Here is a 56,662-nt window from a genome sequence, read left to right on the forward strand (position 1 = left end):
CGCCCTGACCTGGGCACACGCGGCCGACCCGGCCGCCAAGCTGTACATCAACGACTACAACGTCGAGGGCGTCAACGCCAAGAGCACCGCCCTGTACAACCTGGTCAAGTCCCTGAAGGCGGCAGGCGTCCCGATCGACGGGGTGGGGCTGCAGGCCCACCTCGTCCTCGGGCAGGTCCCGGCCACCCTCCAGCAGAACATCCAGCGCTTCGCCGACCTCGGCGTCGACGTGGCGATCACCGAGCTGGACGTGCGGATGGCGCTGCCCGCCGACAGCACCAAACTCGCCCAGCAGAAAGCCGACTTCAAGTCGGTGGTGGCCGCGTGCGTGGCCGTGAGCCGCTGCGTCAACGTCACCGTGTGGGGCTTCACCGACTCCGACTCCTGGGTGGACAGCACGTTCCCGGGGTACGGGGCGGCGACGCCGTACGACGCGAACTACGCGCCGAAACCGGCGTACTACGGGATCTCCGAGGCGCTCGGCGGGACCACCACCACGCCACCGACCGGTGCCTGCACCGCCGCCTACAGCGTGAGCAGCCAGTGGAACACCGGCTTCACCGGCCAGGTGACCGTCTCCTGCGCGGGCGCCTCCCTCTCGTCCTGGAAGGCGACCTGGACCTACGGCGCCGGGCAGCAGATCACCCAGGCCTGGAACGCCACCTGCAGCCAGTCGGGCGCCGCCGTCTCCTGCGCGAACGCCTCCTACAACGGGACGGTCCCGGACGGGGGTTCGGTGACCTTCGGCTTCAACGCCTCCTGGAGCGGCAGCAATCCGGTGCCGACCGTGACTCTCGGGTAAGCGGAGGCTGAGAAGCGTGAGAGTTTTCGAAGAAAACTTCTTCACGCGGCTTCCACTAACAGTCTCCTAATAATTCGGATTTACGTTCCTGCCCGTGACGGGACACGAGGAGCAAGGCGAAGCAGGCAGACGGGTGGGCCGGCGGTCGCGAGCGCTGAAGATCGTCGGCCTCACCCTGGCGGGGGTCATGACGCTCGGCATCGCGGCAGCGGGGTGGGCCTATGTGCACCTCAACGACAACATCAAGAGCGTCGACATCAACAGCGCGCTCGGGGACGACCGGCCGGCGAAGGCGGTGACGACGCCGACGGCCTCGGCGTCCGCCTCCGCGTCCCCGCTGCCCACCGGCTCGGTGAACATCCTGGTGCTGGGCTCGGACTCGCGCAGCGGCAAGGCGAACCAGGAACTCGGCGGCGGGCACAGCGGGGGCGCCCGCTCCGACACGGCGATGGTCGTGCACATCGACGCGGGCCGCACCTCGGCCACCGTCGTCAGCATCCCGCGCGACACCCTGGTGACCCGCCCCTCCTGCCCGCTGTCCTCCGGCGGCTCGACGGCGGTGGCGTACAACTCGATGTTCAACAGCGCCTACTCGGTGGGCGGGGCGGTGTGCGCGGTGAAGACGGTCGAGTCGATCACCGGCGTACGGATGGACCACTACCTGGAGATCGACTTCTCGGGCTTCGCGAAGCTGGTGGACGCGCTCGGCGGGGTGACCGTGACGACCGATCAGGACATCGACGACGACGACAGCCACCTGCACCTGAAGAAGGGCACCCACCGGCTCGACGGCAAGACGGCCCTGGCGCTCGCCCGCACCCGGCACGGCATAGGCGACGGCAGCGACCTCGGCCGGATAGGCCTCCAGCAGAAACTGGTCAAGGCCCTCCTCGACCGGATGGCCTCCATCAGCCTGCTCAGCAACCCGGCCAAGCTCTACGAGGTCGCCGACGCGGTCACCTCCAGCCTCACCACCGACACCGGCCTGGACTCCCTCAGCGAGCTGATGCGCCTCGGCCAGAGCCTGAAGGGACTGACCTCCGACCACCTCAAGACGGTGATGATGCCCGTGGTCACCGCGCCCTCCGATCCCAACCGGGTGGTCGCCGAGGAACCGGCGGCGAGCAAGCTGTGGAAGTCGCTGCGGTAGCGCCGGGGCGGGCCCCGGGAGCGGGCCGGAAAAAAACTTCGGGGAATTGCGGCAGGCGTGTCGATCCCGGCGGACCCCGTTCGACGCAAGGGTGAGAGGCGGGAGAAGAGCCCGCCGTCCTACCGAAGGAGTCACCATGCCCCGTTACCTGTCGCTCGTGCGGATCGAAGAGGCCTCCGCTCCCGCCGAGGGCCCCAGCGAAGCGCTGATGCAGCGGATGGGCGAGCTGATCGAGGAGGTCACCAAGGCCGGCGTGATGCTGGACACCGCCGGGCTGACGCCGTCCGCCGACGGCACCCGGGTGCACTGGGAGGGCGGGAAGATCTCCGTCACCGACGGGCCGTTCACCGAGTCCAAGGAGGTCATCGGCGGGTACGCGATCATGCAGTGCAAGGACAAGGCCGAGGCCCTGGAGTGGACCAAGCGGTTCCTCAAGGTGCACGAGGAGTTCTGGACGGTGACCTGCGAGGTGCGGGAGATCGCGGAGGGCTGACCTTCCTGGCGCACGTCCGACGGTGGGTGTTGCATGGGGGGCTGTGAGCACACAGCCCCCCGCCGAGGCAGGCGCCCGCCACACCATCGAGACCGTCTTCCGCCTGGAGTCGCCCCGCGTGATCGCCGGCGTCGCCCGGATCGTCCGGGACGTCGGCATCGCGGAGGAGCTGGCGCAGGACGCCCTGGTCGCCGCCCTGGAGCAGTGGCCGCGCGACGGGGTGCCCGACAACCCGGGCGCCTGGCTCATGGCCACCGCCCGCCACCGCGCCGTCGACCTGATCAGGCGCCGGGAGAACTACGCCCGCAAGCTCGCCGAGATCGGCCGCGGCACGGAGACCACCGCCCCGCCCGAGGAGCCCGCCGACCCGGACGACATCGACGACGACCTGCTCCGGCTGGTCTTCACCGCCTGCCATCCGGTGCTGTCGCCCGAGGCCCGCATCGCCCTCACCCTGCGCCTCCTCGGCGGCCTGAGCACGGCCGAGATCGCCCGCGCCTTCCTGGTCCCGGAACCGACGATCGCCCAGCGCATCGTCCGCGCCAAGCGCACCCTCGCCGCCAGGAACATCGCCTTCGAGGTGCCGTACGGCCCCGACCGCGAGGCCCGGCTCGGCTCCGTGCTCGACGTCATCTACCTGATCTACAACGAGGGGTACGCGGCCACGACGGGCGACGACTGGCTGCGCCCGGCGCTGTGCGAGGACGCCCTGCGGCTGGCCCGGGTGCTGTCCTCCCTGATGCCGAAGGAGCCGGAGGTGCACGCCCTCACCTCGCTGCTGGAGTTCCAGTCCTCCCGGACCGCGGCCCGCACCGGCCCCGGCGGCGAACCGGTCCTGCTCAAGGACCAGAACCGGCGCCGCTGGAACCGCATGCTCATCGCCCGCGGGATCAGGGCCCTCGCCCGCGCGGACGCCACCGCGACGGGCGCCCCGGGACCGTACGCCCTCCAGGCGGCCATCGCGGCCTGCCACGCGCACGCCTACGCCTACGAGGAGACCGACTGGACGGCCATCGCCACGCTGTACGGACTGCTGGCCGTCCGGGCCCCGTCCCCCGTCGTCGAGCTGAACCGCGCGGTGGCGGTGTCGATGGCCCAGGGCCCGGCGGCGGCCCTGCCGATCGTGGACGCGCTGACCGCCGAACCCGCCCTGCGCGACTACCACTTGCTGCCCAGCGTCCGAGGCGACCTGCTGGCCCGCCTCGGGCGCACGGCCGAGGCCCGCGCGGAGTTCGAACGGGCGGCGGATCTGGCGCGCAACGAACGGGAGCGGGAGCTGCTGCGGCGGCGGGCGGAGGAGGCCTAGGGCCGCCGCCGGTCCCGTGCCGTGAGCTTCTCGTGCGGTCAGCTCCGGCGGGCGTACGACGTGAGGCGGTCGGCGAACGCGGTGACGAGGTCGCGCAGTTCGGCGGGTCCCTCGACGGCGAACGGCCGGTCGAGCGAGGCGAGGACCGGGGGCAGCCAGTCGAGCCGTTCCGCCCGCAGCTCGACGCGCCGCCAGCACTCGGCCGCCGGGTCCCCGCCCGGCCCGGGCGGCTCCTTCGCGATGCTCGCGACGCTCGCGGGGAGGCCGGCGCGGATCTGCCCGACCGTCCCGTGGATCCGCAGGGTCACCCGGTGCCGGTACTCGGCGGTGGCGAACCCCGCCAGCACCCGCTCCGCCGGACCGGGGCCCTCGGGAACCTCGAACGAGCCGGGCAGGATCCTCGCGGCCGCGATGCGGTCGAGCCGGAAGGTCCGGTCCTCGCCGAGACCGGCGTCCTCGCCCGTGACGTACCACCGGCCCGCGTGGGCGACGATCCCGTAGGCGTGCAGGGTGCGTCCGCCGCGCCGGCCGTCGCGGTCGGTGTAGTGGACCGAGAGCGGCCGGCGGTGGCGGACCGCGTCGGCGACGGTGAGCAGCACCTCGGCGTCCGGGGCGTCGAACTCGCCGGGCCGGTCCGTGAAGTCGAGTGCGTCCAGGAGCGTGTCGAGCCGGCCCGCGAGGTGCCGGGGCAGCACCCGCCGGATCTTCGCCGCCGCCGTCTCGCCCGCCGTGCGCTCCGCCGTCGTCAGCCCGGTCCGGCGGCCGGCGACCAGGCCGAGGAGCACGGCCAGCGCCTCTTCGTCGCTGAGCATGAGCGGCGGCAGGCGGTGTCCGGGGGCGAGCCGGTAGCCGCCGTAGCGGCCGCGCACCGACTCCACGGGCACGTCCAGGTCGATCAGCTGGTCCACGTACCGCCGCACGGTGCGGCCTTCGACGCCGAGCCGGTCGGCGAGTTCGGCCACCGTCCGGGTGCCGCCCGACTGCAGCAGCTCCAGGAGGGTCAGCACGCGGCCGGTGGGTCGGGGCATGCTCGCAGCCTAACGCGAATAGAGGACCGATTCTGTCCACTATTTCTCCTAGCCTGCGCGGTGCACGCCTTCCCGCACAGCACAGCACGGCCAAGGAGATCCCATGGACTTCGTCTCGATCCGCATCATCACCGGCGACGTGGCACGCCTCGTCGGGTTCTACGAGCGCGCCACCGGGGCGCGGGCGGCGTGGGCCACCGAGGACTTCGCCGAGCTCAGGACCGCCGGCGCCACCCTCGCGATCGCCGGCACCCGCACCGTCCCGCTGTTCGCCCCGGACTCGGCCCGCCCGGCGGCCAACCACAGCGTGATCACGGAGTTCCTCGTCGACGACGTCGACCGCGTCCACCGGGACCTCGCCGACTTCGTCACCGACTTCGTCGCCGGGCCCACCACCATGCCCTGGGGCAACCGGTCGCTGCTCTTCCGCGACCCCGACGGCAACCTCGTCAACTTCTTCACCCCCGTCACCCCGGCGGCCGTCGAGAAGTTCGCCCGCTGACTAGGGCCGGGCCGGGTGGCCCACGAGCATCGTCGGTGCCCCCGCCACCCGGGTCAGGAACACGGTCGCCGCGTTCGGGCCCTGCGGCTTGACCTTCCGGCGCAGCTCCTCCGGCTCGACGGCCGAGCCCCGCTTCTTCACGGTCAGGATCCCGACCTCGCGCTCCCGCAGCAGCGCCTTCAGCTTCTTGACGTTGAACGGGAGCTGGTCCGTGATCTCGTACGCCGTGGCGTAGTCGGTGGCGTGGAGCGCGTCGGCCGTGATGTACGCGATCGTCGGGTCGATCAGGCCTCCGTCCAGTTCCTCGGCCACCTCGGCGACCAGGTGGGCGCGGATGGCGGCGCCGTCGGGCTCGTACAGGTACCGCCCCACGGGCCGGGCCTCCGGGTCGGGCAGGCCCCGGCCGAGCAGGGTGCGCGGGCCGGGCAGGAGGGTGGCGCGGACCGCTGCGGGGGCGCCGGTGCCGAACCAGAGGACCGCCTCCTTCACGTCCCCCGCGTCCGAGATCCACTCCGCCTCGGCGTCCGCCGGGACCGCCTCGTGCGGGATGCCGGGGGCGACCTTCAGCGCGGCGGTGTGCGCGGCCTTGCGCGCCGCCTCGACCGCCCAGGACAGGGGCGGTGAATAGGCCTCCGGGTCGAAGACGCGGCCACGGCCGCCGCGCCGGGCCGGGTCGACGAAGACGGCGTCCCAGCCCGCCGTGTCCACCTCCGTGACGTCCGCCTCCCGGACCTCGATCAGGCCGGCCAGGCCCAGCGCGTCGGCGTTCACCCGCGCGGTCCGCGCCGTCACCGGGTCCCGGTCCACGGCGAGCACCCGGATCCCGGCCCGCGCGAAGGCGATCGCGTCGCCCCCGATCCCGCAGCACAGGTCGGCGACGGAGGACACGCCCAGCGCCTTCAGCCGCTCCGCCCGGTACGTGGCGACACTCGCCCGCGTCGACTGCTCGACCCCGTTCGGCGTGAAGAACATGCGGTCCGCGTCCGCCTCGCCGAACTTCGCCGCCGCCCGCTGCCGCAGCCGGGCCTGGGCGAGCGCCGCCGACACCAGCTCGGCGGGGTGGGTGCGGCGCAGCCGGGTGGCCACGGCGAGTTCGTCGGCGGGCGCGGTGCCGCGCACCTCGGCGAGGAGGGCGTGGCCCTCGGGGGTGAGGAGGGGGGCGAGGTGGTCGTTCACCGGGTCATTGTCGGCCAGTCGGTGGATGGTTCGCCTCCGGCCGAGGTGTCTGCCCCGGTTCCGGGGAGGGGCCTGGAAGGATCCGACGCCATGCGAGCAGTCGTACAAAATGACAAAAATGGGTTCAGAGTGGGTGTGGCGGGCCTGCTGGCCGCCGCCGCCCTGGTGTCCGGCTGCGCGGGACCCGACGGTTCCGCCGCCCGCCCCGCCGCCGGCCAGCAGCCGCACCGGAACGCCGCCGCCGACGCCCACGCCGCCCTGGCCGCCGCCGCCAAGCGCTGGGGGCTGAACGCGGTCCCCCTGCGCCCCCCGGCCCCGCCGACGCAGAAGCCGAGGATCACCGCTCGCGACGGGTTCGAGGTGGACGGGCAGGAGGAGGACGAGCTGCCCCCGGTCTTCACCACGGTCCCGACGAAGCAGAAGGTCGTCTTCCTGACCATCGACGACGGCTCGGAGAAGGACCCGGAGTTCCTCCGCATGATGAGCGACCTGCGGATCCCCTACACCGCGTTCCTCAGCAACTACCTGGTCAAGGACGACTACGGCTACTTCCGGAAGATGCAGGCCGAGGGCCACACCCTCAACAACCACACCCTGACCCACCCCTACCTGCCGGGCCTGACCTACGAGGAGCAGAAGCACGAGATCTGCGGCATGCAGGAGATCATGAAGCGGGAGTTCGGCAAGGCTCCGACCGTCTTCCGCCCGCCCTACGGCAACTACAACGGCGACACCCTGCGCGCCGCCAAGACCTGCGGCATCAAGTACGCGCCCATCTGGGACGAGGAGGTGTTCGTCGACCACTGGGAGTACCGCGAGTGGGACCGCGGCCTGCACCCCGGTGACATCGTGCTCACGCACTTCCGGGGCCGCAGCGACTGGGACGGCACGATGGTCGACGACATGCGCCGCTTTCTGAACAAGGTCACGCGCGAGGGCTACGCGGTGGCGCGCCTGGAGGACTACCTGTGAGCCGCGCGAGGGCGACGGCGGCGTTCCTGGCCGCCGTCGCCCTCCTGCTCGCGGGCTGCGCCCAGTCCGTGGACCCCATCGAACGGCTCGGCAGGAAGGCGGCCGACGGGGTACGGCCGCACGGCCCGGCCGGCGAACAGGCCTACCGGCACTGGGGCCTGAGCGCGCCCCTGCCGGCCGCCCCGCGCCCGCCGTCCCACCCGCTCTCCTTCCGCTCGGCCCTCCCCCCGGTCGTCGACCACATCCCCACCGCCGACCGGGTGGTCTTCCTGACCTACGACGACGGCGCCGAGAAGGACCCCCGCTTCGTGGACATGGTCCGCGAACTGCGCCTGCCCGTGACGATGTTCCTCACGGACAGCGTGGTCGGCCCCGGCTACGGCCACTTCGCCCGTCTCCAGGCGGTCGGCGCGAGCGTCCAGAACCACACCCTCGACCACCCGGCCATGCCCGGGCTGCCCTACGCGGGCCAGCGCGCCGAGATCTGCGGACAGCAGGAGAAGCTGAAGTCCCGCTTCGGCATCCGCCCGTACCTCTTCCGCCCGCCCTACGGCACCTACGACACCACCACGCTCCGCGCGGCGGCCGACTGCGGGGTGACGGCGGTGGTGCTCTGGCGGGCGGCGATGACGGCCGACACTCTCGCCTTCAGGAACGGCGAGAAACAGCTCCGCCCCGGCGACATCGTCCTGGTCGGCCCCGACGAGGCCATGGGCCCGGCCCTGCGGGAGCGCACGGCCCGGCTGCTGCGCCGGGTGCAGGCGAGCGGGCTGACGGTGGGGCGGCTGGAGGACTACCTGTAGCCGGCTGGAGGGACTGCCCGCAGACGGGTTTTCCGGTCCGGCGACCCGGTTTTTTCGGCGCCGCGCCGCAGGCAATTGGCACTCCGCTTGACCGAGTGCTAATCGCGGTCATAGTCTCGGCTCTGGCACTCGGCAGATGAGAGTGCCAACAACGCGACGGGCAGGTCCGGCACCCGCGACGACGGATCCACCTGGTCGCCACCTCAGACAGTTAACCCCGTGAGATCTCCGAAGGGGGAGGTCGGATCGTGACGACCGCCAGCTCCAAGGTTGCCATCAAGCCGCTTGAGGACCGCATCGTGGTCCAGCCGCTCGACGCCGAGCAGACCACGGCCTCCGGCCTGGTCATCCCGGACACAGCGAAGGAGAAGCCCCAGGAGGGCGCCGTCCTCGCCGTGGGCCCGGGCCGTTTCGAGAACGGCGAGCGCCTGCCGCTCGACGTCAAGGTCGGCGACGTCGTGCTCTACAGCAAGTACGGCGGCACCGAGGTGAAGTACAACGGCGACGAGTACCTCGTCCTCTCGGCTCGCGACGTGCTCGCGATCATCGAGAAGTAAGCCTGCGACTTACCACCTCAAGCACTCCGCTTGAAGCTGCGCCCCTGGCCCCCGCGATCCTTTAGAAGCCGGGCGCCAGGGGCGCAGTCTTGTTCACCCCAGAATTCCGAGAGGGCTCCCGCTGCCATGGCGAAGATCCTGAAGTTCGACGAGGACGCCCGTCGCGCCCTTGAGCGTGGCGTCAACAAGCTTGCCGACACGGTGAAGGTGACGATCGGCCCCAAGGGCCGCAACGTCGTCATCGACAAGAAGTTCGGCGCCCCCACCATCACCAACGACGGTGTCACGATCGCCCGTGAGGTCGAGATCGAGGACCCGTACGAGAACCTCGGCGCGCAGCTGGTGAAGGAGGTGGCGACCAAGACCAACGACATCGCGGGTGACGGTACGACCACCGCCACCGTCCTGGCCCAGGCGCTGGTCCGCGAGGGCCTGAAGAACGTCGCCGCGGGTGCCTCCCCGGCCGCCCTGAAGAAGGGCATCGACGCCGCCGTCGCCGCCATCTCCGAGGACCTGCTCGCGACGGCCCGCCCGATCGAGGAGAAGTCCGACATCGCCGCCGTCGCCGCGCTGTCCGCCCAGGACCAGCAGGTCGGTGAGCTCATCGCCGAGGCGATGGACAAGGTCGGCAAGGACGGTGTCATCACCGTCGAGGAGTCCAACACCTTCGGTCTGGAGCTGGACTTCACCGAGGGCATGGCCTTCGACAAGGGCTACCTGTCGCCGTACTTCGTGACGGACCAGGAGCGCATGGAGGCGGTCCTGGAGGACCCCTACATTCTCATCAACCAGGGCAAGATCTCCTCCATCGCGGACCTGCTGCCGCTGCTGGAGAAGATCATCCAGGGCAACGCCTCGAAGCCGCTGCTGATCATCGCCGAGGACGTGGACGGCGAGGCCCTCTCCACCCTCGTGGTCAACAAGATCCGCGGCACCTTCAACGCGGTCGCGGTCAAGGCCCCCGGCTTCGGTGACCGCCGCAAGGCGATGCTGCAGGACCTGGCGATCCTCACCGGCGCCACGGTCATCTCCGAGGAGGTCGGCCTCAAGCTCGACCAGGTCGGCCTGGACGTGCTGGGCTCCGCCCGCCGCGTCACCGTCACCAAGGACGACACCACGGTCGTCGACGGCGCCGGCAACTCCGCCGACGTCACCGGCCGCGTCGCCCAGATCAAGGCCGAGATCGAGAACACCGACTCCGACTGGGACCGCGAGAAGCTCCAGGAGCGCCTCGCGAAGCTGGCCGGCGGCGTGTGCGTGATCAAGGTCGGCGCCGCCACCGAGGTGGAGCTGAAGGAGAAGAAGCACCGTCTGGAGGACGCCATCTCCGCGACCCGCGCCGCGGTCGAGGAGGGCATCGTCTCCGGTGGTGGCTCCGCGCTGGTCCACGCCGCGAAGGTCCTGGAGGGCGGCCTCGGCAAGACCGGCGACGAGGCGACCGGTGTCGCCGTCGTCCGCCGCGCCGTCGTCGAGCCGCTGCGCTGGATCGCCGAGAACGCCGGCCTGGAGGGTTACGTCATCACCTCCAAGGTCGCCGAGCTCGAGAAGGGCCAGGGCTTCAACGCCGCCACCGGCGAGTACGGCGACCTGGTCAAGGCCGGCGTCATCGACCCGGTCAAGGTCACCCGCTCCGCCCTGGAGAACGCCGCCTCCATCGCCTCCCTGCTCCTGACGACCGAGACCCTGGTCGTCGAGAAGAAGGAAGAGGAGGAGCCCGCGGCGGCCGGCCACTCCCACGGCCACGCCCACTGAGCACCGCCTCGGCGTCGCACGAAGCCCCCGTCCCCGGTCGTCCGCCGGGTACGGGGGCTTCGCCCCTCGCGGGCTTTCACTGTGGTCTCAGTTCTCCAGCGCGTCCAGTGCGCCGAGCTGACCCATCAGCCCGAGCCGGTCGTACTCCCACCAGCCCTCGGCGATCTTCCCGCCGGAGTCGAAGCGGTGGATCGTCGTCCCGGTCATCCTCACCAGCCCCCGGGTGTTCGGCAGCCCCAGGAACTCCGCCTTCTGCCGCCCCTTCCAGATCCACCGGGTGCACACCCGGTCGTCCTGGGTGAACTGGTCCTCGACATGGAACGTGAAGTCGAAGGCGCCCCGCCACATCTCGATCTCGCGCCGTGCCGCGTCCATGCCGATGGTGTCCTGCTCGTTGCCCGGGTCGTGGCCGTGGTAGTCCTCCGCGAGCAGACCGTCCAGCGGAGCCAGCGGGCCGCCCGCGGCGATCGTCTCGAAGAACCGCCGCGCGGTACCGGCGTACAACCGCTCGTCGCGCACCACGTCCAGGTCGGTGAACGTCGGCGTCCCGTCGCAGAGCGCCAGCAGGTCGTGGAAGACCTTGTCGGTCTCCGGGAGGGTCGAGTTCCGCATCGCCTCCTCGTACGACGGGAACTCCACGATCTCCACGACGTGCGACGCGTCGGAGCGGTCCCGGCCGACCACCGCGTGCGTCGCCGTCCGCTTCCCCTTGGTCTGCTCGACCCACCTGTCCAGCAGCCGTTCCATCTCGGTCAGCCGGCTGGTCCTGCACTCGATGAGCTGCACGAACGTCATGACACCGCCTCCGGCCCCCCTGGGTCCGGTCCCGCTCGCCCATTTTCCCACCGGACCGGCCGCGGCTCCTGCTGGCGGGCCTACCGCGGCCCGTACTTGCGGCCCGTCTTCGAGCTGATGCCGCCCACCAGCCCGTGCGGCGCCATCTTCGCCAGGCCCGTCAGCACCTTGTAGCGCGGATCCGGGATCGACAGCGTCTTGCCGCGCGCGAGGTCGGCCAGCGCCGCCGCCACCAGCTTGTCGGCGTCCAGCCACATCCAGCCCGGGATGTTGTCGGTGCCCATCCCGGCCCGCTCGTGGAACTCCGTACGGACGAACCCCGGCGCCAGCGCCATCAGCCGCACCCCGCTGTCCGCGAGATCGCGCGCCGCGCCCTGGGTGAACTGCACGACCCACGCCTTGGAGGCGCCGTACGTACCGCGCGGCACGAAGGCCGCCACCGAGGCCACGTTGACGACCCCGCCGCGCCCGCGCTCCCGCATCGCCTCCGTAGCCGCCGCCGTCAGCCGCAGCACCGCCTCGCAGTGCACCTTGAGCATGCGCAGCTCGTCGGCCATCGGCACATCGAGGAACCGGCCCTTGTTGCCGAAGCCCGCGTTGTTGATCAGCAGGTCGACCGGGTTCCTGCGGTCGCCGAGGCGGGTGGCGACCGCCTCGATGCCGGTGTCCTCGGCGAGGTCGGCGGTGAGCACCTCCGCCTCGATGCCGTGCCGGTCGTGCAGTTCGGTCGCCTGTTCGCGCAGCCGTTTGGTGTCGCGTGCCACCAGGACGAGGTTGTGCCCGTCGGCCGCCAGCCGCCGCGCGAACGCGGCACCGATCCCCGCGGTCGATCCCGTAATCAGAGCCGTTGTCATGACCCAAGGGTAGTTACCCGGACTGACGGCGTCCGCTGTGCGCACCGGCTCTCCCGATGGGTGAAGCACGGGTGAACGGCGTGCGCGTGACGGCCGTTCAGTCCCCTGCGGTTGCCGACCGCGCCGCCACGTACGTGCGGGCCTGCGCCAGCGTCTCCGAGTGCAGCGCCTCGCCCGCCGCGAGCACCCGCGGCAGCAGCTCCCGCTCGGTGGTGACGGCGCGGAACTGCATCGCCACCGTCACCCCGTGCTCCGGACGGCGCACGACCTCGATCGGGTCGCCGGCCCTGATCTCACCCGGTTCGATCACCCGGAGGTAGGCACCGGTCGCACCCTTCCGCGTGAACCTCTTCACCCATCCCCGTTCGCCCAGATGGCCCTGAAAAGTACGGCACGGGATGCGCCCGGAGGTGACCTCCAGTACGACCTCGGAACCGATCCGCCAGCGCTCGCCGACCAGCGCATCCGACACGTTCAGCCCGTTTGTCGTGAGGTTCTCACCGAAACAGCCGTTCGGCAGCGGCCGGCCGAGCTCCTTCTCCCAGTCGTCGAGGTCCTCGCGCGCGTAGGCGTACACCGCCTGGTCGTAGCCGCCGTGGTGGCGCAGCTCGCACACCGTGTCCCCGGCCAGCCCGCTGCCCGCGGTCCCCTTCGGCCCGGGCGCCGCCACCCGCACCTGCCCGTCCACCGGGTGCTTGTCGATACCGGTCACGCCGTCGGCCTGGTCCGTGTGCGGCGACGGTGTCGGACGGCCGAGGTTCACCGAGAGAAGCTCCATGCTCCGACGGTACGGGAGCGCACTCAAAGCGTCGACGCGTTATCGGGAGCTCTGTCCAAGTCCGCCTTATGCTCGAAAGATGATCGAGGCCCGTCATCTCCGCGTCCTGCGCGCCGTCGCCACCACCGGTTCCTTCTCGGCGGCGGGGCGCGAACTGGGCTGCACCCAGCCCGCCGTCAGCCAGCAGATGAAGGCCCTGGAGAGCTCCGTGGGCACCCCGCTGCTGGTCCGCAACGGCCGCGAGATGCGCCTGACCCAGGCCGGCGAGGCCCTGGTCCGGCACGCCTCCGGGATCCTCGCCGGACTCACCGCCGCCGAGGAGGAGGTCGCCGCCATCGCCGGGCTGCGCGCGGGCCGGGTCCGGCTGGTCTCCTTCCCCAGCGGCAGCTCCACCCTGGTCCCGACCGCCCTCGCCGCCCTGCGCGCGGCCCACCCCGGCACCCGGGTCTCGCTGGAGGAGGCCGAGCCGCCGAACTCCGTGGACCTGCTGCGCGCGGGCGACTGCGACATCGCGCTGGCCTTCCGGTACGAGGGCGCGGCGGACGCCGAGGAGTGGGACGACCTGGTGGTGCGACCGCTGCTGACGGACCGTCTGGTCGGCCTGGTGCCGGAGGGGCACCGGCTCGCCCGCGCGGAGTCCGTCGCCCTCGGGGAACTCGCCGACGAGCCCTGGATCGCAGGCTGTCCGCGCTGCCGGGGACAGCTCGTCCAGGCGTGCGAGAGCGCCGGCTTCACGCCCCGTATCGACTTCGCCACCGACGACTATCCGGCGGTGGTCGGCCTGGTCGGCGCCGGTCTGGGAGTGGCCGTGCTGCCCCGGCTGGCGATCGAGTCGGTACGCCCGAGGGGGGCCCGCGCGGTGGCCCTGGAACCCGCGGTGCGACGGGAGATCGTCGCCCTCACGCTGCCCGACCTGGCGCAGGTGCCGGCCGTGGCGGCGACGCTGGAGCAGCTGGGCCGGGCCGCCCGGTGGGCGTAGCGGAGTCGGGCACGCGCGCGTGCCCGATCGTGGGTGGATTGTCAACGATATGCAGAAACGTTCTTTCAGGTGTCGGAGGCGGAGCCGCCGCTGGTTGTCGATGCCGACACCAGCCTGTTGCGCGCCCGCCCCATGAGCTCTTCGCGCTCGTCCTCGGTCAGGCCGCCCCACACGCCGTACGGCTCACGGACCGCCAGCGCGTGCGCCGCGCACTCCGCGCGGACCGGGCACCTCATGCAGACCTCCTTGGCCGAGTTCTCACGAGCACTCCGAGCCGCCCCGCGCTCGCCCTCGGGATGGAAGAAGAGCGAGCTGTCGACCCCGCGGCAGGCGGCGAGGAGCTGCCAGTCCCACAGGTCCGCGTTCGGTCCGGGAAGGCGGGAGAAATCTGCCATTACGTGACCCCTTGTAGCCGTTCTGGGCGGATACGGTGCCAACGACCGTACATCTCCGGTCTAGAGAGATGAAAATATGACTCATTGGCAATCTAGCCCCAGACACCGTGAAACAGGAAGAAAAAGGGCTAAATGGGGCATTGGATGTGATGAAAAGTTGAGGGTCTGACGTCCATGTCTGCACCGTGTCCGCCCCCTCACGTAGAGTGCCGAAGACGGCACGCAGCCCCGTAACTCTTTCGAGTGACCGTCGTTGAGAGTGCGGAGGCGGTTGAAACAACAAGCGCTCGGGCAGGCGTCCGAGACGGTCGACCGCACAGGTGACGATTCCGTACCAGCCTGGAGGCTCAAGGTGACGCGCATCAGCTGCGGAGGGCGGTCATGACATCCGTCCTCGTCTGCGACGACTCCCCGCTTGCCCGAGAGGCGCTGCGCCGCGCGGTCGCGACCGTGCCCGGCGTCGAGCGCGTGACGACGGCTGCCAACGGCGAGGAAGTCCTCCGCCGCTGGGGTGCCGACCGCTCCGACCTGATCCTGATGGACGTGCGCATGCCCGGACTGGGCGGCGTCGAGACCGTGCGCCGGCTGCTGTCCGCCGACCCCGGCGCGCGCATCATCATGCTCACGGTCGCCGAGGACCTGGACGGGGTGGCCCTGGCCGTCGCCGCCGGTGCCCGCGGCTACCTGCACAAGGACGCCTCGCGCGCGGAGCTGCGCGCGACCGTGACCCAGGCCCTCGCCGACCCGACCTGGCGACTGGCGCCCCGCCGCCTGCGCTCGGCCGAGATGGGCGCCGCGCCCACCCTCACCGCGCGTGAGATCCAGGTCCTGGAGGGCATGAGCCACGGCCGCTCCAACGCCGAGATCGGCCGCGAGCTGTTCCTCTCCGAGGACACCGTCAAGACGCACGCCCGGCGCCTGTTCAAGAAGCTCGGCGCCTCCGACCGCGCTCACGCGGTGGCCCTCGGCTTCCGCTGGGGACTGGTTCGCTGATACGGCGGTGAGCTGCGCCGCAGCGGGGAAGCGGACCGACCGGACGCACCCGCCTACCCCACGGTGGGCGGGGTCCGCAAGGCCGGTCGGCGTAGGCCCGCTGCTCGTTTCGGCGCCGATGCCGCATCCTTGAGGTGTGGAGTCTCTCGGGGACGAGTCGTTCGAGCGGAAGGGGAGGGCGCAGGAGATGAGTTCCGGCGCACCTGCTCATAACGCTTCGGTGCACAACGACGGACGCGGTGCCACGCAGCCGACGGCGGCAGGGCACCATGGACCGATGCGCGAGGACGAGGCGGTCACTGCCATAGGGACGATCGGTTCCCTCGTCCATCGCGCCGTAGACGGGGACGAGCAGGCCACGCACGACCTGCTCGCCCATGTCCACCCACTCGCGCTGCGCTACTGCCGCACGCGACTGTCCCGGCTGCCGGGCGACGCCCGGCACTTCGTCGAGGACCTCGCCCAGGAAGTCTGCGTGGCGGTTCTCCTCGCCCTGCCCCGCTACCGCGACACGGGCCGCCCCTTCGAGGCCTTCGTCTTCGCCATCGCCTCCCACAAGGTCGCCGACCTGCAGCGGGCCGCGATGCGCCACCCGGGTTCCACGGTCGTCCCCTCGGACGAGATGCCGGAACGCCCCGACGACTCCCTCGGTCCCGAGGAGCGGGCGCTGCTCAGCAGCGACGCCGAATGGGCCAAGAAACTCCTGGCCAACCTCCCGGAGAACCAGCGCGAGCTGCTGCTCCTGCGGATCGCCGTGGGTCTCACGGCCGAGGAGACCGGCCAGATGTTGGGAATGTCACCGGGCGCGGTGCGGGTGGCCCAGCACCGGGCGCTGAGCCGGTTGCGGGCGCTGGCCGAGCAGTAGGCGGCAGTAGCAGGACGGGTGTTACCACCCCCGATGAACAGGCGTACGCCCATTTCCGTACGAACATACGAAGCCCGGAGCTGAGTCGTACCGTGGAATTTGGGACCCGTGCTTCCCGTTAGCATGGACATCCGCACCGTTCAAGGCCATTTGGGGAAGGTGTCATGACTGCCAACGTCGACGGAGTGCCCGGAAAATTCGCGACACTCGGGCTGACCTACGACGACGTGCTGCTGCTGCCGGGCGCATCCGAGGTGCTCCCCAACGCGGTCGACACCTCGTCCCGCATCTCCCGCAACGTGCGGGTCAACATCCCGCTGCTCTCCGCGGCGATGGACAAGGTGACCGAGTCCCGCATGGCGATCGCGATGGCCCGGCTCGGCGGCGTCGGCGTGCTGCACCGCAACCTGTCCGTCGAGGACCAGGTCAACCAGGTCGACCTGGTCAAGCGGTCCGAGTCCGGCATGGTCACCGACCCGATCACGGTGCACCCGGAGGCGACCCTCGCCGAGGCGGACGCGCTGTGCGCCAAGTTCCGCATCAGCGGTGTGCCGGTCACCGACCCGGCCGGCAAGCTGCTCGGCATCGTCACCAACCGCGACATGGCCTTCGAGTCCGACCGCAGCCGCCAGGTGCGCGAGGTCATGACCCCGATGCCGCTGATCACCGGCAAGGTCGGCACCACCGGTGTCGAGGCCATGGAGCTGCTGCGCAAGCACAAGATCGAGAAGCTTCCGCTGGTCGACGACGAGGGCACCCTCAAGGGCCTGATCACCGTCAAGGACTTCGTCAAGGCCGAGAAGTACCCGAACGCCGCGAAGGACGCCGAGGGCCGGCTGCTCGTCGGCGCCGCCGTGGGCGCCAGCCCCGAGGCGCTGGAGCGGGCCCAGGCGCTCGCCGAGGCCGGGGTGGACTTCCTGGTCGTCGACACCTCGCACGGCCACAACAGCAACGCCCTCAGCTGGATGGCGAAGATCAAGTCCAGCGTGAACGTCGACGTGATCGGCGGCAACGTCGCCACCCGCGACGGCGCGCAGGCCCTGATCGACGCCGGTGTCGACGGCATCAAGGTCGGCGTGGGTCCCGGCTCGATCTGTACCACCCGGGTGGTCGCCGGTATCGGCGTTCCCCAGGTCACCGCCATCTACGAGGCCTCCCTCGCCGCCCGCCCGGCCGGTGTCCCGCTCATCGGCGACGGCGGCCTGCAGTACTCCGGCGACATCGGCAAGGCCCTCGCGGCCGGCGCCGACACGGTGATGCTCGGCAGCCTGCTCGCCGGCTGCGAGGAGTCGCCCGGCGAGCTGCTCTTCATCAACGGCAAGCAGTTCAAGTCGTACCGCGGCATGGGCTCGCTCGGCGCCATGCAGTCGCGCGGCCAGGGCCGGTCGTACTCCAAGGACCGCTACTTCCAGGCCGAGGTCTCCTCCGACGACAAGCTCGTCCCCGAGGGCGTCGAGGGCCAGGTGCCCTACCGCGGTCCGCTGGCCAACGTGCTGCACCAGCTCGTCGGCGGTCTGCGCCAGACCATGGGCTACGTGGGCGCGGCCACCGTGGACGAGATGGAGTCCAAGGGCCGCTTCGTGCGGATCACCGCCGCGGGCCTCAAGGAGAGCCACCCGCACGACATCCAGATGACGGTCGAGGCGCCGAACTACAGCCGCAAGTAGTCACCAGAGCCTTTCCAGGGCGGTCCCGGGCGCACCGGGGCCGCCCTTGCCGTACCCGTCGGCGATACTGGTAGACGCTGAAACGCAGAGGGAAAGGCCACAGACGTGACTGAGATCGAGATCGGGCGCGGCAAGCGCGGCCGCCGGGCGTACGCCTTCGACGACATCGCCGTCGTCCCCAGCCGCCGTACGCGGGACCCGAAGGAGGTCTCGATCGCCTGGCAGATCGACGCCTACCGCTTCGAGCTGCCGTTCCTGGCCGCCCCCATGGACTCGGTCGTCTCGCCGGCCACCGCGATCCGCATCGGCGAGCTCGGCGGCCTCGGTGTGCTCAACCTCGAAGGCCTGTGGACGCGGTACGAGGACCCGCAGCCGCTGCTCGACGAGATCACCGGGCTGGACGCCGAGACCGCCACCCGCCGCCTCCAGGAGATCTACTCCGCCCCCATCAAGGAGGAGCTGATCGGCGCGCGTATCAAGGAGGTGCGCGACTCCGGCGTGGTCACGGCGGCCGCGCTCTCCCCGCAGCGCACGGCGCAGTTCTCCAAGGCGGTCGTGGACGCGGGCGTGGACATCTTCGTCATCCGCGGTACGACGGTCTCCGCGGAGCACGTCTCGTCCTCGCACGAGCCGCTGAACCTGAAGCAGTTCATCTACGAGCTCGACGTCCCGGTGATCGTCGGCGGCTGCGCCACGTACACGGCGGCCCTGCACCTGATGCGCACCGGTGCCGCGGGCGTGCTCGTCGGCTTCGGCGGCGGCGCCGCGCACACCACGCGCAACGTGCTCGGCATCCAGGTCCCGATGGCCACCGCGGTCGCCGACGTGGCCGCCGCCCGCCGCGACTACATGGACGAGTCCGGCGGCCGGTACGTGCACGTCATCGCGGACGGCGGTGTCGGCTGGTCCGGCGACCTCCCCAAGGCGATCGCCTGCGGCGCGGACTCGGTGATGATGGGCTCCCCGCTGGCCCGCGCGACCGACGGCCCGGGCAGGGGCCACCACTGGGGCATGGAGGCCGTCAACGAGGAGCTGCCGCGCGGCAAGAAGGTCGACCTGGGCACGGTCGGCACCATCGAGGAGATCCTCACCGGCCCGTCCCACACCCCGGACGGCTCGATGAACCTCTTCGGCGCCCTGCGCCGCGCGATGGCCACCACCGGCTACAGCGAGCTGAAGGAGTTCCAGCGCGTCGAGGTGACGGTGGCGGACTCGCAGCACAAGCGGTAGTCGCGCCGTACGACGCACGGAGGGCCGGTCACCCCTGGCGGGGGTCACCGGCCCTCTCGCATGTCCGTCAGCGAGCCGCCTTCTGGGTCCCCGAGAACGCCGCCCACGCCGCGATCGCGAAGAAGACGAAGGTCAGCGGGTCGGCCTCCTCCTTCCAGGCGTCCTGGACGACGCCGAAGTGCTGGAAGAAGACCTCGGAGAACGCCACGTCGAGCTGGTCGGCGCCGATCATCGCCTCGCCGACCAGCTGGCCGAGGTAGACGGAACCGAGCGCGAGGACGGCCGCGGTGATCGCGAGCACCGGGTTGCGGCCGCCGAGCTTTCCGGCCGCGAGGCCGATGACGAAGCCGACGCCGACGGCCGCCCAGCCGATCTCGTGCTTGGTGAGGCCGATGACCACGCCGTAGAGCGCGGCGGCGGCGACGGCCGCGACGACCGCGGCGCCCAGGCCGAGGGCGATGTTGCCCCGCGGCGGCGCGGGCGGCGCCGGGGGCGGGGGCACGGCGCCGGGCGCCTGCTGCTGGGCGAACGGGTTGCCGTCGGCCGGCAGCGGCTGGGGCTGCGGCGGTGGTGGCGGCGCTGACTGGCTCATGACAGAAATCCCCCCTGGGAACTGCACTGGAAGAACAGTGAAGTGAAGAAACGCGCGCACATCTGTGCGGCAGGTGAGGGGAGACTAACAGCCGCCTGTGACAACGCCCCCGGGGATTTCGCGTGGCCGGGGCCCGCTCAGAGCCGGTGTGCCGCCCCCGTGGGCGTCGCGCCGCGCGTGTCCAGCAGCAGCTGCGCCTTCACCGACAGGCCCTGGAGGTCGTACGTCCGGTGCTGCTGGACCAGGATCGTCAGGTCGGCGTCGGCGGCCGCCTCGTAGAGGGAGTCCGCGCGCGGGACCGGGCGGTCCAGGACGCTCCAGGACGAGATGTGCGGGTCGTGGTAGCTGACCGAGGCGCCCAGCTCCATCAGCCGGACCGCGAGCTCCCGCGCGGGGGTGCTCTGCTGGTCGGCGAGGTCGGGCTTGTAGGTGACGCCGAGCAGCAGCACGCGCGCGCCGCGGGCCGACTTGCCGTGCTCGTTGAGGAGGGCGGCGGCGCGCTGGACGACGTAACCGGGCATCCGGTTGTTGACCTGCTGGGCCAGCTCCACCATGCGCAGACCGCGGCCCGCGAGGCCGGACAGGTCCTGGGGGACGCCGTGGCCGCCGACGCCGGGACCCGGGCGGAAGGCCTGGAAGCCGAACGGCTTGGTCTCCGCGCAGCGGATCACGTCCCACAGGTCGACGCCCAGGTCGTGGCAGACGGCGGCCATCTCGTTGACCAGGGCGATGTTGACGTGCCGGAAGTTGGTCTCCAGGAGCTGCACGGTCTCGGCCTCGCGCGGGCCGCGCGCGCGGACCACCTTGTCGGTGAGCCGGCCGTAGAACGCGGCGGCCGACTCGGTGCACGCGGGCGTGAGACCGCCGATGACCTTCGGGGTGTTGGCCGGGGTGAAGGCGCGGTTGCCGGGATCCACCCGGCTGGGGGAGTAGGCGAGGTGGAAGTCGCGGCCCGCGCGGAGGCCGGAGCCCTTCTCCAGCAGGGCGCGCAGGAAGTTCTCCGTCGTGCCCGGGTGGACCGGCGACTCCAGGATCACCGTCGTGTGCGGGCGCAGCCGTGCGGCCAGGGTGCGGGCGGCCGTCTCCACCTGGCTCAGGTCGAGTCCGCCGTCGGCGTCGCGCGGGGTGGGGGCGCAGATGACGGCCGTGCGGACCCGTCCCAGCTGTGCCGGGTCCTCGGTCGCCCGGAAGCCCCCCGAGAGCATCCGGCGCCGCTCGGCGGGGCTGAGCGAGCCGGCCTCGGGGCCGGTCGCGTAGCCGATCGTGGAGATGCCGGCGGCCACCGCGGCCTGGGCGAGGGGCAGGCCGTAGGGACCGAGTCCGATGACGGCGAGGTCTGCGGGCATGGAGTGGGCCGTCCTTCCCAGTAACCGAAGCGGGACAGGTGCGCAAGCCCTGTGGACAGGACAGGCGAAGCGCACTGTCACACTAGGAGTAAATATGACCGTTATGCGGGATTGTGTTCATGTGTCTTCCGTGGGTTCGGTGACCGTTGTCCACAGGCTGGGGGCGAGTGGTGGCTGAACTCGGGCAAGCCGGTCAGAATTTGGGCAGGGGCCTCGCCTGCCGGGCGCGGCCCGCGCGACCGATGACCGACGACGAGCGATGACCGATGGCGGCAGAGCGGGAGGCAGCGGTGAGGACAGCGACACTGGGGCCGGAGCAGCGTGCGGAGTCCCTGGCGGCGATGGCCGAGCGTGAGCTGGACGTGCTGGTCGTGGGCGGTGGGGTGGTCGGCGCGGGCACCGCGCTGGACGCGGTCACCCGGGGCCTGAACACCGGCATCGTCGAGGCCCGCGACTGGGCCTCGGGCACCTCCAGCAGGTCCAGCAAACTGATCCACGGCGGCCTGCGCTATCTGGAGATGCTCGACTTCGCCCTGGTCCGCGAGGCCCTCAAGGAACGCGGCCTGCTGCTGGAGCGGCTCGCCCCGCACCTGGTCAAGCCCGTCCCGTTCCTCTACCCGCTCCAGCACCAGGGCTGGGAGCGGCTGTACGCCGGTTCGGGCGTCGCGCTCTACGACGCGATGTCCATGGCCCGCGGGCACGGGCGCGGCCTGCCCCGGCACCGCCACCTGACCCGCGGCCACGCCCTGCGGGTGGCGCCCGCGCTGCGCAAGGACGCCCTGGTCGGCGCCATCCAGTACTACGACGCCCAGATGGACGACGCCCGCTATGTCGCGACCCTGGTGCGCACCGCGGTGTCCTATGGCGCGAAGGCCGCCAACCGCGCGCGCGTGACCGGCTTCCTGCGCGAGGGGGAGCGGGTCGTCGGGGCCCGGGTGCAGGACGTGGAGGGCGGCGGGGAGTACGAGATCCGCGCCCGGCAGGTCGTCAACGCGACCGGTGTGTGGACCGACGACACCCAGGCACTGGTCGGCGAGCGCGGGCAGTTCCACGTCCGCGCCTCCAAGGGCATCCACCTGGTCGTCCCCCGGGACCGGATCCACTCCACGACCGGACTGATCCTGCGCACCGAGAAGTCGGTCCTGTTCGTCATCCCCTGGGGCCGGCACTGGATCATCGGCACCACCGACACCGACTGGGACCTCGACAAGGCCCACCCGGCCGCCTCCAGCGCCGACATCGACTACCTGCTCAACCACGTCAACTCGGTGCTCGCGGTGCCGCTGTCGCGCGACGACGTCCAGGGCGTGTACGCGGGGCTGCGCCCGCTGCTGGCCGGCGAGTCCGACGCCACCAGCAAGCTGTCGCGCGAGCACACGGTCGCCCATCCGGTGCCGGGGCTCGTGGTCGTCGCCGGCGGCAAGTACACGACGTACCGGGTGATGGCCAAGGACGCCGTCGACGAGGCGGTGCACGGGCTCGACGCGCGGGTCGCGGAGTGCGTCACCGAGGACATCCCGCTGCTCGGCGCGGAGGGCTACCGGGCGATGTGGAACGCGCGGGCCCGGATCGCCGCCCGCACCGGCCTGCACGTGGTGCGCGTCGAGCACCTGCTCAACCGGTACGGCTCGTTGGCGGAGGAGGTGCTCGACCTCATCGCCGCCGACCCGGCCCTGGGCGAGCCGCTCTCGGCCGCCGACGACTACCTGCGCGCCGAGGTCGTCTACGCCGCCTCCCACGAGGGCGCCCGCCACCTCGACGACGTCCTCACCCGCCGCACCCGCATCTCCATCGAGACCTTCGACCGCGGCACCCGCAGCGCCCGCGAGGCCGCCGAGCTGATGGCGCCGGTGCTGGGCTGGGACAAGGACCAGATCGAGCGGGAGGTCGAGCACTACGAGAAGCGGGTGGAGGCGGAACGCGAGTCCCAACTCCAGCCGGACGACCTGACGGCGGACGCGGCGCGGCTGGGGGCGCCGGACATCGTGCCGCTGTAGACGTCCGCGCCGGGGGCCCCGGTCGGGTTCTACCCCTCGCCAGGGCAGAACTCGGCCGCGAGCAGCGCGGGTTCGAGGTGCGGGTCGGTGATGGTCGTCGTGTTCACGCGGAACGTGAGGACATGCCGGCCGCCGATCGTGGCGGCGCTGCGCACATAGCTGCCCGCGATCCGGCCGTTGTGCCCCCACACCGTGACCCCGCACGGCAGCTTCGCCGGAAAGATCCCCAGACCGTACGCGCCGTGCGTGGCCCGGGTGTTGAGCATCGCCCGCAGCAGGTGCGGGGACAGCAGCTCGCCGCCCAGCAGCGCCGCGTAGAAGCGGTCCAGGTCGTCGAGCGTGGTCACCAGCTCACCCGCCGCGCCGGCCACGCGCGGGTCGAGTTCGGTGACGTCGGCGCCGTCGGCCGTGTAGGCGTGGCCGTGCGGGGCGGGCAGCGTGGTGCGGGCGCCGGGGAAGGACGTGCCCGTGAGCCGGAGGGGGGTGATGATGCGGCGCCGGGCCTCGGCGGCGTACGAGTGGCCGGTGACCCGCCGGACGACCATGCCGAGCACGGTGTAGTCGGTGCTGGAGTACGCGTACCGGCCGAGGCCGGTGGAAGGGAGGGCGAGTGAGACGTGTACGGCCTGGAGCGGGGTCAGGGGGACGGCTCCCCGGGTGACCCTGGTGAAGTCGGCGAGCCCGCTGGTGTGGTCGAGCAGGGCGCGCAGGGTGATCCGGCGTCCGTCGGTGCCGGGTCCGCGCAGCAGTCCCGGCAGGTACCGCTCCACGGGGTCGGACAGGGACAGCCGGTGCTCCGCGGCCAGTTGCAGGACGACGGTGGCGATGAAGGTCTTGGTGATGCTGCCGGCGCGGAAGCGGTCGGCGCGGGTGATGTCCCGGCCGGCGGCCGCGTAGCGGATGTCGTCGCCGTCGTGGTCCAGGAGGGCGGCGGCCGGTGCTCCCCCTTTGGCGACGAACTGTGACAGAAGCGGGTCCGTGGACTCCGCCGAGGACGCGGAACCGGCCGTCAAGGGGGCGAACAGCAGCGCGAGAGAGACCGGTATGGCCACCAGTGTCCGAAGCGACGGCATCCGGGATCCTCCCTTGTCGCCGCCCATCTTCCCGGCTCGCGTGACGCCCTCGTCACCGGGGGTTCCGGTCGGCCGGCCCCGATGCGCGGTCAGGGGCCCCCTGGGCGTCGGGCACTTGTCGGGTGAGGGACAATGGAGGCTCTGTCAGGGCGGGTTGCATGAGGGGACGCATGTCGGAGGCGGAGCGGGCGGGGACTTCTCGTCAGGAGACTCGTCAGGACAACAGTGAGCGTCTTCTCGCCGGGCGGTACCGGCTGGGAGGTGTGCTCGGCCGCGGCGGCATGGGCACGGTGTGGCGGGCCGAGGACGAGACCCTCGGCCGGACGGTGGCCGTCAAGGAACTGCGGTTCCCGTCGAACATCGACGAGGAGGAGAAGCGGCGCCTGATCACGCGCACCCTGCGCGAGGCCAAGGCGATCGCCCGGATCCGCAACAACAGCGCGGTGACGGTCTTCGACGTGGTCGAGGAGGACGACCGACCCTGGATCGTGATGGAGCTGGTCGAGGGCAAGTCGCTGGCCGAGGTCATCCGTGAGGACGGTCTGCTGAAGCCGAAGCGCGCGGCCGAGGTCGGGCTCGCGATCCTGGACGTGCTGCGGTCGGCGCACCGCGAGGGCATCCTGCACCGGGACGTGAAGCCGTCCAACGTGCTGATCTCCGAGGGCGACGGCCGGGTCGTGCTCACCGACTTCGGTATCGCCCAGGTCGAGGGCGACCCGTCCATCACCTCCACCGGCATGCTCGTCGGCGCCCCCTCGTACATCTCCCCGGAGCGGGCCCGCGGTCACAAGCCCGGCCCGGCGGCCGACCTGTGGTCGCTCGGCGGCCTGCTGTACGCGGCGGTCGAGGGCGCCCCGCCGTACGACAAGGGATCGGCGATCGCCACGCTCACCGCGGTGATGACCGAGCAGCTGGAGGAGCCCAAGAACGCAGGACCGCTCAAGGACGTCATCTACGGGCTGCTCACCAAGGACCCGGCCCAGCGGCTGGACGACGCGGGCGCGCGGGCGATGCTCAACGCGGTCATCGACCTGCCGGCGGAGGCGCCGCTGGACGCCACCCGGGTCGTACCGCTGCCGCCGCAGCCGGACGCTCCGCGGCAGGAGCAGGGCGCGGCGGCCAAGCGGGGCGAGGCGGCCGGGGAGAAGCGGCGGGGCGCGCTGCGGTCCGTGCGGAAGGCCGCCGCGGCGGCGGGCGTCGCGGCCGCGGCCCGGACGAAGAACGCCGAGGCCAAGAGCGCCGAAGCGAAGAACGCTGAGGTGAAAAACGCCGAGGCGAAGAGCACCGAGGCGAAGAGCGCAGAGCCGAAGAACGTGCAGCCGAAGGGTGCCGCGGGTCCGGTCGCCTCCGGTTCGGGGCCGGTCGCGGGGGCGCGTCCGGCCGCCGCCGGTGGGTCCGGTGCCGCTGCCGCCTCGGCGGGGACCAAGCCCGCGGCCGGGAAGGCGAGTTCGGGGTGGCCCGTGGTGCCACCGCCGGATCTGGACCTGGCGCCGCGCCCGGTGCCCCGGGCGCCGATCACCGACGTGGTCCCGAAGCGGACCCTGGTGATCATCGCCGTGGTGGTGGTGCTCGCGGTGCTCGGCACCGTGCTCGCCCTCACCCTCGGCGGCGATGACGACGACAGCAAGAGCGGTGGCAAGAGCGGCGGTTCCAAGGCGGTGGCGACCTCGGGGGCGAGCGCCGGCGCCGGTTCGGGGTCCGGCTCCGGTGCCACCACCAAGGAGGACACGAGCGGCGACACGAAGGCGGACGGCGGCTCCTCGGCCGGCGCGACCTCCGGGAGCGGCGACGACTCGGACGCCTCGGGCGACGACAGTGCCTCGGCGTCGAACTCCAGTGGCAGTGACAGCGGCGGTGACGGTGGCAGCGCCCCGGTGGTGAAGACGTACAACGGAAACCAGGGGTACTCGATCGGGCTGCCCAAGGGCTGGAAGTTCCAGACCAGCAGCTCCGCCGGTGACCGGTTCGTCGGCCCCGACGGGCAGAAGCTGCTGGTCGCGTGGACGAGCTCGCCCAAGGGCGACCCGGTGGCGGACTGGGAGAACCAGGAGGGCTACATGACGCGCTCCCAGTACCAGAAGATCCGGATAGCCAAGGTGAGCTACCGCGGTTGGAACACGGCCGACTGGGAGTTCACCTACGTGGAGAGCGGCACCGAGTACCGGACGATCGACCGGGGGTTCGTCGTCAGCTCGTCGCAGGGGTACGCGCTGATGTACACCGCGAAGGCCGCGGACTGGAGCAGTGAGCTGCGCAAGGACACCTGGAAGACGCTGACGGGGTCCTTCGAGCCCAAGTGACAAATTCGCATCCCCACAATGCGAATTGCCTCCGGCACGTATCGTGAGTGGTTGCGGACCGTACGCATCCAGGTATGCATACAGAACGGGCCGCTCAGCGAACGGATTTGACCAACCGGCGGCCGGGGGAGGCTACGTGGACGACTATGCGGGTCGGGTACTCGCCGACCGCTACCGCCTGCCGCTGCCCCCCTCCGACGAGTACGAACTCCGGGAGACCCGGGCCTTCGACACCTACAGCGGGCAGGAGGTGTTCGTCCGGCAGGTGCCGTTGCCGGAGGTCGTCGAGGCGGAGGTGCTCGACGCGGAGGGGCTGCCCGAGGGGTTCACAGCCCGTGACGGAGGCGCGCGCCGGCCGCCGTCGGCCCGGACCGCGACACGCCGGCCCAGCGACCCCGTGGTGCGGCGCGCCGTCGAGGCGGCGCAGGCCGCCGCGCGGATCCCCGACCATCCCCGGCTCGACCAGGTCTTCGACGTGTTCGCCGAGGGCGGTTCGCTGTGGATCGTCAGCGAGTCGGTCGCCGCACGGCCGCTGTCCGCGCTGCTCCTCGAACAGCCGCTGACCCCCTACCGCGCCGCCGAGGTCGCCTCCGACGTGCTGATGGCGCTCCGGGTGCTGCACGCCCACGGCTGGGTGCACCGGAACATCACCGCCCGCACGGTCCTCGTCTGCGACGACGGCCGGGTGATGCTGACCGGCCTCGCGGTCGGCGCGGCGGAGGAGGCGCTCTGCGGCTACGACCCGGTGCCGGCACCGGAGGGCGAGGGCGGCGGGCAGGCCGGCGGAGGCCGGCCGGGCGGGCAGGCGGAAGGTTCCTCCGCCGCCGCGGGCACCTCGGCCCCCTCGGCCACTCCCGGCGGGCAAGGCGGTCCGGGAGGTCCGGGGGGTCCGGGCGGTCCGGGCGGTGTCCCCGCCGGGGGCATCGGGAGCATTGGTGGTGCGCAGGGTGGTACGCCCGGCGCGCCGGGGGCGCCCGGAGCCATGGAGGCGGATCCCGAGGCCGCCCGGCGTGCCGCCATCCAGGCGCGCGCGGCCGGCGGGCTGCCGGCGGCCGGTGCCGAGGAGGGTCCGGGCGGTGCCGGTACGGGCGCCGTGGAGCGGCGGGCGCTGGAGACCGGTGGGGACATCCGGGCCGCGCGGGCCGGGGCGATCGCCGCGTACCGGGCGGGGGCCAGGGCGGCCGCGCGGGTCCAGGAGGCCCAGCAGAACGGCCGCGCCGCGCTGCCCGGCGCCCGCCGGCCGGCCGAGCCGGACACCACCGGGGCGACCGCCCCGCAGCAGCCGTACGGACCGGGGCACGCCAACGGAGCGGCACAACAACCGCCGTATGCCAACGGAGCGGCACCACCGCCGTACGCCAACGGGCAGGCGCAGACGCAGGCTCCGGGCGGGGACCAGCGCACCGCCCCCGGCGGACCGCCCGGTCAGATCGCCGACCCGTACGGGGTGCGCGGCGCGCCCTCGCCCTGGCACGGTGCCGTGCCCCGGCCCCAGCCCGGGGTGCCTCCCGTGGCGGCCGGCGGCCAGGAACGCACCGCACTGCCTGCCGTCGGGCCCGGCACCGACGCTCCGCAGCCCGTCGTGCCCGCGCAGGCGGCCGGTTCCCCCGCCCGCTGGGGCGGGGGCGCCGTCGTACCCGGACGGCGGGGACCCGCCACCGCGCTGGCCGCCGAGCGCGCTCGGCAGGTGCGGATGACCGTGGTGGGGCCGGTGACCGAGCGCTGGGCGCCGGAGCAGGCCGTTCCGGTGCACGAGAACTGGCAGTTGGCGGCGCCCATCGGACCGGCCACCGACCTGTGGGCGCTCGGCGCCCTGCTGTTCCGGTCGGTGCAGGGGCACGCGCCGTATCCGGAGGAGTCGACGGCCGAGCTGGTGCAGCTGGTGTGCTCGGAGCCGCCCGCCTTCGCGGAGGAGTGCGGCTCGCTGCGGCCGGTCGTGGAGTCGCTGCTGCGGCAGGACCCCACCGAGCGGCTGGACTTCGAGGAGCTGCGCGGCTGGCTGCGCTCGCTGGTGCGGTCCGCGCCCGAGCCGGACGCCGGCACGCATGTCGTCGCCGCCCCGCCCGCCGATCCCAAGCGGCTGCCGATCGTCCGGCGGCGCGGGCAGCTGGTGCGCTGGCGGCGGGCCGGACTCCCGGCCACCAGCCCGCACGGGCGGCACAAGCGAGCCCGGCAGCAGACCAAGTCGCCGCGCAGACTGGGCCGAACGCTGCTGTTGCTGGTGCTGCTCCTGCTGGCCGCGGCGGTCGCGTACGCCATGCTGTTCCTGCCGAAGAAGGGCAGCGCGGACGACAGCGGCGCGGGGACCGGCGACCGGACGGGCGCGGCGGGCGAGGTCAGCACCGCGCCGAGCCCGACGCCCACGCCGACACCGTCCCCGACGTCGACCCCGTCCACCGAGACCCAGACCACCGCCGGTTCGACCGGTGGCTCCGCCGCCGACGGGTTCACCCTGCGCGACGATCCCAACGGCTTCCGGATCGCCGTCGCCGACGGCTGGACCCGTACGCCGAAGAACAGCAGCGGCCAGGTGATCTACTCGCACGGGAAGTTCGAGCTGATCGTGGTGGCCGGGCGGGACAGCGCGGCGACCTACGGCGACGACCCGATGACGTACCAGCGGGACAAGGAGCGGGAGCTGCAGCCGTACCGGGACTCCAGCTGGGCCACGGCCGGCGGGCTGCGCACCATCACGGTGGGCCAGCAGGTGTCCGCCGAGGGGCAGTTCACCTGGACGGACGGCCAGGAGGGCGACCTGTTCGTGCGGAACATGGTCTTCCTGATCGACGGTCGGTACCACATCGTGCAGGTCCGCGGCCCGGAGTCGCAGCGGGACGAGGTCACCGCGCTGTACGAGCAGGCGTCGACGACGTACAAGTACACGGGCTGAGCGGCGGTAACGCGTTCAGGGGGCGGCCGGTTCCCGTTCCGGCGTGAGGATCGCGTGCGCATCCGGTGCCGAGAGCGAGAACCGTCACAGTGCTGTCTCCGTGGGACCCCACCCGTTCCATGACCGCAGGCCGGTCCTTAGTCTGACCCTGACAAGAGCATTGCGGGGCAACGTGAATCAGATGCAGGGCCTGCTCATCGCGGGCCGCTACCGGATCGCCGACACCATCGGCAGCGGCGGCATGGGCCGGGTGTGGCGCGCCCACGACGAGGTGCTGCACCGGGCCGTCGCCATCAAGGAGTTGACGGCCGCGCTCTACGTCTCCGAGAGCGAACAGTCCGTCCTGCTGGCCCGCACCCGGGCCGAGGCGCGCGCCGCCGCGCGCATCAACCACTCCGCCGTCGTCACGGTCCACGACGTCCTCGAACACGACGGCCGCCCGTGGATCGTCATGGAGCTGGTCGAGGGCCACTCGCTGGCCGACGCGGTCAAGGAGCAGGGGCGCATCGACCCGCGGGAGGCCGCGCGGATCGGGCTGTGGGTGCTGCGCGCGCTGCGCGCCGCGCACAGCGCCGGGGTGCTGCACCGGGACGTCAAGCCGGGCAACGTGCTGCTCGGCCGGGACGGCCGGGTCCTGCTCACCGACTTCGGCATCGCGCAGATCGAGGGCGACACGACCATCACCCGTACCGGGGAGGTCGTGGGATCCGTCGACTACCTCGCGCCGGAGCGCGTGCGCGGGCACGATCCGGGCCCCTCCTCCGACCTGTGGGCGCTGGGCGCCACGCTGTACACGGCGGTGGAGGGGCGCTCGCCGTTCCGCCGCACCTCACCGCTGACCACCATGCAGGCCGTCGTCGAGGACGAGGCCGCCGAGCCGCTCAGCGCGGGCCCGCTGGAACCGGTCATCACCGGGCTGCTCCGCAAGGAACCGGCCGAGCGGCCCGGCCCCGAGGAACTGGAGCACATGCTCGCCGAGGCGGCGGAGGGACGGCGGCCGAGCTCGGCGCAGGCGTACGTGCCGACGGAGCGGTCGGGGTACGACATCACGGGGATGGGGTCCGGCACCGGTACCCGCGTGCAGTCGGCCACCGGTACGCCGTACCCGCCGGTGACGGTCGGGCCCGCGCCCGTGTCCGCGCCCGCACCGGCGAAGCGGTTCCGGCTGCGGACGTTCGCCCTGGTCGTCGCCCTCGCGGCGGTCGTCGGCGGGGGCGTCGCGGTCGCGCTGCAGCAGTTCGGCACGGACAGCCCCGGCGGCTCCGTCTCCTCCTCGTCGACTCCGGCCGCCGGTGACGACGCCAGTGCCTCGCCGAGCGGCGGGGGCGGTCAGGGGACGGCGACGGTGCCCGCCGGCTGGGAGCGGCGCAAGGACCCGGTGGGCTTCAGCATCTCCCTGCCCAAGGGGTGGAAGCGGTCCGTCTCCATCGACCAGGACGGTCTCCGCCAGGTCGACTACTCGCCCGACAAGGGCAAGCACCTCGTGCGGGTCGCCGTCGACACCGCGCCGGACTACAGCACCTCGTACGCGCACATGAAGAACCTGCAGGGGCAGGTCTCGAAGCGGCTGATCGACTACAACGAGCTGAGCCTCAAGGAGGAGCTCTTCCGCGACCAGCCGGGCGTCCGCTGGGAGTACACCTGGGACGCGCGGGCCCAGGACGCGCCCCACTACTTCCCGGGGCCCTACCACGCGATCGACGTCGGGTACATGAACAGCGCCGGTACCGAGTACGCCATCTACGAGGCCTCGCCGGCCGACGACTGGGACACCACCAGCAAGCAGTTCGACGTGATCCTGCGGGGCTTCCAGGAGGGCTGACCCGCGGGGAGCGGTGCGCCGACGTGGTCGAGCGCAGCACCCGAGGGTCCGCGCAGGCCGAAATCAATCGCCCCTGAGGGCGGACGGTGGCGGGCAGCGGCGCACTTGGCCGGTCACCGCGCCGGAAGGGGTGCGTCCGGTGCGGCATCATGGGGCCATGGGGACCGACGGGGAAGCCGTACGTCTGGTCGCGGGGCGTTATCGCCTGGACGCGCGGCTCGGGCGGGGCGGGATGGGTGTCGTATGGCGGGCGACCGACCAGTTGCTGGGACGGCAGGTCGCCGTCAAGGAACTCACCGTCGACGACTCGCTGCCGGAGGACGACGCCCGGCTGCGCCGCGACCGGACCCTGCGTGAGGCACAGGCCGTCGCGCAACTCCACCACCCGCACATCATCGTCGTGCACGACGTGGTGGAGGACGGCGAACGCCCGTACATCGTGATGGAGTTGATCGACGGCGGCTCGCTCGCCGACCGGATCTCCCGGAACGGGCCCGTGGACGTCGGTGAGGCCGCGCGGATCGGGATCGCCCTGCTGAGCGCGTTGGCGACCGCGCACCGGGCCGGGGTGCTGCACCGGGACATCAAGCCGGCGAACGTGCTCGTCGAGGCCGCGACCGGGCGTGTCGTCCTCACCGACTTCGGCATCGCCCAGGTCGCGGGCGCCACCACGCTCACCGAGACCGGTTCCTTCGTCGGCTCGCCCGAGTACACCGCGCCCGAGCGGATGTCCGGCACCCGGGCCGGTCCCGCGTCCGACCTGTGGTCGCTGGGCGCGCTGCTGTGCGCGGCGCTCAGCGGCGAGTCGCCGTTCCGGCGCGACTCGCTCGGCGGGATCCTGCACGCCGTGGTCTCCGACGAGATCCGGCCACCCGCCCAGGCGGAGCCGCTGCTGCCCGTCGTACGCGGGCTGCTGGAGCGGGACCCCGAGCGGCGGCTGGACGCGGAGGAAGCCGAGCGGATGCTCCGCGGGTTCCTGGAGACCGGCGCGGTCGCCGTCGTGACCACGACGGAGAGCGTCGGCGCCGCGTCGTACACGCCGACCCAGCGGGACGTGCCGCGCCCACCGGCACCGGACCCGGCCGGACCGGCCCGGTACTCCCCGCGCGGTGTGCTGGTCGCCGCGCTGCTGGTCGCGGCGATGGCCGGGGCCGGCGTGTCGGCGGCGACGCTCCTGTTCAACGGGGGCGGGGGAGGGGGCGGCGCCCCGGGCCCCGGAAGCACGACGGCCGTCTCCGCGTCGCACACGGCACCCTCCGCGGTCCCTTCCTCCACCGCGTCCTCCACCGCGCCGCCGGTCTCGCCCAGCCGCTCTCCCACGGTCCCCTCCGGGTACCGTCACGCGCAGGACCCGGCAGGCTTCTCCCTCGCGGTACCGGAGGACTTCACCCGCGACCCCCAAGGGGAACGCGTCTTCTACCTGTCGCCGGGGCAGACCTTCCGGCTCGGCATCAAGGTCTCCGACCCGCAGACCGGCGGACCGGGCGCGGTGATGCGGCGGGCGGCGGCCGAGGGGCCGAGCACCAACCCCGGCTACCACGACGGCGTGGTCACCGACACCACGCACGCCGGACACCGAGCCGCCTTCTGGGAGTTCACCTGGAAGGGCTTCAGCGCGACGGAGGGTCCCCGGCACACCTACGACCTGTGCTGGGAGGAGGGCGGGCGGATGTACGACGTGTGGGTGTCGGCGCCGGTCGGGAAGGTGCGGGAGGCGCGCGAGTACTTCGACGTCGCCATCGACACGTTCACGGCGGACTGAGGGCCCCGCGCGCCCTGCGCGGTTCAAGTGCGTTGCCAGGCAGGGAGTTGCGGTCATCATCCTCTTGATCCGGATGTTGATTACGGCGGGCACTGGCACGGGCTGCTCACCGACGTGAACGTCTGGGACCGTGTCTTCGTCACCAAGGAGGCCGGTGAGGCGGCGCAGCGGTCGGCGCAGCGCCTCGGCTACTGGGACCTGGAGACCGCCACCGACGGCAGCAGCCCCGCCTACGCGGGCGGCGAGCCGCTCACGCTCGCTGGGGACGCGACGATCCACACCGACAGCGACGACTGCGCCTGGAACCGTTCCTAATCAGTGAGACAGGAGTGAGCCTTGGACCCATGCCTGGTCACTGCGGGCATCCCGAACGGTTTTGGATGTCCTGGTCGACCGCGTTCGCGCCGTGTCCGGTGACATGGATCGTGTCCGTGGTCCGGGGATACGGGGGCGGTTTCCCTCACGCCCCGAGGCCACCGGTCCGGCCTGGACGGTCCGATGCCCGCATCCATCGCTCTGGTGGGTGCGGGGCGGTGCCGTCCGACGCCGGATCGGGTGCCCCAGGGCGCGTCTTGCGATCGCCACGGCGGCTGCGTCGTGGCGAGTGGGTTTCCTGGTGCGGGTGGTGAGGGGTTTCTGCCAGTGTTCGGCGCCCCACCGGCTGGTGTAGGCGGGGTCTACGGCGACGATGGTGATGCCGAGTTCGGCCGCCATGGACACGAGCCGGGCCCGCAGCCTGGAGACGGGCATGCCCGAGATGAGGTTGCGGAACTTCTTGCGGCGGCCGTGCTTCTCGCGGGTCTTCTCCGCGGTGAAGTCGAGGTCCTCCACGGCGATCGCCAGTCCGTGGCGTTCGGCCCAGTGCAGCAGGCGGATCAGGGCGTGGCGGACCTGGGCGTCGCGGTGGTCGGCGGTGCCGGACAGGTCGTAACCGAACCGCAGGGGACGACCGACGGGGTTGCCATGCCGGTCGAGACGCCAGGCGGCGAGATGGTCGGCATTGGTGTCGACGCCGACCACACCCCTCGCACGGGCCGCCTCCAGGGGCACGGTCTGGACCGCAGGGACCGTCCACGACGCGGTCAGGTACCAGCGGCCCCGGACGACGTCTTCATGGATGCGGTAGGCGACGGCTCGGTTCGCCGCCACGCGGTCGGCCCATTGCTCGCCCCGGTGCGCGAAGCTCACGCGGGCGGCGAGGACGTACCGGCCGTGCGGGGCGTTGGCCAGGTGTGCCAGCGGAGCGGGAAGCTTGAGGGAGATCTCGCCGTTGGGGGTGACGCGGAGGGTCTCGTTGCCGAACCTCTTCCCGGACTCGCCGTCGGCTTGCAGGAAGCGCCGCCCGGCCTGCCACCGGGTGCGCCACTGCTCCTCGGTGAGCTGCGCCTGCTCCAGATGGTGGCGGGTGTTCAGCAGCCCCTCGCCGCCCTGCACCACGCACACCCGGCCGGCCTCACGGTCCGCCCGCACCGCCTTAAGCCGGTCTTCGAGCACGTGCAGGCGACGGCTCTTGGCGAAATACTCGCGCCGACTGCGGTAGCCGCCCGGCGCCTTCTTGCTGCCTTTCTCGCCCACGGGCAGGGACAGCCGGTACGTGATCGTCTCGATCCCGGCCCGAAGGCTGTGGATGTGGGCGAGCTGGCCGCGCCGGGCGAGTGCCCACTGGTCGTGGCTGGCCTTCGTGATCGAACCCGCCCAGCGGGAGGAGGACTCCTCGCTTAGCGCTCGCTTGCGCTCGGCCCACTGCTCACTGTCGTGCCCCAGCCCGGCCGCGCAGCGGACTTTCAGATCACGCGACGCCAGCGCACCCAGATGATCGCCGACCAGCCGCAGGACCTTCTCGTCCTCGGCGGTCAGGTGCCTGAGCCGGTCACGGATCGCGACACCCGAAGGGCCGGGCACCACGAACGATGCCGCCAGCTCCCGTAGCCCGGCCACTCCGTCACCGCCCGCCCTCCCGCCCGCAGATGCTTCCAGCACGATCAACGACCACTACACCCAAAGGTCACGCATTCGGCAGGCGAACGCACTCCCCACCATGGCACGCACACCGCCTGCGAGACACTCACTCATACATGTCACGACACGCTCACACGCAGTCAACGGACAACGGTTCCCAACCCCCTGTGGGGAACCGGCGACCTCCTCCTCGACGGTGACGGCGACTACGCGAGCACCCCGACGGCGGTCACCCCGACCGACGCCGGCTTCTCGGTCACCGCGCACGCCCGCGTCGACCCGGCCACCGCCGGCCACGACATGACCGTGCTGTCCCAGCCCGGCGTCCACACCAGCCTGTTCACCCTGCGCTATGTGGCCGCCTCGCAGACCTGGGAGGCCGTGGTGGCCCACGAGGACCGTGCCGACGCGCCGACCACGACGGTCAGCGCGCCCGCCGACTGGGCCGCGTCCAGCGACGAGTACCTCGCGCTGGTCTACGACGAGAAGGCCGACGAACTCCGGCTCTACGTGGGGTCGAGCTACCCCGCCGCCACGGCCGGCGTCGCCGGTGAGAACACCTGGACGCCCACCGGCGCACTCCAGGTCGGCCGCACCCTCACCCCGGACGGCGGGACGGACCACCTGGCCGGCGCGATCGACGAGGTGCACACCTACGCGGGCGTCCTGACCCCGACCCAGCTCGCCCAACTCTCCCTCGGCGGCGTCGACATCTGAGGTCCACGCGCCCCTTCCGCAGGGAGGGGCGCGTACCCCGCACACCGCTGACCGCGCCGCTTCGACAAGTCCGTGGTGCGCAAGGTACTCATGGGGCATGAGTGAAGACGGCGAACAGCCGGTCGAGGGACGTCTGATCGGCGGGCGCTACCGGCTCACCGACCGCATCGGCTCCGGGCCGACCGGGACCGTGTGGCGCGCCCGCGACGAACAGGACGGGCGGCAGGTCGCCGTCAAGGAGCCGCGTCCGGCCGGCGAGCCGGACGACGAGGAACGCCGGCGCGCCGCACACCGCCTGCTGCACGAGGCCCGCGCCGCCGCGCGCGTCGACCATCCGGCCGCCGTCGCCATTCACGACGTCTGCGTCGAGGACGAACTCCCCTGGGTCGTCATGGAGTTGGTGGAGGGGGAGGCGCTGCACGCGGCCCTCGCCGCCCGCGGGCCGCTGCCGGCCCCCGAGGCCGCCCGCATCGGGCTCGCCGTCCTCGGCGCGCTGCACGCCGCCCACGGCGTCGGCATCGTGCACCGCGACCTCAAGCCCTCCAACGTCCTTCTGGCGGCGGACGGTGAGCGGGTCGTCGTCACCGACTTCGGTATCGGGGCCGGGCCGCAGGGGCAGGGCGACGGTGACTTCGCGGCGCCCGAGTGCAGTGCGGGGCACGGTGCCGGGCCCGCCTCCGACCTGTGGTCGCTGGGCGCGCTGCTCCGGGCCGCCGCCGACGGCGCGGAGGGCCCCCTCGGCCCGCTCCTCGAAGAACTCCTCGCCCCCGAACCGGAGGCCCGGCCGACGGCCCCGGAAGCCGCCGAGGTGCTCGCCGAGGTCGCCGGGGTGAGCCTGCCGGCGTGGGTGACCGAACCCCCGGCGGTTCCGGCCCCGGCCCCGGTCCACACCCCGGCCGCACCGGACCCCGAACCGCGCCGCCTCACCCCCTTCGCCGCCCTCGGCCTCCTTCTCGCCAAAAAACCGGAACGCGGCTGACCGGCGCTGATCGTCCCCGTCCCACCCCCTGATCAGCGCATTCCCTGCCAGTGATCACTGGCGCCGTGTGTGCACTCGGTGAAACCGGGTTACCCACGGGTACCCAAAGGCTCCGCTCCCGAATACCCTGCGGCTCATGACGGACTCGCAGGCCACGGAGAAGACCGGTACGGACACGACCGGCACGAACCCCCTCGCCCCCGCACCCGCAGGGGCCCGAACCGCCGCCGACGTGGTCACGCCCGAGCTGGTCGCCCAGCTCACCAAGGGCGTCGCCGGCTCCGGCCGTACGGCCAACCACACGCCCTTCACCGGCGAGAAGCTGGCCGACCTGCCCGAGTCCACCCCCGAGGACGTGGCCAAGGCCTTCGACGCGGCCCGCGCCGCCCAGGCCGTGTGGGCGAAGGTGCCGGTACGGCAGCGCGCCGCCGTCCTGCTCCGCTTCCACGACCTGATCCTGGCCCGCCAGGCCGAGGTCCTCGACCTCATCCAGCTGGAGACCGGCAAGGCCCGTCTGCACGCCCATGAAGAGGTGCAGGCCGTCGCCGTCGCCGCCCGCCACTACGGCCGCAAGGCCCCCGCCTACCTCCGCCCCAAGCGGCACGCGGGCGCCATGCCCACCCTCACCCGGGTGACCGAACTGCGCCACCCACGGGGCGTGGTGGGCCAGATCGCCCCCTGGAACTACCCCCTCGAACTCTCCGTCGGCGACGCCCTCCCCGCCTTCGTCGCGGGCAACGCGGTCGTCATGAAGCCGGACACCGAGACCTGCCTGACCGCCCTGTGGGCCCGCGACCTCCTCATCGAGGCCGGGCTCCCCGCCGAGGTCTTCCAGGTCGTCATCGGCGACGGCCCGGTGGTCGGCCCCGAGGTGGTCCGGCACGCCGACTACGTCTCCTTCACCGGCTCCACCCGCACAGGGCGCGAGGTCGCCCGGGGCGCCGCCGCCCGCCTGGTCGGCGTCTCCCTCGAACTCGGCGGCAAGAACGCCATGCTGGTCCTGGAGGACGCCGACATCGAGAAGGCGGCGGCCGGCGCGGTCCGCGCCTGCTTCTCCTCCGCCGGACAGCTCTGCATCTCCATCGAGCGGCTCTACGTCCACGAGTCCATCGCCGACGCCTTCGTCGAGCGCTTCGCCGCCCGCACCAAGGCCATGCGCCTCGGCCGCTCCCTCGCCTACGGCGCCGACATGGGCTCCCTGGTCGGCGAACGGCAGCTGGAGACCGTGACCCGGCATGTGAACGAGGCCGTAGAGAAGGGCGCCACCGTCGTCGCCGGCGGCACCGCCCGCCCCGACATCGGCCCCTACTTCTACGAGCCGACCATCCTCGACGGCGTCGAGGACGCGATGTCCGTCTGCACCGAGGAGACCTTCGGCCCGGTCGTCTCGATCTACCGCTTCAAGACCGAGGACGAGGCCGTCGAGCACGCCAACGGCACGCCGTACGGCCTCAACTCGTCGGTCTGGACGAAGAACGGCGCCCGGGGGCGGGAGGTCGCCGCCCGGCTGCGTACCGGCACCGTGAACGTCAACGAGGGCTACGCCCCCGCCTACGGCAGCGTCCAGTCCCCGATGGGCGGCATGAAGGACTCCGGCCTGGGCCGCCGCCACGGCTCCGAGGGCATCCTCAAGTACACCGAGGCCCAGACCGTCGCCCAGCAGCGTCTCCTGCCCATGGCCCCCTCCCTGGGCATGGACGACGAGAAGTACGCCCAGTTCATGAGCACCAGCCTGAAGGTGATGAAGGCACTGAGGCTGCGCTGAGGAGCGCCCCGCAGGGGCGCTGGGGGCACCCCCCGGCCGAAGGCTGGGGGAGGAACTGCGCGAGCAACCACGATCCACCCGCACGCGAAACTCAACGAGGAGCACCCGTGCCCCAGGACACCTACGACTACGACGTCATAGTCGTCGGCTCAGGATTCGGCGGTTCCGTCACCGCCCTGCGCCTGACAGAAAAGGGCTACACCGTAGGCGTCCTGGAGGCCGGCCGCCGCTTCACCCGCGAGTCCCTCCCCAAGAACTCCTGGGACATCAAGAACTACCTCTGGGCTCCGCAGCTCGGCTGCTACGGCATCCAGCGCATCCACCTCCTCGGCAACGTCATGGTCCTGGCCGGCGCAGGCGTCGGCGGCGGCTCGCTCAACTACGCCAACACCCTCTACGTCCCGCCGAAGGCCTTCTTCGACGACCCCCAGTGGCGTGGCATCACGGACTGGCAGGAGGAGCTGAAGCCGTACTACGACCAGGCGCAGCGCATGCTCGGCGTCCGGCTCAACCCGACCATGACCCCCTCCGACGTCCACCTCAAGGCGGCGGCGGAGAAACTCGGCGTCGGCGACACCTTCCACCTCGCCCCCGTCGGCGTCTTCTTCGGCGACGGCAAGGACGCCGACGGCGAGTCGAAGGCGGCGCCCGGGGACCCGGTGGAGGACCCCTACTTCGGCGGCGCGGGCCCCGCCCGCAACGCCTGCACCGAGTGCGGCGAGTGCATGACCGGCTGCCGGCACGGCGCGAAGAACACCCTCAACGAGAACTACCTCCACCTCGCCGAGAAGGCGGGCGCGGTGGTGCACCCGATGACGACGGTCGTCTCCGTCACCGACGACTCCCGGGGCGGCTACGCGATCGCGACCCTCCCCACGGACGACAAGAAGAAGGCGGAGGGCCGGATCTTCACGGCCCGCCGGGTCGTCGTCGCCGCCGGCACGTACGGCACCCAGACCCTGCTCCACCGGATGAAGGCGGGCGGCCAGCTGCCGTACCTCTCCGACCGGCTCGGCGACCTCACCCGTACCAACTCCGAGGCCCTGGTGGGCGCCCAGACCGACGACCGGCGCTACCGCAAGGCCCACGGCACCCCGAAGGCCGACTTCACCCAGGGTGTCGCGATCACGTCCTCGATCCACCCGGACGCGAACACGCACATCGAGCCGGTCCGCTACGGCAGGGGCTCCAACGCGATGGGCGGCCTGTCGATCCTGCAGGTGCCGTACGCGGAGGGCTCCTCCCGCGTGCTCGGCTGGCTGGCCAACGCGGCCCGGCACCCCCTCCTCGTCCTGCGTTCGCTCTCCAACCGGCGCTGGTCGGAGCGGACCATCATCGGTCTGGTGATGCAGTCGCTGGACAACTCCCTGACGACGTACCTGAAACCGGACGGCGTCGGCAAGGGCCTGCTCACCGCCCGACAGGGCCACGGCGCCCCCAACCCCAAGCAGATCAAGGCCGCCTCGGAGGCCGCCACCGTGCTCGCCGCCGAGATCAACGGCTTCGCCGGCAGCAACGTCGGCGAGCTGATGGGCACCCCGCTCACCGCCCACTTCCTCGGCGGCTGCCCGATCGGCGACTCCCGCGAGACGGGGGTCATCGACCCGTACCACCGGGTCTACGGACACCCGGGCATCTCGGTGGTCGACGGCGCCGCCGTCTCCGCGAACCTCGGCGTGAACCCGTCCCTCACCATCACGGCACAGGCCGAGCGCGCGATGTCGTACTGGCCGAACAAGGGCGAGGCGGACCCGCGCCCGCGGCAGGGCGAGGCGTACGAGCGGATCGAGCCGGTCGAGCCGCACAGCCCGGCGGTCCCGGCGGACGCCTTTGGCGTGCTGCGGCTGCCGTTCCTGGGCATCCCGGCCGTACCGCCCAAGAAGTAGCCGTATGGAGAAACAGAAAAGGGACCTGAGCCCCCCTCCGAGCCCAGGTCCCCCTTCATCCGGTGCGCGACCGCCGTGTCCCGGCGGTCCGCGCGACCTTGTCTAGGAGTCCGCGCCCGCCTTCCGGCGGCGTACGACGAACACCGCAGCGGCGCCGGCCACGACCGCGGCCCCGCCGACGAGTCCGATGACCGGGAGCGCCGAGCTGGAGCCGGTGTCGGCGAGGTTGCCGGTCGGCAGGTCGGAGACATCGCCCTGCGGCTTCTTCACGGAGTCCTTGCCGCCGTCGTCGCTCGGCGTGGCCTCGCCCGGGTCGGGGTTGGACGAACCGGCCTTGAGGACCGTGAAGTCGTACTGGGCCCAGCCCTCGGCGATGCAGTCCTGGCCGTCGACCTTGTCGAGGTAGGCGCCGGAGCCGAAGGAGTAGGCGTCACCGGCGGGTGCCTTGGCGTCGATGGAGACCCGCAGGTCGACGGACTTGCTCGCGCCGGACTTCAGCTTCTCCACGTAGAAGAAGTAGTCGCCGGCCCAGTCGTCGCTGCCGATCCGGTCCCAGGAGCCGGTGTCGGGGTTCTTGAACTCCAGGTCGACGTACGGGCTGAGGTACTTCGCCTCGTCGAGTTCGTAGTTCTCGATCTCGGCGTAGAAGGCGACGCCGTCGACGGTGGTCTTGGAGTCGTTCGTCACGACCAGTTCGAACCGGTGGAAGCCGTCGCCCGCGACGATCTTGCCGGGCAGGCCCTTGATGTCGGCGGACACCCGGGCGTTGCCGAAGTCCTCGTCGAGGTCCTCGCAGTACGGCACGTCCGGGTCGGACGGGTCCTCGCTGGGCTCGGCCGAGTCGGACGGCTCCGCCGAGGCCGAGGCCGAGGCCGACGCGCTCGCGCTGTCGCTGGGGGAGGCGGAGGCCGACGCGGACGCCGAAGCGCTGTCGCTGGGCGAGGCGGAGTCGGAGGCCGACGCGGAGTCCGACGGGGAGGCCGAGGCCGTGTCGCTCGGGATCTCGCTCGGCGCGCTCTCGGACGTGGACGGCGACGCCGTGTCCTCCGCGAACGCGGCCGGCGCGGACAGCAGGGCGAGTGGCGCGATGACAGCCGTGGCGGCTGCCGCGGCCATGGCGCGACGAAGCTTCATCAGGACCCCCGTGACTCAGGCGCGGTGAATGGATGTAACCGCTGGTTCCGCTGATGTGACCGGTGAATCCGGTGAATGGTTGCCTCCGCATTCACAGAATTCTTATGTGACGTGGGTCACTCGATCACGGGGTCGCTGTGGGGCTTATGTGGATTGCCTGAGTAGGCATGGTCATGGCTATTCTCGGCCCGTCGATCGGCCGAACGAGAGAGTGTCATGTCTGACAGAGGGTCCGAGCAGTCGTCGGGGGACGACCCGTCGTCCTCCATATCCGACGAGGTGTGGGAGCAGTTTCTCCGCGACAGCGAGCGCGACATCCGCAAGTCCGCCCCCAAGGAGCCCTCCGCCCGGGCCCGTGAGGTGACCGAACGGCTCAAGCGGCAGCAGGGGGAGCCCGCGGGGTGGCGGACCGGGCCCGCCCTGCAGGAGCGCGAGAGGCGGGCGGCCCGGCGCCGCAAGGTGTGGGCGGTCGTCGGCCTGCCGCTGGCCATCGCCGTGGCCGTCGTGGCGATGCGGCCCTCCCTGATCCCCGGCGATCCGTTCGGCTCGTCCTCCGGGACGGACACCGCCACCACGCGCCTGCCCGACGAGACCGCCGCCCCGACCGCGGCGCCCTCCGCGGTCGCCGCCGACACCCCCACCCTGGCGCACCCGTTCGCCGGTTCCCCGGCGCTGCGCTGGGCCGACGGCGCGGCCGGCATCGTGCTGCCGAAGGCCACCGCACTCGGTGCGATCCCGAAGGGCCGGGTGGAGCTGGCCCTCCAGCAGACCAAGAAGCTGCTGGTCGAGGCCAATCTGAACCCCGAGGCCGTGGTCGGCGCCCACCCGGACGCCGCGCTCGCGGTGCTCGACCCGAAGCAGCCCGGTGTGCTCGACGAGCTCGACACCGGGCTGCGCAACCCGAGCAAGACCCACGATCCGCTGTCCCTCTTCAGCCGGTTCGACCCCGAGGACGTGAAGCTCGCGGGCAAGGTCATCAAGCTCCGCGGCCGGATCACCTTCGCGAAGGGCAAGTTCGAGGGCGTGGCCGTGCACGCGGACTACACCTTTGTCTACCCGCTCGTCCGCAACGACGGCTCCACCGAGGTCGCCCGCACCATCGTGCGCCGGGTCATCGACACCGAACTCCCCGACCCCGCGCACTACCAGGTCACCCCCGGCAGGCTGACTCTCGTGAGCTACAACGAGGACGCCGGCAACTCGGCCTGCGACATCAACGACGGCTACTTCCACCCCCGGTTCCCGTCCGACGCCGCGACGGGCAGCGCCTCCCCGACGGGTCCCGCGGTCGACCCGTACGATCGCAGCCGCGAACTCCGCAAGGGGCCGCAGGGCTGCGGCACGGTGAGCCGTACGTAACTCCGCGTAGTGCGGTGTAGTGCGGTGGTGTGTGTGGAGCTGTGTCGGGACAGTTGTGCCGGGACAGTTGTGCCGGGACAGGCGAAGGGCCCCGCGGGACGGAGCCGCGGGGCCCTTCTTCCGTCAGCACCGACGTCAGGGCAGCGCCGGTGCCTGGAAGCGGCGCCGGGGGGTTGCGCCGCTGGTCTCTGCGCCCTGTACCGCCGTCCGTGCCCCGGGTCGGCGCCCCGGCGCGCTCGGGGCGTACAGCTGGTCTCGACCTTTGGCGGACGGTCGGTACACGGCAATACCGTTGCCTGAACTGGGACTTGGGAGCTCTGAAGGCCTTGCGGGCCTTCTACGCATCGTGCTGGATGTCCGCGGCCTCCGCAACCGTTTGACCCAGCCCTTGTGCATTTTTGCAATTTTCCGCCGGTCGGCCCCGGGCGTCCCCGGAGCCGGCCGTCTCTTGGGTGACCGGGCTGCTGTCCCCTGCCGTCCGGTCACTTGACTGGAGCGAGGTCCCACGACGCACGGCACGTTCCGTACGCCTCATCGCCCCAGCGAGCCACGCGTGGTTCTTCGGGCCCGCCCCTGGCTGGCACGGACACCCGACCAACGAAGCGGTTCGCGTGCCGGTCACGCGCCGTACGGGTGAGAGCCGTACCGAACTCAGGTCCGCCCGACTCAGATGCGACCCCGGCACAGCTCCAGGAGCGTCATGGCGAGAGCGGTGCCGGGCTTGCCGAGGGCCTCGCTGTAGTGGCCGAGGATCTCCATCTCCCGGGAGAGGTTCACGCGCCGGCCGCCGGAGGCGATCCGGGCCTCCTGGACGACGGCGGAGACGGCCATCCGTTCCTGGATCAGACCGATGATCCGGTCGTCGAGCGCGTCGATGCGCTCCCGCGCACCGGAGATCACATCGGCGGCCTCGGCGGTACGGGCACCGGTCACATCGAGGGCGGTCATGTCGGGGCTCCTCAGCTGAAGGGAGGTGCCCCGGAGCGGCAGGATCCGGAGAAACACCAGGCGCCCCGGACCTTGTCGGCCCGGGGCGCCTGGGGAAGTCGCTTGTCAGTGGCTCAAGCAGCACGACCATGGCAGCCGGTGGGCCGGTTGCCATAGGTAAAGAGGAAGGTCGTCTGCGTGAGCATGGGGCGAGTATGCCACAGGACGGGACGGGACCGGTGCCACCGCACCCCGTTAGAATCGGTAACCACAGACCCCCGCCCAACCGCCGGAAGGCACCCCGTGTCATCAGCGACTCCCGCTGCCGCCGCTCCCGACACCGTCCTGGTCGTCGACTTCGGCGCGCAGTACGCCCAGCTCATCGCCCGTCGCGTCCGCGAGGCCCGGGTCTACAGCGAGATCGTGCCCAGCACCATGCCGGTCGCCGAGATGCTCGCCAAGAACCCGGCGGCGATCATCCTCTCCGGCGGCCCCTCGTCCGTGTACGAGGAGGGCGCCCCCCGCCTGGACCGCGAGCTCTTCGAGGCCGGCGTCCCCGTGTTCGGCATGTGCTACGGCTTCCAGCTGATGGCCCAGGTCCTCGGCGGCACCGTCGACAACACCGGCGCCCGCGAGTACGGCCGTACCGACCTGCACGTCTCCAAGGCGTCCTCCACCCTGTTCGAGGGCACCCCCGCCGAGCAGCACGTGTGGATGTCGCACGGTGACGCCTGTTCCGCCGCCCCCGAGGGCTTCACCGTCAGCGCGTCCACGGACGTCGTCCCGGTCGCCGCCTTCGAGAACGACGAGAAGAAGCTCTACGGCGTCCAGTACCACCCCGAGGTCATGCACTCCACGCACGGCCAGCAGGTCCTGGAGCACTTCCTGTACCGGGGCGCGGGCCTCAAGCCGACCTGGACCACGGGCAACGTCATCGACGAGCAGGTCGCCGCGATCCGCGAGCAGGTCGGCGACAAGCGCGCCATCTGCGGTCTGTCCGGCGGCGTCGACTCCGCGGTGGCCGCCGCCCTCGTCGCACGGGCCGTCGGTGACCAGCTGACCTGCGTCTACGTCGACCACGGTCTGATGCGCAAGGGCGAGACCGAGCAGGTCGAGAAGGACTTCGTGGCCGCGACCGGCGTCAAGCTGGTCGTCGTCGACGCGGAGGCCCGCTTCCTCGACGCGCTGGCCGGGGTCTCGGACCCCGAGCAGAAGCGGAAGATCATCGGCCGCGAGTTCATCCGCGTCTTCGAGCAGGCGCAGGCCGAGATCATCGCGGACGCGGGCCCGGCGGTCGAGTTCCTCGTGCAGGGCACGCTCTACCCGGACGTCGTCGAGTCCGGTGGCGGCACCGGCACCGCGAACATCAAGTCCCACCACAACGTGGGCGGGCTGCCGGAGGACCTCGAGTTCCAGCTGATCGAGCCGCTCCGCAAGCTCTTCAAGGACGAGGTCCGGATGGTCGGCCAGGAGCTCGGCCTGCCGGAGGAGATCGTCCAGCGCCAGCCGTTCCCGGGCCCGGGCCTCGGCATCCGGATCGTCGGCGAGGTCACCAAGGAGCGGCTCGACCTGCTCCGCGACGCCGACGCCATCGCCCGCGAGGAGCTGACCGCGGCCGGCCTCGACCGCGACATCTGGCAGTGCCCGGTGGTCCTGCTCGCGGACGTCCGCTCCGTCGGTGTCCAGGGCGACGGCCGCACCTACGGCCACCCGATCGTGCTGCGCCCGGTCTCCTCCGAGGACGCCATGACGGCCGACTGGTCGCGCCTGCCGTACGGGGTCCTCGCGAAGATCTCCACCCGGATCACCAACGAGGTCCGCGACGTCAACCGTGTCGTCCTCGACGTCACCTCGAAGCCGCCGGGCACCATCGAGTGGGAGTAGGCCCCCTGTCCGGGCTTTCCGGGGCTCAGGTGCGCTTGACCGAGTGCACCGGCTCACCCGGCCGCCAGGCCTCGACGACCAGGTACGTGTCGTCCTCGACGTAGGTCCTCACGACCTCCGTCAGCTCGGTCCGGAAGAGGTGGAACGGCCCCTCGGGTGCCTCCACCTCTTGCCGGTACGCCCCGTGCACCGCCGGGTCCGTCACCTCATGTGCCCGTCCGGCGATCCGTACGTCCCCGCTGCCGCCCATCCCGGTGCCGTCCCCGGGATTCGCCTGGAGCGCGAACCGCGCGTCGCGCAGCAGGTCCCGCGCCTTCAGCGAGTCCGGCATCATGCCGAGCCACAGCTCGCCGTTCACGATGCGGACCTCCAGGCCGGAGGTACGGGGGGAGCCGTCCTTGCGGAGGGTGGCCAGGACATGGTGGCGGTGGGCGGCGAAGCGTTCCTCGACGGTTTTCGCGAGGTCGGGCGCGGCGGCGGCGAAGGCCGCCCAGCCGGCGCCGGCTGTTCCGGTCGTACGGGTTGTGCGTGTCATACAAGACAGTCTGGTGCCGATACCCGACATCTTCTGTCGTGTTTTGCTCGCGCGCGTCATCTTTACAGAACAGCTCTGTTTTCCTGCACTGACCGGCGGTAACTTCCGCCCGTAACACACACCCAGTGCTGGAGGACCTATGCACGGGCCGACTCCGCCCCTGCCGCTGCCCACCGATCAGCTCCAGTTCGCGATGCCGCCGATGTACGACTCGCTCGACGACGAGCGCCGGCATCGCAAGGAGCGGCTCGCGGGCGCGCTGCGGATCTTCGGCCGGTCCGGACTCGAGGACGGGGTGTCCGGGCACATCACCGCCCGCGACCCCGAGTACTCGAACTGCTTCTGGGTCAACCCCTTCGGCATGCCCTTCAAGCACGTCACCGTCAGCGACCTCGTCCTGGCCAACCAGGACGGCCAGGTGATCGAGGGCCGCTACCACGTCAACCAGGCCGCCTTCACCGTGCACGCCCAGGTGCACGCGGCCCGCCCGGACGTCGTCGCCGTCGCCCACTGCCACTCCGTGCACGGCCGCGCCCTGTCCGCCCTCGGCGACCTGCTCGACCCGATCAGCCAGGAGAGCTGCGCCTTCTACGAGGACCACGCCCTCTACGACGCCTACACCGGCGTCGCCGTCGACGCCGAGGAGGGCCGCCGCATCGCGACCGCCCTCGGCTCCCGCAAGGCGCTGGTGCTGCGCAACCACGGGCTGCTGACCGTCGGCGACTCGGTGGACGCGGCCGCCTGGTGGTTCCTGTCGATGGAGAAGTCCGCGCAGGTCCAGCTCACTGCCAAGGCCGCCGGCCGCCCGCTGCTGATCGACCACAAACTGGCCGTCGCCACCCGGGAACAGCTCGGCGGCGACCTGGTGGCCTGGATCAACTACCAGCCCCTGTGGCAGGACATCAGCCGCAGCGAACCGGACCTGCTGAGCTAGCTCTTCGAAAGGCTCCGGACGCCTCGGATGCTCCGGACGCCTCAGAAGCTCCGGAGCACGGCCGCCTTCGTCATCGTGAACTCCTCGTCCGTGAGCACCCCGTCCCGGTGCAGCTCGCCCAACTCCCGCAGCCTGCGCAGCAGCACGTCGTGGTGGTCGGCCGACTGGCGCGGCACGGCCGCCGGCGGCCGCTCCCGGTCGGCGTACTCCGTGTCCGCCCGGGTCGACGGATGCGGCAGCCGGGCCGTGACCGCCGCCGCGACCAGCGCCGTCAGCAGGTCGCGGCGGACGCTGCCCCACAGGTCGAGGGCGTACGGGTCGCGCTCGGCCGGCAGCTTCGAGAACACCGTCTCGCGGGTGACGAACCGCAGGAAACCGTCCTCGTAGCCGGAGTTGGGCAGCCACTCCACCTGGACCAGCTCGCCGACGCCGATGATCCGCGGCCCGGTCGCCCGCTTCACCCGGTCCGAGGTGTCCGCCCAGTCGATCCGCACCTGCGTACCGTCGAAGGACACCGTTCCGTCCGAGGACCGCACCGACACCGGCACCGGCGGCCCCGGCAGCAGATACGCCTTCGTCGGCTCCGCCGGGATCTGGTCCAGCAGCAGCGCGTGCCGGATCTCCTCCGCGACGTACTCGGCCACCCCGGACCGGTCCCCGTCCACCGTCAGCCGATACGGATCCGCCGCCTCCGGCAACCGCCCGCCCGTCGCCTGCAGCAACGGGTCCGCCCCCTCGCGCAGCCGCATCCGGAGCCACCCCCGCCTGCGCTCCGGCTCGTACACCACCCCCGCCACCGCCTCCAGCGGTACGGCGATCTCCCCGTAGGTCTGCCGGAACAGCGGAACGGAGCGGTGGCGTCCCGGCGTGATCCGGACCGTGCTGCCGTCGAAGGCCCAGGTCCCGTCCCGCTGGATGATCTCGGCCATGGGGAAATTCTCGCAGCCGGGTCAACATGTCGGCCGTACCTTCACCCGTCGTGACCGACCCACTGAACGCGAAGGGCGTGGCATAGGGCACAATTCGCTGTCGACACAAGGGAGTTGCATGACGTCGTCCGGCCCCGGGGAGGGCCCCGCGCGTCGTGCCCCGGGCGTGGGGAAGGCGGGCGTCGGGCGTGGCGGTGCAGGAGGCGAGGCAGGGCGCCGGTTCGGGTGTCCACGGCGGCGGCTGCGCGTGCGGGGACTGCCCGCACGGGGCACGCGAGGGACACCGGCGGGCGGTCGCCGAATTCCTCCTCAAACGGGACGAGTTCGCGGCCGGGCAGGGGCTGCCCGCGGCGGTGGCCCACTCCGCCTCCGCCTCCCGGCAGTGGGTTTCCGAGGAACTGACCCAGTCCGCCGAGGTCGTCGCCGAACGCGGCCGCGCCGAGGGTGATGCCTGGCTCGCCCGCCTCTGGCTGCGCACCGTGTGCACCGTGTGGGCAGCCGTCGTGATCATGCTTCTCACCCAGGCCCTCACCGCGATCGGCACCGGCTGGACCAGCGCCCGCACCGCCGGCCTGCTCGCCGCCCTGATCATGGCCCTCACGCTCACCGCCGCCTCCTGGTTCCACCGCTCGCGCGGCGGGGTACTCGCTCCCGTCATCGGCGAGGACAACCGCATGTCCACCTCCCGCACCGTCGCCGCCTCCTGGGTTCTCTTCGTCGCCTACGCCGTCCTCGTCCTGGCCGGCCGGCTGGCCGCCGCCTCCTCTCCCGCCGAACGCGACGCCCTCATCTCCGGCCTCGACCTCGCCCGCGGCGCCGGGGTGGTGACCGTCCTCGCCGTGGTCAGCGGCATCGCCGTCCTGGTCCGCCGGGTGGTCGGCCTGCGCATCCTCGGCCAGCGCCTGCAGAAGGTGCGCGCCCACCGCCCCAGGGCGGCCGACCTGCTCACCGACGACGCCGGCCGCGGCACCTTCGCCGACATCCAGTACGTCCTCATCAGCGCCGTCGCCCTCGTCTTCGCCGCGGTACGGCTCGCCCGCCGCCCCGACCAGCTCCCCGACCTGCCCTGGGGCCTCGCCACGGTGGTCCTGATCTCCGCCGCGACCTATCTCGCCGGCAAGTACGCCGACGGCGGCCGCCCGGTGATCCTCTCCGTCGTCCGCGCCCGGGAGGCCGGTGACCTGGACGCCCCCATCCGCACCGGCGACGACATCGAGATCCGCGGCACCGGCTTCGTCCCGCCCGGCGCCCAGACCGCCGACCGCCTCTCCCGCATGGTCGTCCGCATCGGCGCCGTCCACGTCCACGTCCCCCTGGTCCCCGTCAGCGGCGGCTTCAGCAACCCCACCGACACCGTCCTCAAGGTCCCCGTCCCGGCCGACGTGGAACCCGGCTGGGTCGAGGTCCAGGTGGTGACGGCGGCCGGGGTGGCGACCAACCGGTGCGTGGTCGAGGTGACGGAGTGAGCGGACCGACGGGCGGGTGACGAACCGACCGCCCCCTCCGCCTTCACCTTTTCGGGTCTCCCGGACCGCTGTCGGCCGGCGTCCCTCCCACCCCTGCCCGCCCTCCCGCCTCCGCCGTCCCCGGGGACGAAGACCGGCAGAAAATCGGAAAAACTTCCGGAGGAGGGTTGAGCGGGTCGCCGTTGTCGTACGTATGGTCTGTTGAGGGGCCCTGGGCACAGCGGCGAGAGGCGGCTACTGGCGATGACTCACGGCATTCGTTCGGACACGCACACCCCGTATCTCGACGGCGACCGCGGCCTGCGGGACACCGCCACCCGATACGCCCTCCTTCCTTTGCGGATCTTCCTGGGCGTCACCTTCATCTACGCCGGTCTGGACAAACTGACCAGCAGCTCCTTCCTGAAATCCGGCGGCTCCGGGTCCATCGGCGACACCATGCGCGCCGTCCGTGACTCCGCCGCGATCCCGGCCATGATCGACCTGGCCCTGAAGAACCCCGTCGGCTTCGGCACCGCGATCGCCATCGGTGAACTCGCCGTCGGCCTCGGCACCCTTTTCGGACTGCTGGCCCGCCTGGCCGCGCTCGGCGGCGCGCTGATCTCGCTCAGCCTCTGGCTGACCATCAGCTGGGCCAACTCCCCCTACTACTACGGCAACGACCTCGCCTACCTGATGGCCTGGCTGCCCCTGGTCCTCGCCGGCGCCCCCTACCTCTCCCTGGACGCCATGCTCCGCGCCAGGCGCCGACATCGCTCAGCACGGGCCTCGCTGGGCCTCTGAGCCCGCCCCTAGCCCTCCTGGCCCTGGCCCTGGTTCCCCGGTAGGCGGCGGCGCCTGCGTATCGCCCGGGTCAGGGCCGCGGTCACCCCTGCCAGGAAGAGCCCGGCCACCATCACCGGGATGACCGCGAACCACTCGGTCTCCCACCAGCCGCCCGCGTCACCGGCGTAGGCGATGCCCGCCGCCGTCAGGAAGACGCCGACGATCAGCCGTCCGGGCTGGAACTCATGCCGCAGCACGGGTCACCTCCACCTGTCCCGCGCCGACCTGGAGGTCCAGGTCGAGCGTCCCCGCGTTCTTCGTGCCGCTCGTCGGCGACAGCGTCACGTCCTTGTGCCTGCCCGGCTCCACGTCCACGTCCTTCTGGTCGTCACCGGGCAACTGGATGTCGCCCACCCCCACGTCGATGCTCATCCGCACGGTCACGTGCGCCGGCACCACGATCTTCAGCTGGCCGGCGCCCACCTCGGCCGACGTCGACACCGTCTGCCCGTGGGCGAGGCGTATGTGCGTCAGGTCGAGCGTGGCCACGCCCGTCCCGAGGTCGTACCCCGGCGCCACCTCCGCCGCCGTGACCGGGGTCCAGTTCGCGCGCGTCCAGTGGGTGCTGATGTCGGACGGCATCGCCGTCGCTCCCGCCAGCAGCGCCGCCGTGACGAGCGCCAGGAACAGCGATCCGGCGCCGATGCGCCCCAGGAACGAGCTGACCGCCGTCCCCAGGCCGAACACGATCAGCGCGCAGGCCAGACCCGTCTGGAGACTGGTGCCCAGCGGGTGCGTGTCCCAGGTCAGACCGGTGCCCAGGCAGCCCGCCAGCAGCGCGAACAGGAAGATCCAGCCGCCGATCCAGCGCGGTCCGCGCGGCTGGGGCGGCGCGCTGCTCCGGGCGCGGACGTCCTGGCCGTGGACCCACGGAGTGCTCAGGCGGAAGTCGAATCCGGGGGCGGTCCGGCCGCGGGCCTCGGCGGGGCCCCACAGATAGCCGGTGCCCCCGACATGCCTGCCGTCCTTGACGATCGGGTCCCGCCACCAGGAGGGGAACGAGACCGCGACCGGCGGGGCCTGCGCCTCGGGCGGGGCGTCGGCGACGGCCTGGGCGGCCAGCGGGTCGGGGTCGGGGGCACCGCGCCGCCGCGACCAGTACCCGGCGCCCGCCAGCAGCAGGGAGAGGACGACCGCGAACGCCAGCACCTGGCCGTTCCTGATCATCGTCAGCAGCACTCCGCAGCCGACCAGCGCGAACAGCACGGCCGCCAGGGCCTGGCCGTCGACCCGGCCGGTCAGCAGCTTGCGGACCTCGTTCTCCTCCTCGTCCTCGTACGGCACGAAGAGCCAGGCGAAGCCGTAGAAGAGGAGGCCGATGCCGCCGGTCGCGGCCAGCACGGCCAGGGTGATGCGGAAGATCACGGGGTCCAGGTCGGTGTGGCGTCCGAGTCCCGCGCACACGCCCGCGATCATCTTGTGCCGGCGATCGCGCCGGAAGCGCGGGGACGCCTCGTCGACCGCGGACTCGTCGACCGCGGTCGCGCCCACGCCGGTGGCGTCGGCCCCCGCCGCGGCGGGCGCGGCATCCGACGGCCCGGTGCCCGGGGCGGGCCGCGGGCCGGGGCCGGGTCCCGGACCCGTCGCGGCGTGCTCGTGATCAGTCATGAGTCAATGGTGACGGCCGGGGCGCCGCGACGGCAGTCGGGATGACCCTGGCCGAACCCTGAAATCGGCCCCGAGTCCGCGCCGGGAAGCGTTCGAACGACGCCCTGGGGCCAGCTACGGGGAAACGAGAGGGTCTGTCGCGGGGAAATCCGAAGATCAGGGGAGTCTCCGGGGTCGACCCTGATGCCCCGGGACCCCGTGCGTGTGAACATCGAGGGCATGCCGGAAGCCGCAGCAGTGCCCCTCGACGACCCGCGGCCACCGCGCAAGCTCTACCGCAGCAGCGACGGCCGCTGGCTCGGCGGAGTGGCGCGGGGCCTCGCCGGGCATCTGGGCCTGCCCGTGGTCTGGGTCCGGCTCGCCTTCGTCGGCCTGTTCATGGCCAACGGCCTCGGCGCGCTGCTGTACGCCGCGTTCTGGTTCTTCGTGCCGCTCGGCGTCGGCGGGGTCGGCGGCCAGAAGCCGCCCTCCCTGGTCGCCACCGAGACCTCGGCGGACGGCAGGCGCCGACTGGTCGCGCGCAAACCGGACAAGGGACAGATCGTCGCGCTGCTCCTCATGGTCGTCGTGTCCATGGTGTTCGTGGGCAGCGTCAACCTGACCAGCGGCGCCAAGGCCTACCTTCTGCCCCTGGTCCTGGTCGCCGCCGGTGTCGCCCTCGTCTGGCGCCAGGCGGACAACGCCCGCCGGGCCCGCTGGGTCGAGGTCGGCAGCCGGCGCCGTACGCTCTCGCTGCTGCGCGCGGGCTTCGGCGTGCTGCTGGTCACCGCGGGCGTCTCGGGCGTCTTCGTCATGCAGGGCTCCGCCGCGCACATCGGAGCGGTCCTGCAGGCCGCGCTCGCCGTCGTCGTCGGCATCACGCTGCTCGCCGGTCCGTACCTGGTGCGGATGACCCAGGACCTCTCCGAGGAGCGGCTGATGCGCATCCGCGCCCAGGAGCGCGCCGAGGTCGCCGCCCATGTCCACGACTCCGTGCTGCACACCCTCACCCTGATCCAGCGCAACGCGGAGAACGCGAACGAGGTGCGCCGCCTGGCCCGTGCCCAGGAGCGCGATCTGCGCACCTGGCTCTACAAACCCGAGGGCACCGGCAAGGACGAGGCCGACGAGCCCGCCACTCTCGCCGACGCGGTCCGGCGCAGTGCGGCGGAGGTGGAGGACAAGCACGGCGTCCCCATCGAGGTCGTGGTGGTCGGGGACTGCCCGCTCGACGAGCGGACGGCCGCGCAGATGCAGGCCGCGCGCGAGGCGATGGTCAACGCCGCCAAGTACGGTGGCGAGGGCGGCGCCGTCCAGGTCTACGCCGAAGTCGAGGGGAAGACGGTCTTCGTGTCCGTCCGCGACCGCGGTCCCGGCTTCGACCTCGACTCGATACCCGCCGACCGCATGGGTGTCAGAGAATCGATCATCGGCCGCATGGAGCGCAACGGCGGCACGGCACGGCTGCGGTCCGTACCGGGCGGCGGCACAGAGGTCGAGCTGGAGATGGAGAGGGCGGAGAAGACGTCATGAGCGACGCGACCGAGGCGAACGGCCCGGCGGAAGGCACGGAGAAGCCCGGGCGCCGGGTGCGCGTGGTCCTCGTCGACGACCACCGGATGTTCCGTACGGGCGTCCAGGCCGAGATCGGGCGGACCGAGCAGACCGGCGTCGAGGTGGTCGGCGAGGCCGCCGACGTCGACCAGGCGGTCACGGTGATCACCGCGACCCGGCCCGAGGTGGTCCTCCTCGATGTGCACCTGCCGGGCGGCGGCGGGGTCGAAGTGCTGCGCCGGTGCGCCCCGTTGATGGCGGACGCCGAGCAGCCGGTGCGCTTCCTCGCGCTGTCCGTGTCGGACGCGGCGGAGGACGTGATCGGCGTGATCCGCGGCGGCGCCCGCGGCTACGTCACCAAGACGATCACCGGCACCGACCTGGTCGACTCGGTCTTCCGGGTCCAGGAGGGCGACGCCGTCTTCTCCCCGCGGCTGGCCGGGTTCGTCCTGGACGCCTTCGCCTCCACCGACGCCCCGCCGGTCGACGAGGACCTCGACCGCCTCACCCAGCGCGAGCGCGAGGTCCTGCGCCTGATCGCGCGCGGCTACGCCTACAAGGAGATCGCCAAGCAGCTGTTCATCTCCGTGAAGACGGTCGAGTCCCATGTCTCGGCGGTGCTGCGGAAGTTGCAGCTGTCCAACCGGCACGAGCTGACCCGCTGGGCGACGGCACGCCGCCTGGTCTGAGGTCCCAGGACGTCCGCCCGGCCGCGGGTGGTCGCTCAGACCACCCGCGTCGCCCCCGCGAACGGCATCTCGTCGATGGGTGCGATCCGCACCGGCGCCGAGGGGTTGGGCGCGTGGATCATCTGGCCGTTGCCGATGTAGATGCCGACGTGGCTGATGCCCGAGTAGAAGAACACCAGGTCGCCCGGCTGGAGTTCGGAGCGGGAGACCCGGCGGCCGGCGTTGATCTGGGCGTAGGTGGTGCGGGGGATGGAGACGCCGGCGGAGCGGTAGGCGGCCTGGGCGAGGCCCGAGCAGTCGAAGGCGTCGGGGCCGGTCGCCCCCCAGACGTAGGGGCTGCCGAGCTTGGCGTAGGCGTAGGAGACGGCGGCCGCGGTACGGGAGTCGGAGGCGGCGACGCTGCCCTGGCTCAGCGGGGCGCGGGCGTCCGGGGCCGAGCGGGAGGCGCGTCCGGTGCCGTCCGAGGAGGTGACGGCCGCCCGCTGCTGCGGCGACAGCCGGTTAAGCAGCTGTCGGGCCTCGCCGAGCTTGCCGTTGATGGCGGTCTTCCGCCGCTTCAGCTCGGCCTGCCGGGACCGCAGCGAGGTCAGTTCGACGTGGGCCGCGCCGCGCAGCTGCTCGATCTCCCGCAGCTGCCGGCGCACCCGGGTCACCGCACCGGCCTGCCGGTCCCCGGCCCGCTCGGCGAAGGCGGCGTCCTCGAGGTACTGGTCGGGATCGCTGGACAGCGCCAGCTGCCACGCCGGATCGATACCGCCGTCGCGGTACTGCGCGGCCGCTATCGAGCCGAGGGCGTCCCGCGCGGAGTTGAGTTTCTCCTGCCTGCGGGCGGTCTCGTCCTGCAGCGACTTCAGCCGCCGCTGGGCCGCGTCGGCCTTCTCCTTGGTCGCGTCGTACTTCTCGGTGGCCACCTCGGCCTCCTGGTACAGCTGGTCCACCTTGGCCTTCACCTGCGCCGGTGTCAGTTGCGGCTCGGCGTGTCCGATCCCTTCGAAGCCCGTCGCGGTGGCCGCGCCCGCCAGGGCGAGGGTGGCGGCCGTGCGGGCCGTATGGCCGCTGAGCGAGCGCTGTCGGGGCTTGCGGTGCACTGCCACCTGGACAGTCACGTCCTTTCGTACGACCGCCGTCTCGTCCGTGAGCACGCCAGGGGGAGCGCGCGGGGGCCGCGGGGGAGCGGAGGACGCGTCCGGCGGCGGCCCGCACAGGGGGAGCGGACCGCCGCCGGACCTTCTCGGCGGTGGTGTCCGACTGCCGCCCCTGGCCCGGGCGGCGGTGGGGAGTCGGTCACCTGGGGGAGGACGCTAGGCCCGGATGTGTCGGCTTGGTAACGCGATGCGCGGAATTGGCGTGACAGGATCGTTACCGACCGGTATGTGACGGGGATTCCGGTCCGGAGCCGTCGGCTTCGCAGGGCCGGATGACCGAAGCGGCGGTTCCGGGGCTGGCGGGGGCGGTGGGGTGCTATGGGGTGCATATATGCGGTCCCGGGGGAGGGGGCCGGTGACCGGGGTGCCAGGGGGCCCTGATTAGGCTCCGGGGCCATGGACGTACTCATCCATCTCTTCGTCGGCCTGCACATCATCGGCATCGCCGCGCTGCTCGGCGGCTTCCTCACCCAGATGAAGGCGATGGGCCAGGGCACGGCCCGGTTCGTCCCCGGGATGCTGCACGGCGCGTTCACCATGCTCGCGACCGGGGTGATCCTGGTCGGCCTCAACGAGGCCGACGACCACCACGTCAACACCGTCAAGATCGGCGTGAAGCTCGCGCTGCTGATCGTGATCCTCGGTCTCGTCTACGTGAAGCGGGACGACGAGAAGGTGGAGAAGGGCGCGTTCGGCCTGGTGGGCCTGCTGACCATGGCGAACATCTTCATCGCCGTGCTGTGGACCTGATCGCCGTGCTGTGGTCCTGACGGTCAGGAGACCTTCCTGAGGGCGGCGCGCTCGGCCGCCGCCGCCCCGGCCGCCACGACCAGCCAGGCCGCCACCGCGACCCAGACCAGCACCTGCCCCGGCCCCCTCAGCCACGGGATGTCGAGAGCGGCCTCGGTGGACAGCATCGCCGTGGCCGTCATCCCCATCGGGAACACGGTCGCCCAGCGGCGCACGTCGTAGCGCAGCCGGGGCCGTACCGCCTCCGCGACCAGCAGGACGGCGTACCAGGCGAGGTCCAGGACCAGCAGCGCCACCGTCACCGTGCGCAGCACGCCCCGGTCGTCGTCGTTCCACAGGTACAGCCGCGCGCTGTCGGCGGCCAGCAGCTTCGCCCCGGCCAGCGCGGAGATCGCGAGCGCCCCGCCCGCGATCCACTGGTCGCCGGCCCCCTCGAGGACCTGCCGCCAGTCGAAGCGGGCCAGGGCGAACCCGTACAGCACCAGCCCCAGCCAGAACAGCACCAGCGCGGTGTGCGCGAGCCAGGCCGCCGTCAGGGCCGCCGCCAGCGTCGCCGCGAGTGCGGCCAGCCCCTGTGTGGCCACACAGTCCAGGAACACCGCGTCGGGCATGCGCCGCGTCCAGTGCCGTACGACGAGGATCAGCAGCGGCGGCCACAGCACCGCCGACAGTGCCAGCAGGGCCTCGGCGAGGGTCTGCCGGCCGAGCGCCGAGAACCGCGTCCCCAGCACCGTCGTGGCCGCCACCGCGGTGAGCGCG

50 protein-coding genes (2 of these 50 running past the window's edge) are annotated in these 56,662 nt (G+C 72.0%); 32 read left to right on the forward strand and 18 right to left on the reverse strand.

The window, feature by feature from the left end; genetic code table 11:
- From ACFZDK_RS02025 to ACFZDK_RS02040, 4 genes are all read left to right on the forward strand, one after another.
- A protein-coding gene (locus ACFZDK_RS02025) for an endo-1,4-beta-xylanase (RefSeq protein ID WP_390968817.1) crosses the window boundary here: on the forward strand, positions 1–802 show its 3' portion. The gene continues 542 nt to the left of window position 1, outside the view; only the last 802 of its 1,344 coding nucleotides appear in the window; its start codon lies beyond the left edge, outside the window; its stop codon occupies positions 800–802.
- Between the two features lie 187 nt (positions 803–989).
- The gene (locus tag ACFZDK_RS02030) at positions 990–1,952 is read left to right on the forward strand and encodes an LCP family protein (protein ID WP_390970049.1); all 963 of its coding nucleotides are present in this window, start codon (positions 990–992) and stop codon (positions 1,950–1,952) included.
- 136 nt (positions 1,953–2,088) lie between these two features.
- The gene (locus ACFZDK_RS02035) at positions 2,089–2,445 is read left to right on the forward strand and encodes a YciI family protein (RefSeq protein ID WP_390968819.1); all 357 of its coding nucleotides are present in this window, start codon (positions 2,089–2,091) and stop codon (positions 2,443–2,445) included.
- Between the two features lie 43 nt (positions 2,446–2,488).
- The gene (locus tag ACFZDK_RS02040; protein WP_390968821.1) at positions 2,489–3,751 is read left to right on the forward strand and encodes a sigma-70 family RNA polymerase sigma factor; all 1,263 of its coding nucleotides are present in this window, start codon (positions 2,489–2,491) and stop codon (positions 3,749–3,751) included.
- 38 nt (positions 3,752–3,789) lie between these two features.
- On the opposite strand, the gene ACFZDK_RS02045 is transcribed toward ACFZDK_RS02040, so the two are convergent.
- Positions 3,790–4,779: a WYL domain-containing protein gene (locus ACFZDK_RS02045; protein WP_390968823.1), complete on the reverse strand. Its 990-nt coding sequence runs from the start codon at positions 4,777–4,779 to the stop codon at positions 3,790–3,792.
- Between the two features lie 103 nt (positions 4,780–4,882).
- Between ACFZDK_RS02045 and ACFZDK_RS02050 the strand changes: the two genes are divergently transcribed.
- Entirely contained in the window at positions 4,883–5,281 is a 399-nt protein-coding gene (locus ACFZDK_RS02050) for a VOC family protein (protein ID WP_390968825.1), read from the forward strand.
- On the opposite strand, the gene ACFZDK_RS02055 is transcribed toward ACFZDK_RS02050, so the two are convergent.
- Positions 5,282–6,457, reverse strand: coding sequence for an SAM-dependent methyltransferase (locus tag ACFZDK_RS02055; protein WP_390968827.1), 1,176 nt, complete (start codon positions 6,455–6,457; stop codon positions 5,282–5,284).
- 90 nt (positions 6,458–6,547) lie between these two features.
- Here ACFZDK_RS02055 and ACFZDK_RS02060 point away from each other — a divergent pair, with 90 nt between their 5' ends.
- The 4 genes from ACFZDK_RS02060 (at position 6,548) to groL (ending at position 10,541) form a co-directional block, all read left to right on the forward strand.
- Positions 6,548–7,429 (forward strand): polysaccharide deacetylase family protein, encoded by an 882-nt coding sequence (locus tag ACFZDK_RS02060; RefSeq protein WP_390968829.1) that lies wholly within the window; start codon positions 6,548–6,550, stop codon positions 7,427–7,429.
- Entirely contained in the window at positions 7,426–8,232 is an 807-nt protein-coding gene (locus tag ACFZDK_RS02065; RefSeq protein ID WP_365694248.1) for a polysaccharide deacetylase family protein, read from the forward strand. Before ACFZDK_RS02060 ends, ACFZDK_RS02065 begins: the two co-directional genes overlap by 4 nt.
- Positions 8,233–8,480: 248 nt before the next feature.
- Positions 8,481–8,789 (forward strand): co-chaperone GroES, encoded by a 309-nt coding sequence (gene groES / locus ACFZDK_RS02070; RefSeq protein ID WP_004955293.1) that lies wholly within the window; start codon positions 8,481–8,483, stop codon positions 8,787–8,789.
- A gap of 126 nt (positions 8,790–8,915) precedes the next feature.
- Positions 8,916–10,541: a chaperonin GroEL gene (gene groL, locus ACFZDK_RS02075; RefSeq protein WP_390968832.1), complete on the forward strand. Its 1,626-nt coding sequence runs from the start codon at positions 8,916–8,918 to the stop codon at positions 10,539–10,541.
- 87 nt (positions 10,542–10,628) lie between these two features.
- On the opposite strand, the gene ACFZDK_RS02080 is transcribed toward groL, so the two are convergent.
- From ACFZDK_RS02080 to ACFZDK_RS02090, 3 genes are all read right to left on the reverse strand, one after another.
- Entirely contained in the window at positions 10,629–11,336 is a 708-nt protein-coding gene (locus tag ACFZDK_RS02080; RefSeq protein WP_390968834.1) for an ester cyclase, read from the reverse strand.
- Between the two features lie 80 nt (positions 11,337–11,416).
- Positions 11,417–12,190, reverse strand: coding sequence for an SDR family NAD(P)-dependent oxidoreductase (locus ACFZDK_RS02085; protein WP_390968836.1), 774 nt, complete (start codon positions 12,188–12,190; stop codon positions 11,417–11,419).
- Between the two features lie 97 nt (positions 12,191–12,287).
- Positions 12,288–12,968: an MOSC domain-containing protein gene (locus tag ACFZDK_RS02090; RefSeq protein WP_390968838.1), complete on the reverse strand. Its 681-nt coding sequence runs from the start codon at positions 12,966–12,968 to the stop codon at positions 12,288–12,290.
- A gap of 79 nt (positions 12,969–13,047) precedes the next feature.
- Here ACFZDK_RS02090 and ACFZDK_RS02095 point away from each other — a divergent pair, with 79 nt between their 5' ends.
- Positions 13,048–13,947 (forward strand): LysR substrate-binding domain-containing protein, encoded by a 900-nt coding sequence (locus ACFZDK_RS02095; RefSeq protein WP_390968840.1) that lies wholly within the window; start codon positions 13,048–13,050, stop codon positions 13,945–13,947.
- Between the two features lie 65 nt (positions 13,948–14,012).
- Here ACFZDK_RS02095 and ACFZDK_RS02100 read toward each other — a convergent pair whose 3' ends face one another.
- On the reverse strand, positions 14,013–14,342 hold the full coding sequence (locus tag ACFZDK_RS02100; protein ID WP_123974752.1) for a WhiB family transcriptional regulator: 330 nt from the start codon (positions 14,340–14,342) through the stop codon (positions 14,013–14,015).
- A gap of 381 nt (positions 14,343–14,723) precedes the next feature.
- Between ACFZDK_RS02100 and ACFZDK_RS02105 the strand changes: the two genes are divergently transcribed.
- From ACFZDK_RS02105 to ACFZDK_RS02120, 4 genes are all read left to right on the forward strand, one after another.
- Positions 14,724–15,335 (forward strand): response regulator transcription factor, encoded by a 612-nt coding sequence (locus tag ACFZDK_RS02105; protein ID WP_003948568.1) that lies wholly within the window; start codon positions 14,724–14,726, stop codon positions 15,333–15,335.
- 277 nt (positions 15,336–15,612) lie between these two features.
- A complete protein-coding gene (locus ACFZDK_RS02110; protein WP_355711232.1) occupies positions 15,613–16,200 on the forward strand; it encodes a sigma-70 family RNA polymerase sigma factor in 588 nt (195 codons plus the stop codon).
- A 164-nt stretch (positions 16,201–16,364) separates the two neighbouring features.
- Positions 16,365–17,867 (forward strand): IMP dehydrogenase, encoded by a 1,503-nt coding sequence (guaB, locus tag ACFZDK_RS02115; RefSeq protein WP_390968843.1) that lies wholly within the window; start codon positions 16,365–16,367, stop codon positions 17,865–17,867.
- 105 nt (positions 17,868–17,972) lie between these two features.
- Positions 17,973–19,097 (forward strand): GuaB3 family IMP dehydrogenase-related protein, encoded by a 1,125-nt coding sequence (locus ACFZDK_RS02120; protein WP_390968846.1) that lies wholly within the window; start codon positions 17,973–17,975, stop codon positions 19,095–19,097.
- 67 nt (positions 19,098–19,164) lie between these two features.
- Here the strand turns inward: ACFZDK_RS02120 and ACFZDK_RS02125 are convergent, their stop codons facing one another.
- Positions 19,165–19,689: a hypothetical protein gene (locus tag ACFZDK_RS02125; protein WP_390968848.1), complete on the reverse strand. Its 525-nt coding sequence runs from the start codon at positions 19,687–19,689 to the stop codon at positions 19,165–19,167.
- A 137-nt stretch (positions 19,690–19,826) separates the two neighbouring features.
- Complete coding sequence (locus ACFZDK_RS02130; RefSeq protein WP_390968850.1) at positions 19,827–21,035, reverse strand: nucleotide sugar dehydrogenase; 1,209 nt, start codon at positions 21,033–21,035, stop codon at positions 19,827–19,829.
- A 290-nt stretch (positions 21,036–21,325) separates the two neighbouring features.
- Between ACFZDK_RS02130 and ACFZDK_RS02135 the strand changes: the two genes are divergently transcribed.
- Positions 21,326–23,032: an FAD-dependent oxidoreductase gene (locus ACFZDK_RS02135; RefSeq protein WP_390968852.1), complete on the forward strand. Its 1,707-nt coding sequence runs from the start codon at positions 21,326–21,328 to the stop codon at positions 23,030–23,032.
- A 29-nt stretch (positions 23,033–23,061) separates the two neighbouring features.
- Here the strand turns inward: ACFZDK_RS02135 and ACFZDK_RS02140 are convergent, their stop codons facing one another.
- On the reverse strand, positions 23,062–24,105 hold the full coding sequence (locus ACFZDK_RS02140) for a serine hydrolase (RefSeq protein ID WP_390968854.1): 1,044 nt from the start codon (positions 24,103–24,105) through the stop codon (positions 23,062–23,064).
- Between the two features lie 170 nt (positions 24,106–24,275).
- Between ACFZDK_RS02140 and ACFZDK_RS02145 the strand changes: the two genes are divergently transcribed.
- The 5 genes from ACFZDK_RS02145 to ACFZDK_RS02165 all read left to right on the forward strand — a co-directional run bounded on the left by ACFZDK_RS02145 (position 24,276) and on the right by ACFZDK_RS02165 (position 33,194).
- Positions 24,276–26,405 carry a protein kinase gene (locus tag ACFZDK_RS02145; RefSeq protein WP_390970050.1) on the forward strand — a complete coding sequence of 710 codons (2,130 nt, stop codon included), beginning with the start codon at positions 24,276–24,278 and terminating at the stop codon, positions 26,403–26,405.
- Between the two features lie 136 nt (positions 26,406–26,541).
- Positions 26,542–29,295: a protein kinase gene (locus tag ACFZDK_RS02150; RefSeq protein ID WP_390968856.1), complete on the forward strand. Its 2,754-nt coding sequence runs from the start codon at positions 26,542–26,544 to the stop codon at positions 29,293–29,295.
- Positions 29,296–29,476: 181 nt separating this feature from the next.
- Positions 29,477–31,117 carry a protein kinase gene (locus ACFZDK_RS02155; RefSeq protein ID WP_390968858.1) on the forward strand — a complete coding sequence of 547 codons (1,641 nt, stop codon included), beginning with the start codon at positions 29,477–29,479 and terminating at the stop codon, positions 31,115–31,117.
- Positions 31,118–31,274: 157 nt separating this feature from the next.
- Positions 31,275–32,879: a protein kinase gene (locus ACFZDK_RS02160; RefSeq protein WP_390968860.1), complete on the forward strand. Its 1,605-nt coding sequence runs from the start codon at positions 31,275–31,277 to the stop codon at positions 32,877–32,879.
- Positions 32,880–32,993: 114 nt separating this feature from the next.
- Positions 32,994–33,194: a hypothetical protein gene (locus ACFZDK_RS02165; protein WP_390968862.1), complete on the forward strand. Its 201-nt coding sequence runs from the start codon at positions 32,994–32,996 to the stop codon at positions 33,192–33,194.
- Here the strand turns inward: ACFZDK_RS02165 and ACFZDK_RS02170 are convergent, their stop codons facing one another.
- On the reverse strand, positions 33,195–34,817 hold the full coding sequence (locus ACFZDK_RS02170; RefSeq protein WP_390970052.1) for an IS200/IS605 family accessory protein TnpB-related protein: 1,623 nt from the start codon (positions 34,815–34,817) through the stop codon (positions 33,195–33,197).
- 186 nt (positions 34,818–35,003) lie between these two features.
- On the opposite strand from ACFZDK_RS02170, the gene ACFZDK_RS02175 reads away from it, so the two are divergent.
- From ACFZDK_RS02175 to ACFZDK_RS02190, 4 genes are all read left to right on the forward strand, one after another.
- Positions 35,004–35,555 (forward strand): LamG-like jellyroll fold domain-containing protein, encoded by a 552-nt coding sequence (locus tag ACFZDK_RS02175; protein WP_390970054.1) that lies wholly within the window; start codon positions 35,004–35,006, stop codon positions 35,553–35,555.
- A gap of 97 nt (positions 35,556–35,652) precedes the next feature.
- Positions 35,653–36,534 (forward strand): protein kinase, encoded by an 882-nt coding sequence (locus ACFZDK_RS02180; RefSeq protein WP_390968864.1) that lies wholly within the window; start codon positions 35,653–35,655, stop codon positions 36,532–36,534.
- Between the two features lie 136 nt (positions 36,535–36,670).
- A complete protein-coding gene (locus ACFZDK_RS02185) occupies positions 36,671–38,299 on the forward strand; it encodes a succinic semialdehyde dehydrogenase (RefSeq protein WP_390968866.1) in 1,629 nt (542 codons plus the stop codon).
- A gap of 107 nt (positions 38,300–38,406) precedes the next feature.
- Entirely contained in the window at positions 38,407–40,185 is a 1,779-nt protein-coding gene (locus ACFZDK_RS02190; RefSeq protein ID WP_390968868.1) for a GMC family oxidoreductase N-terminal domain-containing protein, read from the forward strand.
- 102 nt (positions 40,186–40,287) lie between these two features.
- Here the strand turns inward: ACFZDK_RS02190 and ACFZDK_RS02195 are convergent, their stop codons facing one another.
- Complete coding sequence (locus ACFZDK_RS02195) at positions 40,288–41,319, reverse strand: LAETG motif-containing sortase-dependent surface protein (RefSeq protein ID WP_390968870.1); 1,032 nt, start codon at positions 41,317–41,319, stop codon at positions 40,288–40,290.
- 216 nt (positions 41,320–41,535) lie between these two features.
- On the opposite strand from ACFZDK_RS02195, the gene ACFZDK_RS02200 reads away from it, so the two are divergent.
- The gene (locus ACFZDK_RS02200; RefSeq protein WP_390968872.1) at positions 41,536–42,678 is read left to right on the forward strand and encodes a hypothetical protein; all 1,143 of its coding nucleotides are present in this window, start codon (positions 41,536–41,538) and stop codon (positions 42,676–42,678) included.
- Between the two features lie 666 nt (positions 42,679–43,344).
- On the opposite strand, the gene ACFZDK_RS02205 is transcribed toward ACFZDK_RS02200, so the two are convergent.
- Positions 43,345–43,626 (reverse strand): chorismate mutase, encoded by a 282-nt coding sequence (locus ACFZDK_RS02205; RefSeq protein ID WP_355711214.1) that lies wholly within the window; start codon positions 43,624–43,626, stop codon positions 43,345–43,347.
- Between the two features lie 282 nt (positions 43,627–43,908).
- Between ACFZDK_RS02205 and guaA the strand changes: the two genes are divergently transcribed.
- On the forward strand, positions 43,909–45,489 hold the full coding sequence (gene guaA, locus ACFZDK_RS02210) for a glutamine-hydrolyzing GMP synthase (RefSeq protein ID WP_390968875.1): 1,581 nt from the start codon (positions 43,909–43,911) through the stop codon (positions 45,487–45,489).
- A gap of 25 nt (positions 45,490–45,514) precedes the next feature.
- Here the strand turns inward: guaA and ACFZDK_RS02215 are convergent, their stop codons facing one another.
- Positions 45,515–46,024 (reverse strand): pyridoxamine 5'-phosphate oxidase family protein, encoded by a 510-nt coding sequence (locus ACFZDK_RS02215; protein WP_390968877.1) that lies wholly within the window; start codon positions 46,022–46,024, stop codon positions 45,515–45,517.
- A gap of 139 nt (positions 46,025–46,163) precedes the next feature.
- Between ACFZDK_RS02215 and ACFZDK_RS02220 the strand changes: the two genes are divergently transcribed.
- A complete protein-coding gene (locus ACFZDK_RS02220) occupies positions 46,164–46,958 on the forward strand; it encodes a class II aldolase/adducin family protein (RefSeq protein WP_390968879.1) in 795 nt (264 codons plus the stop codon).
- A gap of 41 nt (positions 46,959–46,999) precedes the next feature.
- On the opposite strand, the gene ACFZDK_RS02225 is transcribed toward ACFZDK_RS02220, so the two are convergent.
- Positions 47,000–47,887, reverse strand: coding sequence for a DUF4429 domain-containing protein (locus ACFZDK_RS02225; RefSeq protein ID WP_390968881.1), 888 nt, complete (start codon positions 47,885–47,887; stop codon positions 47,000–47,002).
- Positions 47,888–48,075: 188 nt separating this feature from the next.
- Here ACFZDK_RS02225 and ACFZDK_RS02230 point away from each other — a divergent pair, with 188 nt between their 5' ends.
- The gene (locus ACFZDK_RS02230; protein ID WP_390968883.1) at positions 48,076–49,353 is read left to right on the forward strand and encodes a hypothetical protein; all 1,278 of its coding nucleotides are present in this window, start codon (positions 48,076–48,078) and stop codon (positions 49,351–49,353) included.
- A 243-nt stretch (positions 49,354–49,596) separates the two neighbouring features.
- Positions 49,597–50,136 carry a DoxX family protein gene (locus tag ACFZDK_RS02235; protein ID WP_355711208.1) on the forward strand — a complete coding sequence of 180 codons (540 nt, stop codon included), beginning with the start codon at positions 49,597–49,599 and terminating at the stop codon, positions 50,134–50,136.
- An 8-nt stretch (positions 50,137–50,144) separates the two neighbouring features.
- Here ACFZDK_RS02235 and ACFZDK_RS02240 read toward each other — a convergent pair whose 3' ends face one another.
- Complete coding sequence (locus tag ACFZDK_RS02240) at positions 50,145–50,375, reverse strand: hypothetical protein (RefSeq protein ID WP_390968885.1); 231 nt, start codon at positions 50,373–50,375, stop codon at positions 50,145–50,147.
- The gene (locus tag ACFZDK_RS02245; protein ID WP_390968887.1) at positions 50,362–51,786 is read right to left on the reverse strand and encodes a PspC domain-containing protein; all 1,425 of its coding nucleotides are present in this window, start codon (positions 51,784–51,786) and stop codon (positions 50,362–50,364) included. Before ACFZDK_RS02245 ends, ACFZDK_RS02240 begins: the two co-directional genes overlap by 14 nt.
- 219 nt (positions 51,787–52,005) lie before the next feature.
- Between ACFZDK_RS02245 and ACFZDK_RS02250 the strand changes: the two genes are divergently transcribed.
- Positions 52,006–53,298, forward strand: coding sequence for a PspC domain-containing protein (locus ACFZDK_RS02250; protein WP_390968889.1), 1,293 nt, complete (start codon positions 52,006–52,008; stop codon positions 53,296–53,298).
- Positions 53,295–54,008: a LuxR C-terminal-related transcriptional regulator gene (locus ACFZDK_RS02255; protein WP_390968891.1), complete on the forward strand. Its 714-nt coding sequence runs from the start codon at positions 53,295–53,297 to the stop codon at positions 54,006–54,008. The genes ACFZDK_RS02250 and ACFZDK_RS02255 overlap by 4 nt, the downstream gene beginning before the upstream one ends.
- Before the next feature lie 35 nt (positions 54,009–54,043).
- On the opposite strand, the gene ACFZDK_RS02260 is transcribed toward ACFZDK_RS02255, so the two are convergent.
- The gene (locus ACFZDK_RS02260) at positions 54,044–55,102 is read right to left on the reverse strand and encodes an NlpC/P60 family protein (protein ID WP_390970056.1); all 1,059 of its coding nucleotides are present in this window, start codon (positions 55,100–55,102) and stop codon (positions 54,044–54,046) included.
- 447 nt (positions 55,103–55,549) lie between these two features.
- Here ACFZDK_RS02260 and ACFZDK_RS02265 point away from each other — a divergent pair, with 447 nt between their 5' ends.
- Positions 55,550–55,903: a hypothetical protein gene (locus tag ACFZDK_RS02265; protein WP_359215238.1), complete on the forward strand. Its 354-nt coding sequence runs from the start codon at positions 55,550–55,552 to the stop codon at positions 55,901–55,903.
- 23 nt (positions 55,904–55,926) lie between these two features.
- Here the strand turns inward: ACFZDK_RS02265 and ACFZDK_RS02270 are convergent, their stop codons facing one another.
- Positions 55,927–56,662: the 3' portion of a tellurite resistance/C4-dicarboxylate transporter family protein gene (locus tag ACFZDK_RS02270; protein WP_390968894.1), read on the reverse strand. 233 nt of this gene lie beyond the right edge of the window; only the last 736 of its 969 coding nucleotides appear in the window; its start codon lies off the right edge, out of view; the stop codon is at positions 55,927–55,929.

The organism is Streptomyces sp. NPDC007901 (assembly GCF_042959465.1).
GTDB lineage: Bacteria > Actinomycetota > Actinomycetes > Streptomycetales > Streptomycetaceae > Streptomyces.

Coding starts and splice junctions, on each gene's coding strand:
- groL (WP_390968832.1), top strand. CDS start 8,916: ATGGCGAAGATCCTGAAGTTCGACGAGGACGCCCGTCGCGCCCTTGAG.
- ACFZDK_RS02180 (WP_390968864.1), top strand. CDS start 35,653: ATGAGTGAAGACGGCGAACAGCCGGTCGAGGGACGTCTGATCGGCGGG.
- ACFZDK_RS02100 (WP_123974752.1), bottom strand. CDS start 14,342: ATGGCAGATTTCTCCCGCCTTCCCGGACCGAACGCGGACCTGTGGGAC.
- ACFZDK_RS02145 (WP_390970050.1), top strand. CDS start 24,276: ATGTCGGAGGCGGAGCGGGCGGGGACTTCTCGTCAGGAGACTCGTCAG.
- ACFZDK_RS02195 (WP_390968870.1), bottom strand. CDS start 41,319: ATGAAGCTTCGTCGCGCCATGGCCGCGGCAGCCGCCACGGCTGTCATC.
- ACFZDK_RS02030 (WP_390970049.1), top strand. CDS start 990: ATGACGCTCGGCATCGCGGCAGCGGGGTGGGCCTATGTGCACCTCAAC.
- ACFZDK_RS02130 (WP_390968850.1), bottom strand. CDS start 21,035: ATGCCCGCAGACCTCGCCGTCATCGGACTCGGTCCCTACGGCCTGCCC.
- ACFZDK_RS02140 (WP_390968854.1), bottom strand. CDS start 24,105: ATGCCGTCGCTTCGGACACTGGTGGCCATACCGGTCTCTCTCGCGCTG.
- guaB (WP_390968843.1), top strand. CDS start 16,365: ATGACTGCCAACGTCGACGGAGTGCCCGGAAAATTCGCGACACTCGGG.
- ACFZDK_RS02225 (WP_390968881.1), bottom strand. CDS start 47,887: ATGGCCGAGATCATCCAGCGGGACGGGACCTGGGCCTTCGACGGCAGC.
- ACFZDK_RS02245 (WP_390968887.1), bottom strand. CDS start 51,786: ATGACTGATCACGAGCACGCCGCGACGGGTCCGGGACCCGGCCCCGGC.
- ACFZDK_RS02255 (WP_390968891.1), top strand. CDS start 53,295: ATGAGCGACGCGACCGAGGCGAACGGCCCGGCGGAAGGCACGGAGAAG.
- ACFZDK_RS02060 (WP_390968829.1), top strand. CDS start 6,548: ATGCGAGCAGTCGTACAAAATGACAAAAATGGGTTCAGAGTGGGTGTG.
- ACFZDK_RS02110 (WP_355711232.1), top strand. CDS start 15,613: ATGCGCGAGGACGAGGCGGTCACTGCCATAGGGACGATCGGTTCCCTC.
- ACFZDK_RS02125 (WP_390968848.1), bottom strand. CDS start 19,689: ATGAGCCAGTCAGCGCCGCCACCACCGCCGCAGCCCCAGCCGCTGCCG.
- ACFZDK_RS02035 (WP_390968819.1), top strand. CDS start 2,089: ATGCCCCGTTACCTGTCGCTCGTGCGGATCGAAGAGGCCTCCGCTCCC.
- ACFZDK_RS02050 (WP_390968825.1), top strand. CDS start 4,883: ATGGACTTCGTCTCGATCCGCATCATCACCGGCGACGTGGCACGCCTC.
- ACFZDK_RS02105 (WP_003948568.1), top strand. CDS start 14,724: ATGACATCCGTCCTCGTCTGCGACGACTCCCCGCTTGCCCGAGAGGCG.
- ACFZDK_RS02215 (WP_390968877.1), bottom strand. CDS start 46,024: ATGACACGCACAACCCGTACGACCGGAACAGCCGGCGCCGGCTGGGCG.
- ACFZDK_RS02200 (WP_390968872.1), top strand. CDS start 41,536: ATGTCTGACAGAGGGTCCGAGCAGTCGTCGGGGGACGACCCGTCGTCC.
- ACFZDK_RS02095 (WP_390968840.1), top strand. CDS start 13,048: ATGATCGAGGCCCGTCATCTCCGCGTCCTGCGCGCCGTCGCCACCACC.
- ACFZDK_RS02265 (WP_359215238.1), top strand. CDS start 55,550: ATGGACGTACTCATCCATCTCTTCGTCGGCCTGCACATCATCGGCATC.
- ACFZDK_RS02185 (WP_390968866.1), top strand. CDS start 36,671: ATGACGGACTCGCAGGCCACGGAGAAGACCGGTACGGACACGACCGGC.
- ACFZDK_RS02045 (WP_390968823.1), bottom strand. CDS start 4,779: ATGCCCCGACCCACCGGCCGCGTGCTGACCCTCCTGGAGCTGCTGCAG.
- ACFZDK_RS02250 (WP_390968889.1), top strand. CDS start 52,006: ATGCCGGAAGCCGCAGCAGTGCCCCTCGACGACCCGCGGCCACCGCGC.
- ACFZDK_RS02220 (WP_390968879.1), top strand. CDS start 46,164: ATGCACGGGCCGACTCCGCCCCTGCCGCTGCCCACCGATCAGCTCCAG.
- ACFZDK_RS02085 (WP_390968836.1), bottom strand. CDS start 12,190: ATGACAACGGCTCTGATTACGGGATCGACCGCGGGGATCGGTGCCGCG.
- ACFZDK_RS02080 (WP_390968834.1), bottom strand. CDS start 11,336: ATGACGTTCGTGCAGCTCATCGAGTGCAGGACCAGCCGGCTGACCGAG.
- ACFZDK_RS02205 (WP_355711214.1), bottom strand. CDS start 43,626: ATGACCGCCCTCGATGTGACCGGTGCCCGTACCGCCGAGGCCGCCGAT.
- ACFZDK_RS02155 (WP_390968858.1), top strand. CDS start 29,477: ATGCAGGGCCTGCTCATCGCGGGCCGCTACCGGATCGCCGACACCATC.
- ACFZDK_RS02090 (WP_390968838.1), bottom strand. CDS start 12,968: ATGGAGCTTCTCTCGGTGAACCTCGGCCGTCCGACACCGTCGCCGCAC.
- ACFZDK_RS02235 (WP_355711208.1), top strand. CDS start 49,597: ATGACTCACGGCATTCGTTCGGACACGCACACCCCGTATCTCGACGGC.
- ACFZDK_RS02160 (WP_390968860.1), top strand. CDS start 31,275: ATGGGGACCGACGGGGAAGCCGTACGTCTGGTCGCGGGGCGTTATCGC.